This window comes from Schaalia vaccimaxillae DSM 15804 (genome assembly GCF_000420425.1).
Lineage (GTDB): Bacteria > Actinomycetota > Actinomycetes > Actinomycetales > Actinomycetaceae > Pauljensenia > Pauljensenia vaccimaxillae.
This window is the reverse complement of the sequence record NZ_ATUX01000006.1, coordinates 115,344-173,014: the sequence shown is the minus strand read 5'-3', so window position 1 is coordinate 173,014 and position 57,671 is coordinate 115,344. Positions and strand designations below refer to the sequence as shown.

Genomic DNA, 57,671 nt, shown 5'->3' with positions numbered 1-57,671 from the left:
TATGCGTGTCGTGGCTGACCACGTGCGTTCGGCTCTCATGCTCATTGGTGACGGTGTTCGCCCCGGAAACGACGGCCGAGGCTACGTTCTGCGTCGTCTGATCCGTCGCGCGGTGCGTTCTATGCGCCTGCTGGGAGTAGACGAGGCGACGCTGCCTGCTCTCATGACTGCGTCGAAAGAACAAATGAAACTGTCGTATCCGGAGCTCGAAACCAACTGGTCGACGATCTCGGATGTCGCCTATGCCGAGGAAGATGCTTTCCGTCGCACCCTCAACGCAGGCACCACGATCCTTGACACCGCCGTTGCTCAGGCGAAGGAATCCGGATCGCCGATGCTGTCGGGAGAATCGGCGTTCTCTTTGCATGATACGTATGGATTCCCCATCGACCTGACCTTGGAGATGGCCGCCGAGCAGGGCATCAAGGTGGACGAGGACGGCTTCCGTGCTCTGATGAATGAGCAGAAAGAACGCGCCCGCGCTGACGCTCGCGCAAAGAAAACCGGCCACACAGATGTCCGCGTTTTCCAAGATATTGAAAAGCAGATGGGTGGCGGCTCCCAGTTCCTGGGCTACACAGAGTCTGCCGTTGATGCCACTGTCACTGCTTTGCTCGTCGACGGAGTTCCTGCGCCAGCTGCCACTGGGCCCGCTGAAGTCGAGATCATCCTCGACCGAACTCCTTTCTACGCCGAGATGGGTGGGCAGCTGGCTGACCATGGCACCATTCGCATGGCTGACGGAGGAGTTGTTGAGGTCCACGACGTCCAAGCACCTATCCGCGGTCTTTCCGTGCACAGGGGAACATTGACGGAAGGAACGGTGACGGTCGGATCCAAAGCGTATGCCCAGATCGACACTGAGCGTCGCCTTGCTATCGCTCGCGCGCACACCGCAACCCACATGGTGTACGCCGGCCTGCGTTCGATCGTCTCTGAGGATGCTGATCAGGCGGGTTCGGAAAATTCTCCTTCCAGGCTTCGCTTTGACTTCCGACACGGCAGCGCCCTCGAAACGGCGCAGCTTGAGGATATTGAAGCGTTGGTCAACGAGAAACTCGCTGAAGATCTTGAAGTCCGTACTGACGTGATGGGTATTGACGAGGCACGTCAGCTCGGTGCTATTGCACTCTTCGGTGAGAAATACGGCTCGCAGGTTCGGGTTGTCACCATTGGTGACGGTTTTGACCGTGAGCTTTGTGGTGGCACCCACGTGCCGACCACGGGACATATCGGCCGAGTCACGGTTCTGGGCGAAGGTTCCATTGGCTCAGGCGTGCGTCGAATCGATGCCCTTGTGGGTACTGGAGCCTATGAATTCCAAGCCAAAGAGCATGCCTTGGTGTCTCAATTGTCATCAATGCTTGGAGGCCGAGCAGAAGACCTGCCAGCGCGCATCGAATCACTAATGACTAAGCTGCGCGAGTCAGAAAAGGAACTTGAAAAGGTCAGGACCGAAGCCACCCTATCCCAGGGAGCCGACCTGGCTGCCTCTGCTCAACAGGTTGGTCGTTTGACAGTCGTGCGCTCCGCCGTTGGGCCCGTCCCCTCAGCAGATGCATTGCGCACCCTTGCCCTCGATGTGCGTGATCGTCTCGGCAACGACAAGAACGTTGTCGTAGCTTTGGCTGGTGCAATCGATGGCAAGCCATCATTGGTAGTGGCCACGAATGATGGTGCTCGCGAACTCCAAATCAACGCTGGTGCCCTCGTCAAAGCTGTCGGGAAGTTCCTTGGCGGTGGCGGAGGCGGTCGCGCTGACGTCGCTCAGGGCGGCGGCACCAAGCTTGATGGCATCAAAGAAGCTCTCGACGCTCTGCAACGGGAGATCTTAGACAAGTGAAGCGACGCGGCGTGCGCGTCGGAGTCGACGTCGGAACAGTCAGAGTTGGGGTGGCCAGATGCGACCCCGATGGCATCATCACGATGCCGGTGCGTACCCTTCGTCGCGCCGATGACTGGTCTGATGTTGAGGAACTGGCCCAGATCGTCGACGAATTTGAGGCTCTCGAAGTTATCGTCGGTTTACCCCGGCACCTGCGTGGCAGTGAAGGAGTGTCTGCGAAGGGCGCTCGGCGATACGCGCGCAAAATCAAAGACTTGCGTCCCCAGGTGCGGGTTGCAATGGTTGACGAGCGGCTAAGCTCAAACCAAGCCCACCAGAGACTGCGTGAATCGGGGGTTCCTGAAAGGGACCACCGGAACATCGTCGACCAAGTTGCAGCGCAAATCATCCTCGAGCAGGCCCTCGAGGAAGAACGTATGGGAGGAAGGCCCCCAGGCGTATCTATCGAGGGCAACGACCGAAAGGACAGTCAGTGAGTACCCCTGACAACCGCAGGCCGCCGATGCGTTCTCGTCGCGAGGTTCAGCAGGAACTCGCAGCCCAGGACAGGCACACTGCCCCGCAGCCCCGAGGTCGTAGGACCCACGTTGAATCCTCGGCTCCCGAAACTACAGGAATGCGTACACGTCGCCTGGCAAGAGAACGTCAGTTGGCACAACGTAAACGTATGTGGCGTCGGGTGCGCACGCTGGCCATCGTTGTGATCGTTCTGGCTTTGATCGGCGGAGCTGGTTGGTTCGCTTTGAGTCAGCTACGCGACAGTGCAGGCCAATCTGCCCCCGTTGCGCAGGACTACCCAGGCCCCGGTAGCGGATCGGTTCAGGTGACAGTCGAACAGGGTGATTCTGGCACGGATATCGGCCAGAAGCTCGTCGATGCCGGTGTCGTCAAGTCGCTGGAAGCTTTCATTAAAGCCTTTGACGCCAATAAGGCGGCATCGTCAATCCGACCGGGTACTTTCACCCTCAAACTTAAAATGTCGAGCTCGGACGCTATCGCAGCTTTGCTTGACGACGCGAATCGTTCAGACAATACCGTGACCGTCAACCCCGGTCAGACGGTGGCTCAAGTTGTCGAAAAAATTGTCGACGTCACCGACTTTAACGAGGACGAGGTTACGGCCGCACTCACAGACACGTCAGCTTTGGGCCTCCCAGCTGAAGCCGGCGGCAACGCTGAGGGTTGGCTGATGCCCGGTTCTTACGAAGTATCCTCCGGCGATACCCCACAGGACCTCTTCGCCGAAATGATTGCCGCGACCGTTGCTGAGTTCGATGAATTAGGCGTGGATGCGGCTCAACGCCAGACCGTGCTCATCAAAGCCTCGATCCTTGAGCGCGAGGTCAATATTGACGAATATCTACCCAAGGTTGCGCGGGTCATTGAAAATCGCCTTCAGGATTCCGAAGGAGAGACAAGAGGACGACTAGGGATGGACTCGACGGTCCTTTACGGAGTTGGTAAAACCGGAGGTATCCCAACTCAAGAGGATCTTGCCGCGGATAATCCCTACAACAGCTACCTGCACGCCGGGCTTCCACCAACTCCAATCGCATCACCTTCGCGTGCCGCAGTTGAGGCTGTTGTCAGTCCTGACGAGGGGGCATGGTTGTACTACGTGACCATCGACTTGGATACTGGCGAAACTTTGTTTGCGCAGACTTTGGACGAACACAATAAGAACGTCGAGAAGTTCAACCAATACTGCGCTGCCAACGAGGGGAAGTGCTGAACCTGTGCCTTGGGCAGCGGTCATCGGTTCTCCGATCGAGCACTCATTGTCTCCGGTGCTTCATCGTGCCGCCTGGGATTCTATTGGGCTGGATGGAACGTGGGTTTATGACCGGATTGAAGTCCAGGCTGACGAAGCCGTTGATTTCGTTCGGACCTTAGATTCACAATGCCGCGGGTTATCGGTGACAATGCCCTGCAAGCAGGTCATTATCCCTGCCTTGGATGCTCTAGATCCGCTAGCTCATGCGGTTGGAGCCGTGAATACGGTCATCCCGTCAGCCGGTGTACTCACAGGTTTCAACACCGATGTCCATGGGATTGTCACGGCTCTGCGTCAAGCTCGAGAAGAGGCTGACTTACCTCAAGCGCGTAGTGCAGTCATTTTGGGTGCCAGGGCGACGGCTTCATCCGCGCTAGCAGCGCTTGGAACGCTAGGGATCGCCAGGTCAACGGTCATTGCCCGTCGATTTGGCGGCCCAGGATCAGTGGTACCCGCTGCTGCCAGGCTGGGTGTGAGTATCGATGAAGTCATGTGGAGCGACACCGCAAAAGCCGCTTCAGCCTTACAACGCGCCGACATTATTATTTCGACCGTTCCGGCTGGAGCTGCAGACGAATTGACCAGTGTGTGGACACCTTCAGATCATCAAAGCCTGCTAGACGTCACCTACAACCAGCCTCGAAGCGCTTTGCGACAGGCCTGTGAATCTGCAGGGGCGTGCATTGCGGAGGCAACAAACATGCTTATTCACCAGGCTGCCCTCCAGGTGCGACTGATGACCGGGCACGACCCCAATATCGATGTCATGCGGCAAGCTCTGAAAGACGCATCCGCATGATTTTTGATTCGTTTTCAGGTCAGTTTGGCCAGGATTTCTCATTGATTTCAGGACTTTTCACGTGGCTAGCTCTCACGGCGTGGCTGTGGCGGAAAGGATGGAAAATTCAGCGCCGGTACTTCGTCGACGCCACCTTGGCTCCCATGAAGAGAAACGCCGTCGTCTGGGCTGCGGTCATCATTGGGGCTGTCACCGTGGTTGCTGCTCAGGAGCGTCCTGCAGCTCCGGCCGTTATCACCGTAGCGATGGTGGGCTCGCTATCAGCTGTCGTTGATGCACGCACCCATCGTTTGCCCAACGGCTATACACAAGTGATGGCATTAGGCGTCATCTTTGGTATTGCTTGCGGCCTCGTGACAAGTTCTGATCCTGCCAGCCTTGTATGGCAAACAGCTGCTGGTTCCGCCCTGTGGTTTGTTCCCGCTTTCATACTCAATCGAATGCCCGGAGGGCTGGGATTTGGCGACGTCAAACTTGCTCCTGTCCTGGGAGCAATGGTTGGCGCCGTCGGTATCGACGCAGCTATCGGAGGATTCCTCTTGGCTTTTGTTGCCGCGGGGCTTGCAGCTCTTTGGCGACTGGTCGTTGGCACGGCCGGCACGGGGGCGCGCATGCCAATGGGGCCCTGGCTTATTGGTGCGGCACTGGCTGCTCATCTCTTGTGGGGCATTGTTCCAGACTGGCTCTAATTGAACCTGACGTGGCCGGATCAGCGGGAGTAGCCCCTTTAATGGAAGAATGACGACGTGACTATTGACCCAACCCTCGCACAGCGTCTCAAGCGCGACGCCGACGGCCTTTTCGCAGCCATCATTCAACAGCATGACACCCGAGAAGTCCTCATGCTCGGATGGATGAACGACGAAGCTCTCGACAGGACTCTGACCTCCGGACGAGTCACATTTTGGTCGCGGTCACGCCAGGAATTTTGGCGCAAAGGTGACACATCTGGCCACGCCCAATATGTGAAATCGGTGCATTTAGATTGCGATGGAGACGCGCTTTTGGTGACGGTCGATCAGGTCGGAGCAGCTTGCCACACGGGGGCACGATCATGCTTTGACGAGGGCGGAGACCTGGGTGCAGTAGTCGGACAGAGGCCACAATCATGAATGTTGAAACAACGAATCGCGTCGAACTCGAATGGGGACAGACGTGGCCAAGTCGGCAGCGCTTCCACGAACTTGCCCAGGAACGGCGAGTAATCCCTGTCGCCCGTAAAGTCCTCGCTGACGAATTGAGCGCAGTGGGTGTCTACCGTCAGCTTGTCCATGGAGAACACGGCAGCTTCATCCTTGAGTCAGCCGAACACGATGGAGCCTGGGGACGGTGGTCATTTATCGGCGCCTCCTCGTCGGCAGCAATCGTGGCGCGCGACGGTCAAGCCTCCTGGCAGGGCCAGTGCCCCGCGGGCGCCCTCGAAAAAGGCTCTCTCCTGGACGTCCTGCACTGTGCGTTGGCCACTTTGCACGCCGAGTCCATTCCCGGGCTTCCACCGCTGACGGGCGCTCTTGTCGGTTCCCTTGGGTGGGGGATTATCCCCGAATGGGAACCGACTCTCCAAGCGATGGCTCCTAAGGAATCAGACATCCCAGACGCGTCACTATGCCTGGCCACCCAAGTGGCTGCCATTGACCACTCAGACGGGTCGATCTGGCTGATCGCTATCGCATGGAATATGAATGGCAATGATGACCATGTTGATGCTGCTTACGATGATGCTTTGGCACGCGTTGACCGTATGACGGAAGATTTGGCGTCTCCGATTGCTCCATCAGTTCTAGGCAAGCGCCCTCATGCGCGTCAGCCTGAAGTTCGCCACCGCACACAGCAGCGAGATTTCGAGTCTGCAGTTCATGCTGCAAAGGAAGCAATTCGCGACGGGGAAGCTTTCCAGATCGTTTTGTCTCAGCGTCTCGATGTGCACACCGACGCGTCCGGCCTCGATGTTTACCGAGTGCTACGCACCATCAACCCGTCCCCATACATGTTCTATCTGCGGCTGCCTGACGGCAAAGGACAGGACTTTGAAGTTGTTGGATCCTCACCTGAAACACTGGTCAAAACCGAGGGAAGACGGGTGTGGACCTATCCCATTGCCGGATCGCGTCCTCGTGGCCGCGACAGCGCGCAGGACCGAGAACTGGCCGAGGATTTGCTTGCCGATCCCAAAGAACTTTCCGAACATGTGATGCTGGTCGATCTAGCTCGCAATGACCTATCGAAAGTGTGCGATCCAGCTTCGGTTGAAGTGTCCACCCTCATGGAAATCAAGAGGTTCTCACACATCCAGCACATTTCGTCGACCGTCACAGGCGAGCTTCGCCCGGATGTCGATGCCCTGGACACCCTGGTGGCAACATTCCCTGCGGGAACACTATCGGGAGCTCCCAAACCTCGAGCCATTCGACTCATCGATGACCTCGAACCCGCTGCACGCGGAATCTATGGGGGAGTGATCGGCTACTTCGACTTGTCAGGTGACGCCGATCTTGCGATTGCCATCCGCACCGCCTCAATTCGAGATGGAGTTGCCTCTGTGCAATCGGGTGCGGGCTTAGTCGCAGATTCGGTGCCGACCACGGAATACGAAGAGACACGCAATAAAGCTGCGGCCGCACTGGAGTCAGTACTGCGTGCCTCAACTTTGGGGGACGTAATCCCCGGCGTGTGACAGCGGCCCGGATGATGGGCCGATTGTGGGCGCATCATCGAGGGGCGATAGCATCGCCATGCCGAGGCGGCACGAGGAGGAGTCGACCATGACAGTGCTTGATGACATCATTGCCGGTGTTCTTGAGGACCTGCGGGACCGAGAGAATGCTGTTGATCTAACAGAGATCAAGAGGCTTGCCCTCAAAGCGCCCGACGCGAAGGACGTGTGTGCCACTTTCAATGCGACCCCAGGGGCCGTTTCGATCATTTCAGAGGTCAAACGTTCTTCCCCGTCTAAAGGCAATCTCGCCGATATTGCCGACCCGGCGGCACTGGCTTCTATCTATGAAGAGGGTGGAGCTACGGCCATCTCGGTGCTGACAGAAGAACGTCGTTTTGGAGGCACGTTACGCGACCTCGACGCTGTCAGGGCTGCCGTCGATATCCCCGTTTTGCGTAAGGATTTCATCGTCACTCCCTATCAAATTCACGAGGCCCGTGCTCACGGAGCCGACCTCGTTCTACTGATCGTTGCCGCATTGGAGCAGCCCGCCCTCGTCTCCCTCCTGGAGAGGACACGTTCTTTGGGAATGGAAGCGTTGGTTGAAACCCATTCACGCCTGGAAGCGCTGAGGGCAATGGATGCGGGCGCACGCATTATCGGAGTGAATGCGCGCAACCTAAAGACCCTAGAGGTTGACCGCGATGTTGTTGAACAGGTTATTGATGTGATCCCTCAGGACGTTATAGCAGTGGCTGAATCGGGGGTCCGCAACTCTCACGACGTCTTTGAATACGCCAAGTGGGGTGCAGACGCCGTCCTCGTTGGCGAGGCTCTGGTGACTTCGGGTAACCCCCGCGAGTCTGTGCGCGACATGGTTTCTGCAGGCCAACATCCCGCACTACTGACAGACCGCAAGGCGCGGGTCCGCGCCGCACGACAGGAGGACTGACATGGCATTGGCAGATGCGCACGGCCCATATTTTGGCGATTTCGGCGGCCGCTTCGTCGCCGAATCCCTCATGGGACCCCTCGAAGAGGTTGAACGCGAATGGAAGCGGCTCTGGAAAGATCGCGGTTTCCAGTCGCGCCTGCGCGATCTCTTTGTTAACTATGCGGGTCGGCCTTCGCTACTGACTGAGGCTCCTCGATTTGCCGACGATCTTGGTGGTGTCCGAGTCTTCCTCAAGCGTGAGGATCTCAACCACACGGGTTCTCACAAAATCAACAATGTGTTGGGACAGGCGCTCTTGACCAAAGAATTGGGAAAAACGCGTGTGATTGCAGAAACGGGGGCCGGTCAGCATGGAGTCGCCACTGCGACGGCGGCCGCGTTACTCGGGCTTGAATGCACGATCTACATGGGCCACGAGGATACTCAACGTCAAGCGCTCAATGTCGCGCGTATGCAAATGCTCGGCGCGCAGGTGGTTGCTGTAACGGCCGGGTCAAAGACGCTCAAAGATGCCATCAACGAGGCCTTCCGTGACTGGGTGACCAATGTTGAGACAACGAACTACGTTTTCGGGACAGCGGCAGGACCCCATCCATTCCCGGAGCTGGTCCGTGATCTTCAACGAGTAATCGGTGACGAGGCGCGGGCGCAGCTTTTGGAACGCGAAGGCCGCCTCCCTGACATGGTTTGCGCGTGTATTGGCGGCGGATCCAACGCTATCGGTACTTTCACGGGTTTCCTTGACGACGACGAGGTGGAACTCCTGGGATGCGAGGCCGCTGGTGACGGTATGGAGACAGGACGCCACGCTGCCTCGATCACCGCCCAGGAAACAGGAGTCTTGCATGGGGCCCGAACTTTTGTGTTGCAAGAACGCGATGGTCAAACCAAGGCTTCCCATTCGATCTCAGCTGGTCTTGACTATCCCGGAGTTGGTCCCGAACATGCGTGGTTGGCACGTTCGGGGCGCGCAACATACATGCCGATTAACGATGAACAAGCTATGGATGCGTTCTTGAGGCTGTCGCGAACGGAAGGCATTATTCCGGCGATCGAGTCAGCTCATGCCCTGGCTGGCGTTCGCCAATGGGCTCGAGCAAAGGCGGAAGCCGAGGGGTCTTTCGAGCCTGGGCAGGAACCGATTGTCATAGTGACTGTGTCGGGGCGGGGCGATAAAGACATCGATACTGCCTCCAAGTGGTTCTCTTTGGGGGAAGCCAGCTTGCAGGTGATCGACCCAAGTGCTGGACCAAGTGGTGTTGCGCGTCTTGATGACGAAGGAGATCAGGAATGACGGATCGAGCGGGCCATTCAGCCGCTGCAATAGATGCTGCCCGTGGACGCGGTGACTGCGCTCTCATCGCTTACCTGCCTGTGGGCTTCCCCAGCGTTGATGATTCCATTCGCGCAGGGAAGGTTCTTGCCGACGCTGGCGTGGACATCATCGAATTGGGATTTCCATACTCTGACCCAGGCATGGATGGGCCCACCATCCAAAAAGCCACAGTTGCCGCGTTGGAACGCGGAATCCATATTGAGGATCTCTTCTACGCAACGGACGAGTTAACCTCGTATGGGATCCCAACCTGCGTCATGACTTATTGGAATCCCGTCGAATGGTGGGGTGTGGAGCGTTTTGCCCGGGACTTTGCGGCTGTTGGCGGTTCTGGTCTGATCACTCCCGATCTTCCCCCTGAGGAGGGAAACCAATGGGAAGAGGCCGCTGAACTCAATGATCTGGAGTGCATTTATCTGACGGCTCCTTCGTCTCCCGAACACAGGTTGCGCCTCATTTGTGAGCATTCACGTGGATGGGTGTATGCGGCCTCGTCAATGGGAGTCACCGGTGCTCGTGCGTCGATTGGCCCGCAGGTCCAGGGTGTTGTCGAACGCACTCGCGCAGCCGGCGCGGAGCGCGTTTGTGTGGGATTGGGGGTTTCTACGGGAGATCAGGCTCGCGAAATTGGTGCATACGCTGATGGCGTGATTGTTGGATCAGCTCTTGTCAAGACGCTTTTCGCTGAACCCTTTGACCGGGCGCTGGGAGACTTGTCAGATTTGGCTTGCGAGCTTGCCCGCGGAGTCAAGGGTGTGCGTCAATGATCGCCACGGCAATTCCTTCACCGTCGGTCGGAGTATGGCATCTTGGTCCCGTTCCGCTGCGCGCCTACGGCATCATCATGGTCACTGCCATGGCTGTTGCCGTGTGGTACACAGGTAAGCGTTACCGGAAGCGCGGGGGAGATCCCGAGCTTATGTACGACGTCGCATTGTGGGCGATCCCTCTGGGGATCATTGGGGCTCGTCTTTACCACGTCCTCTCGTCACCTGCCGCGTATTTTGGCGAGGGCGGTGACCCGTGGCTGGCATTGCAAATTTGGCGTGGGGGACTGGGGGTGTGGGGCGGTGTTGCTTTTGGCGCCCTCGGAGCCTGGATTGCGGTCAAACGAGCAGGTCAACGACTCGGTCCTATCGCTGATTCAATTGCACCGGCGCTGCTGGTGGCTCAGGCGATTGGACGTTGGGGCAACTGGTTTAACCAGGAACTCTTTGGTGGGCCAACAACCTTGCCGTGGGGACTCCAGATTGACGATGCTCACCTGCCTGCTGGCTTCGAGTCCGGGACACTATTCCACCCCACCTTCTTGTATGAGTGTCTGTGGAACCTGGCGATGGCTGCCCTCATTGTGTGGATTGACCGCCGTCGGACCTTCAAATCCGGTCAAGTCTTTGGTCTGTATCTCATGGCGTACACCTTGGGCCGGGCATGGATTGAATACATGCGAATCGACGAGGCCGAACACATTTTGGGCGTGCGACTCAATGTTTGGACGTCGATTCTGATCTTCGCGTTGGGTGTTGCTGTATTTGTCTTTGCTGGCAAACGCGGTGCGTCGACGGCTTTGCTGCCCCATGAGAGGCCAGCCGATGATGAGGACGGCGCTCAGAGTGATGGCCTGACTGTGAGCGATCCTCAAGATGCTCTTGGACTTGAGGTTGACGCAAGCATTGCCTCAGTAGAGATTGAAGAACAAGTCAATTCTTCGTCAAATCTTGAGGAATGAATGGTTAGCATCACGCCGGCGACATGCCGATGAGGGGGATCAAGGTCCCGCTTGCCGGTAGACTGGGGCTATGCGCCGAGCAAAAATTGTCTGCACCATCGGTCCTGCAACCGCTTCTTCTGAACAGATCCAAGCGCTTGTCGACGCCGGTATGGATGTCGCACGCATCAACCGTTCTCACGGCAGCCCTGCCGAACACGAGGCAGTGATTGAAAAGGTTCGTAAAGCCTCTAACACCTCGGGTCGAGCCGTCGCCATCCTCGTTGACTTACAAGGTCCAAAGATTCGCTTGGAAACCTTTGAGGACGGACCTCAAGCTCTCGAGATTGGTGATACTTTCACCATCACCACTCGCGAGGTCCCAGGAACTAAGGAACTGGTGGGCACCACTTTCAAAGGTTTGCCGGGGGACTGCGCTCCGGGCGACCGTTTGCTCATTGACGACGGAAATGTCGCCGTGCGCGTCATTGAAGTCACTGCTACAGACGTTGTCACCAAGGTTGAGGTCCCCGGCGTTGTGTCAGACCACAAAGGCCTGAATCTTCCCGGTGTCGCTGTGTCTGTTCCCGCTCTGTCGGAAAAGGACAAAGAAGATCTGCGCTGGGCGATTGAACAGAACGCGGACTTCATTGCTCTGTCCTTCGTGCGTAATGCGGCAGACGTTGAAGACGTGCATGCAATTATGGATGAGATGGGCCATCGCATCCCCGTCATCGCCAAGATTGAAAAGCCTCAGGCCGTGGATGCTCTCAATGAGATCGTCGACGCCTTCGATGCCATTATGGTTGCTCGCGGCGACCTGGGCGTCGAAATGCCTCTCGAATCGGTGCCGTTGGTTCAAAAGCGTGCGATTGAGCTGGCGCGCCGCGCCGCTAAGCCGGTCATTGTCGCCACGCAGGTGATGGATTCGATGATTAAGAATCCTCGTCCAACCCGTGCAGAAGCCTCTGACTGTGCTAACGCCATCCTTGATGGAGCTGACGCCGTCATGCTCTCTGGTGAAACCTCTATTGGAGCGTTCCCCATTGAAGCCGTTCGGACTATGGCCCGTATCGTGGAGTCAACCGAAGAAAACGGTGGCGAACGCATTGCTGCTCTTCCCGGATACTTCGTCAATGATCGGGCTGGCGTGATTTGTGATGCCGCAGGTTCTATCGCTGAACATCTGGACGCGAAGTATCTGGTGACTTTCACCCAGTCGGGCACTTCAGCAAGGCTGATGTCGCGTTTGCGCAGGCCCATCCCCATGCTGGCTTTTACCCCTCTTGAATCCACTCGCAGGCGACTCGCGCTGTCGTGGGGTATTCAGACTTACCGAGTCCCCCAGGTTCAACACACTGACGATATGGTCTGGCAGGTTGATCAGGTTGTACAAAATTCCCATCTCGCAGAGATAGGCGACGACTTGGTCATCATCGCAGGCATGCCTCCGGGTACCGCTGGGTCATCCAACATGTTGCGAGTGCACGAGGTCGGCGACGAGGTCGACTATTCGATTGGCGGGGCTTCCAACCGTTGATCTGATAGTGCTTTGACAAGATGCCGCTCCTGACGGGGCGGCATCTTGCATATGAACACAAGGTTGCTGCTTAGTGATAAGTGGTGGACATCTTGATGAGACTGTGACAAAATGGAATACTTGCTGTGGTTACGACGTTGACGTTATTGACAACAGGCAAAGGATGCCTTCAAAACGAAGTCGATCCAAAACAGACCAACGCCAGCAGGTTGCCTGTGCGAACAACGCACATACCTGCTTGCGCCGATGAATGAAGAATGATGGAGAAGAAATTGAATATGAATACCCGGACCGTGTCGGTCCATGCGACGATGCTTGATCGCCAAGCAAACAACCTGAGTGTCGAAGGGCTGTCTCAGGCAGTCAAACCCTGGTACGCCGAGTTCAACGACATGACAATCGCTCAGGCTATCTCCGATCTGGATGTTCCAGATCTGCGCGGAGCGGCAGCACGTTTCTTAGGCCTGGAACTGATTCCGGTCGCATGACAGCAATGAGCGGCACCATCATAGATGGTGCCGCTTTGCTATAGCTGGGACATACGCTCGCATAGACAATAAAAGTCGTGGTCAGAGGCCTAAAATAGCCTCTGACCACGATGTGTGCAGTACCCCGAGTGGGATTCGAACCCACAACAAGCCGGGTTTGAGCCGACCGCCTCTGCCAGTTGGGCTATCGGGGCTACATGTTTGCCACATGGACACTTTAGAATAGACGACGATCACCTACCAAACCGAGGACAGACAAATGACTGCTGAAGAACAGACAGAACCGCGTCGCGTACTGGTCGCAGAGGATGAAGGCCTCATCCGTCTCGACATTGTTGAGACGCTGACCTCTGCCGGTTTCGCCGTCATTGGCGAGGCTGCAGACGGCGAAGAAGCAGTCCAGATGGCACTCGAACTCGAACCAGATCTGTGTGTGATGGATGTCAAGATGCCGAAGATGGATGGCATCACCGCAGCGGAGAAAATCCTCCAGGAATTGTCGTGCGCGGTGGTCATGCTCACGGCCTTCAGCCAGACAGAACTCGTGGAACGCGCACGCGACGCAGGCGCCATGGCATATGTCGTCAAACCATTCAGTCCTGCGGACCTTATCCCGGCCGTCGAAATCGCCCTTTCGCGTCACCAGGAAATCGAATCCCTCGAAGAGGAAATCGCGGACCTCTCCGACCGCTTCGAAACGCGTAAACGTGTAGATCGTGCCAAAGGTCTTCTCATGAAGAACATGGGAATGACCGAACCGGAGGCCTTCCGCTGGATCCAAAAGACATCCATGGATCGGCGCCTGTCTATGCGCGAAGTTGCTGACGCGGTTATTGATCAGGTCGAAGAGTGACGAAGCTCAAAGTGGGGCCCGGCGTGATTAGACGTCGGGCCCCACTTGTTGCTTGGGCTTGTGGCACACCCAGTTTTGAGATCGATGATCTTTGGGTGCTCAGCGGCGCGGATCAAGCAGACGATTGGTCACGCGGGCCGTCGCGATTAAACGATTCTTCTCATCGGTTACTTCCACTGTGTGAACGGTTGATGAGAGGCCAAGATGGACGGCGCTGGTGGTTGCGCGGATGCAGCCATCACGCGCCGACGCCACGTGGCTGATTGAAAGTTCTGTTCCAACGGCCACCAGTGGGGCGTCCGGGCGAAGTTGGAGGCCATGTTGGCTTGCTGCCAGAGATGCTGCAGTTTCGACAAGAGCGGCGCTGGCTCCACCGTGTAGAAAACCTGCAGGTTGAGTGTTTCCTGCCACCGGCATCGACACCACAGTGCGAGTCGGATCCACTTCAACAAGCTTCATTCCCATTCGACTCATCAATGTTCGTGAATCAAACTCTTGACCCAAATCAGCGTTATCGCGGTGCGAGGACGGCGGATCAGATGAGATTGGGTCACGGTTCATTCGGTCTGCATCGGTCATGGCATCTAGGGTGTCATGTGTGAGTGAGACTTTGCTGATTATCGACGGCCATTCGATGGCTTTCCGTGCCTTCTACGCCCTGCCGGCCGACAACTTCGTAACATCTACAGGGCAACACACCAATGCCGTGTACGGATTTACCACGATGTTGATCCGGCTCCTCGAAAATGAACAGCCTTCACATATTGCCGTTGCCTTCGACGTCTCGCGCCATTCGTTCCGAACCGACGAATACCCTGAATATAAGGGAACACGGGCCGAAACCCCTGAGGAATTTAAGGGACAAATTGGACTCATACGCCAGGTACTTGAGGCGATGGGAATCGTCTCACTGACGAAGGACGGCTACGAGGCCGACGATATCCTTGCAACGTTGGCGCACCGAGGCGACCTGTCTGGGCGGCGCGTCCTCGTCGTATCGGGCGACAGGGATTCTTTTCAGACAGTCAATGAATCTGTCACGGTGCTCTACCCGGGAACAGGCCCTGGTGACCTGCGCCAGATGACTCCTCAAGCGGTAGAGGACAAGTATGGAGTCCCCCCGCATCGCTACCCTGAAATTGCCGCTATCGTGGGTGAAACCAGCGACAATCTGCCAGGTGTGCCCGGGGTGGGACCCAAGACCGCAGCCCAATGGATTAACAAATTCGATGGCCTCGATAACCTCCTAGATCGCGCCCACGAAATCGGTGGAAAACGAGGCGAAGCACTGCGTGACAATATCGACAATGTCAAACGCAACCGTCGACTCAACCATTTGCTGACCGACCTCGATGTCGGAGTCGAAATTGATGACCTTAAACGCGGATCTACGGATATGACCGCAATTGAGTCTCTTTTCGACACCCTCGAGTTCAATAACCTTCGGTCGCGGGTTCGCGGCGCAGCGGGGATCGGTGTCGATGAGGCGCCCCAGGCAGGCTTCCATGATCCTGCCGATGACCACGAGGCCGACAAGCCACTTGTCCTCGTAGATGAAACAACCGATATCTCCCAGTGGAGTGATGACCAAGGCCGCCTCTCGCTATGGGGGGATGGCCAGATGCAAGCAGCAAGGGGACAGGTTCGCGTCCTCGCTATCGCAGGCGCGCGAAGCGTCCTCGTCGTTGATCCTGCCGAATTGACGCCAACGCAGGATGCGCACGTCGCTCAGCTCCTCGCCAAGGATGCCGACTCAACCGTCCACGACGCCAAAGGTTTACGTCACGCCTTGGCGTCGCAAGGGTGGAAATTGGCGGACCCAGGTTTTGACGTCCAACTCGCCGCTTACCTTGCTCATCCCGATCAACGTTCGTACGCCGTCGAAGATCTGCTGCGACGCTATCTCGGTATTGATGTTGAGGCCGCGCAATCCCAATCATCTGACGTCCTCTTTGACATTACCGACGCGCCGCAGGAAGGACCATCACAGGCTCAACGCAACGCAGCCCATATTGCGGGACTTCTTTTGACATTGCGTGAGCGTATTGGCCAGGAGCTTGAAGAATCTGACGGCGTTGAGCTTCTGACGGACCTGGAACAACCCGTATCTCGTGTTTTGGCAGGGATGGAAGAGATCGGTATCGCTGTCGACTCTGATGTCCTCGACGACCTGTCTGCGGAACTGGGCGCCGATGTCGATGCTGCGCGGCAAGCGGCCTACGAGGTTCTTGGCGTCGAAGTCAATCTTTCGAGCCCGAAACAACTACAAAAGGTGCTCTTCGAAGATCTAGGCCTACCCAAAACGAAGCGGACGAAGACCGGTTACACCACCAACGCCGAGGCACTGCAGGATCTGTGGGTCAAGACAGTGCATCAGGGAGGACCTGGCCACGAGTTTCTTGAATATTTGTTGTCACATCGGGACCGAATCAAGCTCAAACAGATGGTTGATTCCCTGCGCGCCACGATTCAACCCGACGGGCGTATCCATACGACTTTTTCTCAGGTGGCAGCAGCCACTGGTCGGCTGGCTTCATCGGAGCCGAACCTTCAAAACATTCCCGCACGCAGTGAAGATGGCATGAGGATACGCGAAGGATTCGTTGCCGGATCTGGTTTTGACAGTCTGATGAGTGTCGATTACTCGCAGATTGAGATGCGTCTGATGGCTCACCTATCAGGTGATGGCGGATTGATTGAGGCCTTCAACACCGGTGAGGACCTGCACCGCACGATGGCTGCGATGGTCTTTGATACCGCGGTAGATGAGGTCACCTCCGAGCAACGTTCGCGCATCAAAGCAACGTCGTACGGGTTGGCTTACGGATTGTCGTCGTACGGCCTGTCAGCCCAGCTCAAGATTCCTGTCCCCGAGGCGGCGGCCTTGCGAGATCGTTACTTCGAACGTTTTGGCGGTGTGCGTAACTACCTGGATTCCCTCGTGGAAAAAGCTCGTCGGGATGGGTATACGCAGACGATGCTGGGTAGGCGCCGCTATCTGCCCGACTTGCGTTCTGATAATCGGCAGAGACGTGAAATGGCTGAGCGGGCTGCGCTTAATGCTCCTATTCAGGGAAGCGCCGCAGACATTATGAAGATCGCTATGGTTGATGTTGTTGATGCTTTAGCCGCTGCGGGACTAGCTTCGCGAGTTTTGGTTCAAATCCACGATGAATTGCTCATCGAATTGGCCCCGGGTGAACGAGACAAGGTCGAGCAGATCGTGCGTGTGAAGATGGCCGAACCTGTGCAACTCGATGTGCCACTTGATGTTGCGGTAGGGGTGGGCCGCTCGTGGAAGGATGCTGCGCACTGACCAGTGCTCGACCTATTTCGCGACGTACCCCACTTTTTGGTGGCATTACATGGTTCTCCGAGCTGCTTTTCGGCTGTTAGACTTATCCACGGTGCCTTGGGTCTCGTGTATCCAATACGAAGAACTGCTGGGCATCTGACATATCCACCTACTATTCAGTCCGTTTCGGAGACACAACTACATGACCACCAACACGCCGCAGGTCGCAATTAACGACATCGGTACCGAAGAAGACCTGCTTGCCGCCATCGACGCCACCATCAAGTACTTCAACGATGGCGACATCGTCGAGGGCACTGTCGTCAAGGTTGACCACGATGAGGTCCTCCTCGACATTGGTTACAAGACTGAGGGCGTTATCCTCTCTCGTGAGCTTTCCATCAAGCACGATGTCAACCCCGATGATGTTGTCGCCGTTGGCGACCAGGTCGAGGCTCTCGTTCTTCAGAAGGAAGACAAGGAAGGCCGTCTGCTCCTGTCCAAGAAGCGCGCACAGTACGAGCGCGCCTGGGGTCAGATCGAGAAGGTCAAGGAAGATGAAGGCGTCGTCACCGGCACCGTTATCGAGGTCGTCAAGGGCGGCCTGATCATCGACATTGGTCTGCGTGGCTTCCTGCCCGCATCCCTGGTTGAGATGCGTCGTGTCCGTGATCTGCAGCCCTACATCGGCCGTGAGCTTGAGGCCAAGATCATCGAACTCGACAAGAACCGCAACAACGTTGTTCTGTCGCGTCGCGCTTACCTCGAAGAGACTCAGTCCACGGTTCGCACTAACTTCCTGCATACCCTGCAAAAGGGTCAGGTTCGCACCGGAAACGTGTCCTCCATCGTCAACTTCGGCGCATTCGTTGATCTGGGCGGCGTGGATGGCCTGGTGCACGTCTCCGAACTGTCCTGGAAGCACATCGATCACCCGTCCGAGGTTGTCGAGGTTGGCCAGGAAGTCACCGTCGAGGTTCTCGATGTCGACATGGACCGTGAGCGCGTCTCCCTGTCTCTCAAGGCCACCCAGGAAGACCCGTGGCAGGCATTTGCCCGTACCCATGCCATCGGCCAGGTTGTTCCCGGCAAGGTCACCAAGCTCGTTCCCTTCGGCGCGTTCGTTCGCGTCGAGGATGGCATCGAGGGCCTCGTCCACATCTCCGAGCTGGCTCAGCGTCACATCGAGCTGCCCGACCAGGTCGTCAAGGTTGGTGACGACGCTTTCGTGAAGGTCATCGACATTGATCTGGAGCGTCGCCGCATCTCCCTGTCGCTCAAGCAGGCCAACGAGGGTGTGGATCCGGCTTCCGACGAATTCGATCCTTCGCTCTACGGTATGGCCGCCGAGTACGACGACGACGGCAACTACAAGTACCCCGAGGGCTTCGATCCCGAAACCCAGGAGTGGATGGAAGGCTTCGAGGCTCAGCGTGAGGCTTGGGAAGCCCAGTACGCAGAGGCTCAGGCCCGCTGGGAGGCCCACAAGGCTCAGGTCGTCAAGGCTGCCGAAGAGGATGCCGAAGCTGCTCCGACCGTCGAAGAGCAGGCTTCCTACTCCACACCGGTGGACAATGAAGGCACCCTGGCCTCCGATGAGGCTCTTGCCGCTCTGCGTGAGAAGCTCACCAACAACGGCTGATCCTCGGTGCTTAGTCACTGAGTGAACCTTGAGGGCCCGAAGGAAAATCCTTCGGGCCCTCAACGTATCACCCGCAGAATTAGACACAGTCGCGATACTGAGATCTAGTGTTGGGCAAGAATGGCTTATTCTCGGGGATTTTGCACTTAGTGCAGGGATGAAGAGTGAATGACTGTGTCTATTTTTGCGGGTTATCCCGTCCCACAAAGTCACCTACCAGTCCAATGACAAACGCGACCAAGACAGGGGCGATCCAGCCGAGCTCAAGGTTTTGGCCCGGAGACCACTGCACGAGTGCTTCGATCATGTGGGTCGCTATTCCTTTACTGGCCAGCGTCGTGGCGGCCGACCACAGTGTTGCCGTCCAGACACTCATGCGAAACGCCCACAGAGCTGGCGTAGACATGCGTAGAGGGTGCGTCACGATAGTCACGAAAACGATTGTGATACCGATGGGGTAGAGGAACCCGATAATGGGAGCTGCCACACTCAACACCATGTTGAGCCCTGCCGAGGCTAAAACGAATGACACGACCGCAAAGGCAGAAAGCCAGGTCTTGTAGGCGATGCCAGGAATAAGTCGGGTAAAGAACTCAGACGAGGCAGCGAGTAGACCAACAGCGGTCGTCATACACGCTGTTAAAACAATGAGGCCGAAAACAACTCTGCCCGCTGTGCCCATGGTGATCCCCGCAGCATCGGAGAGCAATGCGGCGCCGTCGGCATAGCCCTGGCCGTCGGGCATCGTGCTCCCGATAAGTCCGAGTCCTACATAGACCAAGCCGAGCAATACTCCTGCGATGATGGCAGCTAGACCTGTTCGCTTGAGGATCTTTGCTCCAATTCCTCCGCCAGTTCGCTTCAGCGAAGTCACGACGATGATGCCGAAGGCGAGGGCAGCAATCGAATCCATTGTCATGTACCCAGCCAATAGTCCAGAGACGACAGGAGAATCAACGTATCCGGCGGTTGGCGCGGCCTGGGTTGTCGGTAGTCCTATGAGAGAGAGCACGACAAGCAACGCAAGGAGCCCCAGCAGCACGGGGGTCAAAATCTTGCCGAGCTTGTCGATGAGTTGCTTGGGATTCCATGACAGGTAGAGAGCGAGGGCAAAGAATAGGCCGTTGAAGATCGTTGAGGCCACGGGTGATTCCCAGCCGGTAAGCGGGGTCACTGCTGTAGAGAAGGATACGGCTCCTGTTCTGGGCAGGGCGTAGAAAGCCCCGATTGCCAGGTAGGACAGACATGAGAAGAGGATGCCAAAGAGCGTTCCTCCGCGTGAGGCAAGATCGCGCAGATCTGTTCCCGACAGGGCAATTGCGACGATGGCAATGACGGGTAGGGCGACGCCGCCCAGGAGGAATCCGGTGATCGCTGGGACAAAGTTAGTGCCTGCTGCTGCACCGACGATGGGCGGAAAGATGAGGTTTCCGGCACCAAAGAACATGGAGAATAGCGTGAGCGATGTGGCGATTAACGCTGCGGTGCCTGATCGGGATTTTTCACTGCCTGCGGCGGCATGGTTTGTGGCAGTCACGGAGCCTCTTCGCTTGTCTAAATCTCGGGAACTTGACGAATTTTCGCACGTCCTGCGGAGTCCTCCAAAACAAGTGGTATCCGGATGGTTTAGGGTCGGATCGTGGACAACACAATGTACGAGGGCGGTGCTAGCGCTTACTTGATCCGACCAACGCGCAGACGCTCGGGTGAGGGGCCTAGGGCGATTGTAGGAGTGACGGGAGGAATCGGAGCGGGCAAGTCATCGGTGACCACAGCCTTGGCTGGATTGGGAGCCGTTATTGCCGATGCGGACAAGATTGCCCGCGAGGTGGTCGATCCTGGCACCGAGGGTTTGGCGCTCCTTGTCCAGCGTTTTGGCCGGACGATCCTGACTGATGACGAGGTGCTGGATCGTGCGAGGTTGGCCGCCTTGGTTTTTGATGATCCCGCCGCGCGCCAAGCTCTCAACGAAATCACACACCCCCTGATCTCGGACCGAGCCTGGTCTATTCTCAATGGGGCCCCTCAAGGTTCGCTGGCCGTCTACGATGTTCCTTTGCTGGTTGAGAATGGATACGCCGAGTTATTCGACGCAGTGATCGTGGTTGATGCACCGATCGACTCGCGCCTCGATCGATTGGCTGAGCGTGGTTTGAGCCGCGCTGATGCTCTGCGCAGAATCAATGCCCAAGCAACGCTGGAACAACGTCGCGCGGTTGCATCCATTTGGATCGACAATGCGGGATCTCGCAAGGATCTCGTGGAATTGATGCTTCGCATGCATGGCGCATGGTTGTGACCTTGCCTGAGATCTACCATCACGTTCAAGCATGTCTGAGCCTTTTGCCCTACGGTTGACCTGTGAGCAATAAGCAGATTTTGCGCCAGGAAAACCCCTTCCAGGTGATCTCTGAGTACACGCCCTCTGGCGATCAGCCCAAGGCCATTAAAGAACTGGCTGCCCGCATTCGCGATGGGGAGCAGGATGTGGTCCTCATGGGTGCCACGGGCACAGGCAAGTCTGCGACTACTGCTTGGCTCATTGAAGAACTGCAACGTCCAGCTTTGGTCATTGAACCCAATAAGACCCTCGCTGCTCAGCTGGCCGCCGAGTTCCGCGAGTTACTCCCAAAGAATGCGATTGAGTATTTCGTCTCCTACTACGACTACTACCAGCCAGAGGCTTACATCCCGCAGACGGACACTTTTATCGAAAAGGACTCATCCATCAACGATGAGGTTGAACGCCTCCGACACAGCGCAACCAATAATCTGCTGACCAGACGTGACACGGTCGTGGTGGCATCAGTGTCCTGTATCTACGGCCTTGGTACTCCTGAAGAATACGTTGCCCGAATGGTTGAGCTCAGCCGCGGCATGGTGATCGACCGTGACGATCTTTTACGCGCCTTCGTCAACATGCAGTACGTTCGTAATGATTTGGCTTTCACTCGCGGTACGTTCCGGGTGCGCGGGGACACCATTGAAATTATTCCGGTGTATGAGGAACTCGCCATCCGTATTGAAATGTTTGGAGATGAGATTGATGCGCTGTCTGTCCTGCATCCGCTGACGGGCGACGTTATTGACGAGGTCGACCATACATACCTTTTCCCAGCGAGCCACTATGTTGCTGGCGAAGAACGTATGCGCCGTGCCTTGGAATCTATAGAGGACGAGTTGGCCGAAAGGCTGGCGTGGTTTGAAAAGCAAGGCAAGTTATTGGAGGCGCAGCGTCTGCGCATGCGCACCACCTATGACTTGGAGATGCTGCGCGAGATTGGCGCTTGCTCGGGAGTTGAAAACTACTCGAGGCACATTGACGGGCGAGGACCTGGGACCCCGCCGCACACTCTCTTGGATTACTTCGCCGATGACTTCCTACTGATCATTGATGAATCCCATGTGACGGTTCCTCAGATCGGTGCGATGTTCGAGGGCGATATGTCCCGTAAGCGCACTTTGGTTGATCATGGTTTCCGGCTGCCATCGGCCATGGACAACCGGCCGTTGAAGTGGGATGAATTCACGCAACGCATCGGCCAGACCGTGTATCTATCTGCCACTCCTGGTGACTATGAGCTGGACCGGTCTGATGGCGTTGTTGAACAGATCATTCGGCCGACCGGATTGGTTGATCCGTTGGTCGTGGTTAAACCGACGCAGGGACAAATTGACGATCTTCTAGAAGAAGTTCGTGTGAGGGTTGAAAAGGACGAACGTGTCCTCGTGACCACGCTGACGAAGAAGATGGCTGAGGATCTGACAACCTATATGGCTGAACGCGGCATCCGCGTTGAATATCTGCACTCCGACGTCGATACTTTGCGTCGAGTTGAGTTGCTGCGCGAGTTGCGTCAAGGCAAGTTCGATGTGCTTGTGGGAATCAACCTTCTGCGCGAAGGCCTTGATCTTCCGGAGGTGTCACTGGTTGCCATTCTTGATGCTGATAAGGAAGGTTTCCTGCGCTCCACTCGCTCTCTCATCCAGACGATCGGTCGTGCGGCGCGAAACGTGTCGGGTGAGGTCCACATGTACGCCGACAACATCACCGACTCAATGCAGGCAGCGATCTCTGAGACGATGCGCCGCCGTGAGATTCAGATCGCCTACAACACTGAACGCGGCATTGACCCACAGCCACTGCGTAAAAAGATCTCTGATGTCACCGACATGTTGGCCCGCGAGCAGATCGATACCGAATCATTGCTCGAGGGCGGCTACCGCAAAGAAAAATCCGCCTCCGCTCGCAAGGCTGCGGGAAGCCAGACAACCCGTAGTAGTGGAGCCGAGGCACAAACCGACCTTGCGGGCCTCATTGAAGAGTTATCAGCTCAGATGATGACAGCTGCTGAGCACCTTCAATTCGAAGTGGCTGCGAGGCTGCGAGATGAGATTGAGGACTTGAAGAAGGAATTGCGTCAGATGAAGCGAGCCAACTGAACCGGTGACGGTGAAGTGACTTGGGGAAGAATCACACCTTCAAAGGGGTGTTCCTAGCGGGCTGATCGCCGCGGTGCCCGATAAACTAGAAGTGCCCAAACGGAGGGGAGTACTTCCACCAACGGCAGTGTCGTCATCACGTCGGATAGCAGGCATTTTCGATGCCGGTTGTCCTCCGGCGCTGCAGGCCAATGCCTTGGTAACCGCATAACGGTTATCTAAGAAATTCGGCGGAAGGAGACCTCCGGTACCCGTGACCCCGTACCGGAGGAATACACCTGTGGACGTTCATGTGCTCGGCTGGATTGGCCTAGCAGTAGTCATTCTCACCATGATTACGGTCGACATTGTCGGCCACGTCAAAACTCCTCACGAACCGACGATGAAAGAAGCGGCCTGGTGGTCGATTGCCTACATCGCGATGGCCATCGTTTTCGGTTTCATTGTTTGGGGAGTTTGGGGCGGTGAATACGGTCAGCAGTACTTTGCTGGATACATCACCGAGAAGTCCTTGTCGGTTGATAACCTCTTCGTCTTCGTCATCATTATTTCCTCATTCAAAGTTCCCAGGAAATACCAGCAAGAGGTGTTGCTGGCGGGCATCATTATTGCCCTGGTTCTACGCCTGGTGTTCATCCTGGCTGGTGCAGCGCTCATTGAGAACTTCTCGTGGATCTTCTACATCTTCGGCGCTTACCTGTTGTGGACTGCGATCTCGCAGGCTCGTGAGGGAGTAGAAGACCCGGATGAGAAACATGACGAGGAATACGTACCGTCGGGATTCGTCAAGATGGTGGCACGCGTTATCCCAATGACGGATGGCTTTGTTGGTGGAAAGATGCTCTACCGCCACGGAGGCAAAACTTTTGTCACGCCCCTATTGCTGTGCATTATCGCCGTTGGTACCACTGACGTCATGTTCGCGGTGGACTCGATTCCGGCAATTTATTCGTTGACCGACGAGCCCTACTTGGTGTTCGCGACAAACGCTTTCTCGCTACTGGGATTACGTCAGCTCTACTTCCTCATTGATGGCTTGCTTGACCGCCTCATTTACCTGCACTATGGCCTGGCAATTATTCTGGGCTTCATTGGCTTCAAGCTGGTTAACCACGCTCTGCACACGAACGAAGTGCCTTTCATTAATGGCGGTGAGCATTGGAGTCTTATTCCTGAGCCTACGACGAGCTTCTCACTTGGCTTTATTAGCGTGGTGGTTATCCTGACTGTTGTCGCATCACTGTGGGCGGCAAAGAAGAAACAGAAGACGTACGAGGTCGACTCTGGTATTGAGTTGGCGGAGAAACAAATCGAATCGCGCTCTTGATCTCCTACACCGACGAAGTGAGGTTTTAATGCAGTCAGCCCCCACACAGTCACAAGGCTTGAGCAGTGCTCAGGTTGAATCCCGCGTGGCTGCGGGGCAGACGAATTACGTCAAACAAAAGTCGTCACGTTCGATTGCTTCCATTATTCGTGAAAATGTCTTCACCCTTTTCAACGCGATTTTGGTGGTTGCCATCGGCCTCGTCCTCGTCTTTGGACATATTCAGGACGTGGTCTTTGGCGGGGTGATGATTTTCAACGCGATCATCGGTATTTTTTCCGAATGGCGCGCCAAACGTACCCTCGACGCCCTCGCGATTGTTGATGCCCCCACTGCGCGGGTCAGACGTGACGGTGTTGCACAAGACATTGGTACGGAGGAGGTCGTTCTCGACGATGTCCTCGAATTGGCGTTGGGCGACCAAATCTGTGTGGACGGCACAGTTTTGGAATCGTCGGGGCTTGAGGTTGATGAATCGATGTTGACGGGAGAGTCTAAGCCCGTCAAAAAAGCGGCGGGTGATTCCGTTCTGGCGGGTACTTCCGTGACTGCCGGTAGTGCGGTGATTCATGCTGATGCCGTGGGCGATGATATGTACGCCCAAGGTATATCGAGGGCGGCGCGCAAGTTCCAACGCACCACATCGGAAATTCAACAGTCCATTAACTCCGTCCTGCGCGTGATCTCCGCTCTGATTATTCCTGTGGTGACTTTGACGATTTGGTCGCAAGCACGCATTGCCGACGAAGCAACTGGAGGGTGGCGCGGTGCCATCGTTTTGGGTGTTGCATCGGTTGTCGGAATGATCCCACAGGGATTGGTCTTATTGACTTCGATGAACTTTGCGATCGGCTCAGCCGCCCTGGCACGCAGGGGAGTACTGGTCCAAGAATTGCCCGCTGTGGAAGTTCTAGCCCGAGTCGACGCCCTATGCGTAGACAAGACGGGAACATTGACGACTGGGCGCATCAGGGTACGCGAAGTCATAGACCTCTTAGGGGATACGAGGGCGACGGGCGCGGCCTTGTCGGCTTTGGCTCAAGACCGCACGAACGCGACCGCCCAGGCCATTGATGACTTCTTGTCTGATGGAAGGCCAGCGCGCGAATCGGACACGGATTTCTGGGCAATTCCTTTTTCTTCCGCACGCAAATGGTCGGCGTGGGGAACGCCAGAATCGTCGTGGATGCTGGGAGCTCCCGAACTGCTACTGACCGACCAGAACCAGGAAGCAATCAACAAAGCATCGCAGATCGCAGCCTCGGGCCTGCGTGTTGTCGCATTGGTCCGATGCGATGAACAGCCCAGTGAAGAAGTGATGCCTGGGGTGCGACAAGCGGCAGCGCTTGTCGTCCTCGAAGAAGATCTTCGTGATGACGCTGCCCAAACTTTGGAATTTTTCCGAGGCCAGGGCGTGCATGTGCGCGTCATCTCAGGCGATAATCCGGGCACCGTTGCCGCTCTGGCTACGCAGGCTGGACTGCAAGCTCCCGGTGGAGCTCCGCCGCGGGCAATGGATGCTCGAGATCTTCCTCAAGACGTGCTCTCCGATGAGTTCCAAGAAGCGGTCCTGACTCACGACATTTTCGGACGGGTGACGCCCGAACAAAAGCGTGCCATGGTGGGGGCACTGCAAGCAGGCGGTCACTGCGTCGCAATGACCGGCGATGGTGTCAATGATGCTTTGGCACTCAAAGATGCCGATCTGGGTATCGCCATGGGCAACGGTGCGCAAGCAACAAAGGCCGTCGCACAGATCGTCCTCGTCGACTCGAAGTTCTCAGTTTTGCCCGGTGTGCTGGCAGAGGGACGAAGAATCATTGCGAATATGGAACGAGTCTCGGCGCTCTTTCTCGCCAAGACGTGCTACGCGGCAATCTTCGTCATCATGTGTGCGATTCTTGGTTGGGCTTACCCCTTCTTGCCTCGCCACTTTACCTACGTCGACGCTCTCACCATCGGTATCCCAGGATTCTTCATTGCTCTAGCGCCCAATCCACGCCGGTATGTTCCTGGCTTTTTGAGACGAACGTTGTCCTTGGCAATACCGTCGGGGATGGCTCTAGGTGCTGTGGCGTTAACCGTCTATGCTCTTGTCGGGCCGGCACAGGTGGACGGGCGCACAGCAGCAGCTTTGTCTTTGACGATCGGGGCTCTGTGGCTCCTATCCATTACGGCCAGGCCCCTGGAGGGATGGAGGATTGGGCTCATCGCGTCGATGATTGTGATTGCTCTCGTCGGAGTACTTCTCCCATCGATCCGCTCATTCTTCGCGTTAGCGTGGCCGTCTTCGTCTGAGTGGGTGATGATCGCCGCTGGCGGCGTGGTTGCTGCGATGCTGATCGAGGTCGCCCACCGCGCTTACCACCGACGCGCACATGAGCAAGCCCAGCGTGAACATGAATTAGCGGATCAACGCTCTGGCGCGGGTCTGTGACTTTTCCGTAGACAATCGGAAACGACAACGAGCCGCACATTGAACGCGAGCGCCCAATGTGCGGCTGAGGCTATGAGACGAGATCAGCGAAAAGTTCTTAAAGTCCGCTCAGAAGCTTCGGATCACCGGATCCCACTGACGAGCAATCCGGTCAAGGATGAAACCGTTCGTGTAGAAGGGGTCTGCGTCTAGAGCTGTCAGGGCGTCCTCGGGGCTGTCAGCGTTGAAAAGAATGAGGGCACGGCCCTGATCAACCAGAGGGCCGGAGGCAACGATCTTTCCCTCCTCACATAGGGAACCAAGGAAAGCACGGTGCTCGGGGCGGACCTCATCCATTTGCGGGCCCTTGGTAGTGTCGTACACGTATTCGATTGCGAAATATGCCATGCCCTAACGCTAACCCTTCGCCGAGGCGTTTGGAAGCCCGATGGGTAGGATCGAAGAGTGCACGATCAGCTGATTATCCATGGCGCCCGCGAACATAACCTCAAGGACGTCGACCTCGAACTACCCCGAGACGCGATGATCGTCTTTACTGGGCTATCCGGTTCGGGCAAATCTTCCCTTGCTTTCGACACCATCTTCGCTGAAGGCCAGCGCCGATACGTTGAATCACTGTCGTCCTACGCGCGCCAATTCCTCGGCCAAATGGACAAACCAGATGTCGATTTCATTGAAGGGCTATCGCCGGCCGTGTCAATCGACCAAAAGTCCACGTCGCGTAACCCGCGTTCAACCGTCGGCACCATCACCGAGGTGCACGATTATCTGCGATTGTTGTACGCGCGCGCTGGCACTGCCCACTGTCCTCAATGCGGGGCTCAGATTCAGGCGCAGACGGCTCAGCAGATTGTTGACCGCGTTCGCACGATGGCTGATGGTACGAAGTTCCAGGTCTTGTCGCCGGTGGTGCGTGGCCGCAAGGGCGAATATCAGGATCTGATCGACGAACTGAAAACCAGCGGATACACGCGAGCCATCATCGACGGGGAGATGGTTCGTCTTGACTCCGCGCCGAAACTTGAACGCAAACTACGTCATACCATTGAGGTGGTCATTGATCGCCTTGTTGTGCGTGAAGGAATGCGCCAACGTCTCACAGACTCAGTAGAGACTGCGCTGCGATTGTCTGATGGACTGGTAGTCATTGACTGCGTGGACTTAGACGAGGATGATCCAGACCGGCGCCGACGCTATTCAGAAAAACGAGCTTGTCCCAATGACCATGTACTGACTTTGGAAGAGATCGAACCTCGAACCTTTTCTTTTAACGCTCCCTACGGCGCATGTCCAACCTGTTCGGGACTGGGGTCGAAGCTGGAAATCGATCCAGATTTGGTGGTCCCCGACGAGGAGCTGACCTTGGCGCAGGGGGCCGTCATCCCCTGGAACTCCAACTTCAAGTACCACAAGCGGCTCCTGGCGTCCCTGGGTAAAGAATTGGGATTCGACATCAACACCGCGTGGAAGGATCTGCCCGAAGAGGCTCGCGAAGCAATCCTGTACGGCAAGGACTATGAGGTCCAGGTCAAGTTCCGCAATAGGTGGGGGAGGGAACGGTCCTATACCACGGGTTTCGAGGGCGTCGTTAACTACATCGAACGCAAGAAAGAGGAAACTGAATCCGAAACGGTCAAGGACCGTATGGATGGGTATATGCGCGAGGTTCCTTGCCCGGAATGCAAGGGGGCTCGTCTGCGTCCCGAAGTTCTCGCTGTCACTATTGATGGACTGTCAATTGCCGCCCTATCCGACCTTTCAATTAGTCAGACCCGCGAGCACTTGACCGACCTGCAACTGGAAACGAGGGCAGCTTCGATCGCGGAGCCGATCCTCAAAGAAATCCATGCACGCCTCGACTTCCTCATTGACGTTGGATTGTCCTACCTGACTTTGTCACGTGGGGCTGGAACGCTCTCTGGTGGGGAGGCCCAGCGCATTAGGTTGGCAACCCAGATCGGCTCGGGTCTGGTGGGGGTTTTGTATGTCCTTGATGAGCCATCGATTGGCTTGCATCAGCGCGATAACCGCAAACTCATCGCCACCTTGAAGAGACTGCGAGACCTGGGTAATACCCTCATCGTTGTTGAGCACGACGAAGAAACTATGGAGGCTGCCGACTGGATCGTTGACATTGGTCCGGGAGCTGGCGAATCCGGTGGATGGGTGGTTCACTCAGGCACCCTGGAAGCACTCAAGAAGAATACGAAGTCGCTGACAGGCCAGTACCTGTCAGGCAAACGCGCAATCCGAACCCCAGCCACCCGTCGTGATGTGGACCCCGAACGTGTCATTACGGTTAACGGAGCCAGGGAACATAATCTGCAAGACGTCACCGTTTCTTTCCCTCTGGGATGTTTCGTAGCGGTCACCGGTGTTTCTGGCTCAGGTAAATCCACCCTCGTTAATCAGATTCTTTACCGTTCACTAGCTGCGCGACTCAACGGCGCACGCATGGTTCCCGGCCGCCACCGTTCAATCACAGGAACCGAGGACCTAGAAAAGGTCGTCCATGTCGACCAATCACCCATTGGCAGGACACCTCGTTCGAATCCGGCGACCTACACGGGCGTGTGGGATCAGATTCGCAAACTCTTTGCTGACACACAGGAGGCAAAGGTTCGTGGTTACGGTCCCGGGCGTTTCTCTTTCAATGTCAAGGGTGGGCGCTGTGAATCCTGTAAAGGTGATGGCACCCTCAAAATTGAGATGAACTTCCTTCCGGACGTGTATGTCCCGTGCGAGGTCTGCCATGGTGCCCGATACAATCGGGAAACTTTGGAAATCCTCTACAAGGGTAAGTCTGTGGCGGATGTTCTCAATATGCCCATCGCTGAGGCGGCGGAGTTCTTCGCTCCTATCGGGCGAATTGCACGTCACCTGAACACTCTCGTTGAGGTCGGGCTCGGTTATGTGCGCCTTGGACAGTCGGCAACAACGTTATCGGGAGGCGAAGCGCAGCGCGTCAAGCTCGCATCAGAACTTCAACGACGCTCATCTGGGCGCACAGTCTATGTGTTGGACGAACCGACTACCGGCTTGCATTCTGAGGACATTCGCAAGCTCCTCATGGTGTTGCAATCCTTGGCCGACAAGGGCAATTCGGTCATTGTTATCGAACACAACCTCGACGTCATTAAATCCGCCGACTGGATTATTGACATGGGACCCGAGGGCGGCGCTGGCGGCGGCACGGTGATCGCAGAAGGAACTCCCGAGCAGGTATGCGAGATCGAAAAATCCTTCACCGGTGCGTACCTCAAAGAAGCTTTCGAACGCGAACACAAGCTCATTGCTTCCGCAAGCTGACGTAGTAGCTACACAGACGCAAGATTGACAGTGCCTCGTAATACTTGGCTTTGCGCGCATCTCCTTGCAGCTACTTGCCGAAAGGACGAACGGAGAGTTCATCAATATTGGCGTCAGCTGGCAGGTCCACCGTCAAGCGGACGGTACGCGCAACGTCGGAAACATTGAGGTGAGCATCGGCATCGTAGTCGCGGCCCATGGCCACGTGCATGGACTTCTGCATATCTGTATCGATGCGACCCGGATGAATCGACGTGACCCGAACCCGGCCTCGTTCTTCTTCGCGTAGTACCTGCGTGTAACCCGTCAGCGCGAACTTGGATGCGCAATAGGACGCTGTACCCGAAAAACCTCGCAGGCCTGCCCCTGAGTTAATCATGATGATCTGTCCGTGCTGTGCCCTCAGTGCTGGCAGCAGCAGGGAGGTGAGTTGAGCGACCCCAACAACATTGAGAGACAAAGAATCAATCCAATGATTGCGGTCGAAACCATCGGCGTGATCAAGGTGGCATACGCCGGCATTATGAACGAGCAGATCCAAACGTCCGCTCGTGTCCTCGAGCATCGAAGCAACGGCGCGTTCGATATCCTTGCCGTCGGTCAGGTCAGCAACCAAGGCCGAAGCGTGGGGGAGTGTGGCTGCGACCTCATGAACAGAGGCGGCGCTTCGACCACCAATAACGACATGGAAATCCCGGCTCAGCTGATCAACAATGGCTCGTCCAAGGCCGCGTGAGCCTCCGGTAACGAGAGCCACCGGGCGCTTCGATACATCACTCACTCTTGGCAGCCGCCTCTCCCTCGGCATAAAGGGCGTCAATCTCAGAAGAAAAATCGCGGATAACAATATTGCGTTTGAGTTTCAAAGACGGAGTCATGTAACCGTTCTCAACTGTGAATTCGGCGTTGACGATGCGGTAGCGCCGAATTGACTCAGCCCGAGAAACCTGCTTATTTGCTCGGGCGATTGCCCGTTCCAAAGAGGCACGAATTTGCGGTAGTTCGGCTGCCGCAGCAGAGTCGACCACAGGCATACCATGAGTTTGCAGCCAGTTGGGTAACATCTCGGTGTCCAAGGTGATGAGAGCACCAATGTAGGGGCGGCCGTCTCCAACAACAACGACGTTGGCTACCAGGGGGTGTGTGGAGAGGGATTCTTCAAGGACTCCGGGAGACACATTCTTTCCTCCCGCCGTAATAATGAGTTCCTTCTTACGGCCGGTAATACGCAGGTGTCCAGTGTCATCAATGGATGCCAGGTCACCGGTCTTAAACCACCCATCAACAAAGGCCTTGGCGGTTTCTTCTGGCAGGTTGTGATAACCCGGGGAGACGTTGACGCCTTGCACGAGTAGCTCCCCGTCCTCGGCAATTTTCATCCGGTTACCCGGCCAAGGGAAGCCCACAGAATCAGGCGGGAAGTCCTCGGGCAGTTCAACTGCAATGGGGCCGGTCGTTTCCGACAATCCGTAGCCCTGCAGGAGCTCAATTCCCAGACCACGATAGAAGTCAGCCAAGTCAAGAGCCAGGGGAGCGCCTCCGCAGATGACCGTGCGCAGATTGGGGCCGAGAATTGCGCGAACCTTCTTGAGGACCAACGCATCGGCCACACCGTAGCGAACCTTCAAAAGGGCCGATGGGCCGGGTGAGGGAATGCCGGATGGGTCCGGAACTGGGACTGTATCGGGCAATACGCCACCCGTCTCGTCAGCTTCGACTAGGGATTCCACGTAAGCCGTTGACTTTGAGACCTGCCGAGATTGGCGAGCCGCCCAGGAGAACAACTTGCCTTTGAAACCGCCGCCAGCTTTTGCTGCGGCGGCGTTATAAACCTTTTCCAGAACGCGTGGCACAGCCAAGAGCATGGTGGGTTTGAAGGTCGCAATATCATCAACAAGATTACGAGTATCGGGGGAGAAAGCGATCACGCCATTGCCCGACAATACTGCGTACATCACAAAACGAGCTAAGACGTGGGCCACCGGAAGGAAGAGCAGGTTACGCGACTTCGTATCACCAATAATGAAGGGCAGAATGTCCCATGCTTGTATTGCTGTTTCAATGAAGTTGGCGTGAGTGAGGATGACGCCCTTGGGAATACCCGTAGTACCCGAGGTGTAGATAATGGTTGCCTGATCTTCAAGGCGAAGCGCTTCGACACGTTCGTCAATGACCTCTTGGCTGATCCCACGAGCAGCTTCGGCCACAATTCGTGCGGCTCCACGGTCTAATGACAAAACCAAGGTCGTCTGGTCGACTTTGACTGATTCAACGAGTTCAGCCTGCTGGCTTGTTGCTGTTAAGACAATACGGATATTGGCGTCGGTCAGAATATGTTGAATCTGTGCAGCCGAGTCGGTTTCGTAAATGGGGACGGTGATGGCTCCACACGACAGCGCAGCCATATCGAAGAGTGCCCATTCATACGAGGTTGGGGCCAAGATTGCCATGTGTTGGCCAGCCTGCAGGCCTAGACCCACAAGCCCTCGGGCAGTGTCATTGACATGGTCACGAAACCTATCAATGGTGATGGGTCTCCATGTTCCGACTTGATCGCGCTTTTCAATTGCGATCTGACCGGGATGCTCAGCTGCTCGATTACGGATCATCTTGGGCAGGTTCCAGTCGGACTGGGCTTTCCTGCCGGCCGAGGACTCCCAGGAACCATCAGCGAGTCTACGTACCGCCATCATGACGCCTTTCATTGCGAGGCCGCCGAGGCGCAGCCCCATCGAGGGTATCGGAAAGAATCAGCCCTTGCGGCGACGCTCCTTCGAAGTTGCCGATTCTCCTTCTTGGTAAAGTGCATCAATTTCGGCCGCATAGTCTGCCAACACTTTAGAGCGGCGCAGTTTCATTGACGGGGTGACGTAACCGTTTTCGACCGTAAATGTTGCGTTGATAATCCGATATCGTCGAATCGATTCAGCTCTGGATACCTGCTTATTTGCCCGCGCAATTGCACGGTCAAGTGATTGACGCACTTGCGGCAATTCCGCGGCTGCCACGGCGTCCACAATGGGCAAATTATGTCGAGTCAACCAGTCGGGCAACATATCGGGATCCAAAGTGAACAGAGCGCCAATATAGGGCCGGTTATCACCGACCACAATGACATTTGCTAGAAGAGGATGAGTAGACAAGGAATCCTCGAGGACGCCGGGGGAAACGTTCTTGCCCCCAGCGGTGACAATGAGTTCTTTCTTTCGTCCAGTGATTGTCAGGTGGCCTTTACGGTCAATAGAGCCCAGGTCACCGGTATGGAACCATCCGTCAGGCATCGCTTCTTCAGTTTGTTCAGGCAGGTGGTAGTAGCCGTCCATGACAGAGACTCCCTTGGCAAGGATCTCACCATCGCGAGCGATCTTCAGGGAGTTACCCGGCAGGACAGGGCCGACGGTCCCCACGGGGTTGGAATCGAGATGCTGGACTGCGATGGGGCCCGTGGTTTCGGAAAGACCATAGCCTTGCAAAAGGGTCAAGCCCATGCCCGAGAAGAAATGCGCGAGGTCAGTAGCTAGGGGAGCACCACCTGAAACAACGTATTTAAGGTTCGGGCCTAAGACAGCCCGAATCTTCTTGAGGGCAAGAGCATCGGCTGCACGGTGGCGCATACGAGTTGCTGGCGAGGGGCCGAGGACGGAGTGGCTTGCATGTGAATACTTACGGGACTGCTTGGCGGACCAGGAGAAGATCTTGCCTTTAATGCCGCCACCTGCTTTAGCTGCTGCAGCGTTATAGACCTTTTCCAGCACCCGCGGAACCACAAGAAGTACCGACGGTTTGAAGGACTGAATATCGGGTAAAAGATTCTTAATATCGGGCGAGAATCCAATGACTCCCTGTCCTGACAACACTGCGTGCATGACGAGGCGTGCGAGGACGTGGGCGACGGGCAAGAACAGCAGGATGCGAGTCTTTGGGGAGTCAATGACTTCCCCAAGAACTTGGCGAGCGCCCTCGGTGGTACCGACGAAATTCTTGTGCGTCAGGACGACGCCCTTGGGTACGCCTGTGGTACCGGAGGTGTAGATGACGGTGGCGATATCCTCGCTTGAAATATTGGCGCGTCGAGCTTCGACCTCGCACGGGTCGACGCGTTGCGCCGCTTGGGCAAGCGTCCGCATAGCTCCGCGATCCAATGGGTCGATTGAACGAACTTCGTCGGTGCGCACAGATTCGACGAGATCTGCTTGTTGACTCGTCGCAGTGAAAACCTGGACGACGTTGGCATCGGAGAGAATGTGTCGGATTTGGCTGGCAGAATCTGACTCGTAGATAGGAACGGTGATTGCGCCGACGGATAAAACGGCCAGATCCAGGAGAAGCCATTCGAAGGAGGTTGCCGCCAGGATTGCGACGGCTTCACCGGGTTGAATACCAATGCCAATGAGGCCGCGGGCGGTGTCTTCAACTTGACGCTGCAAGTCGGCTGCTGTTACAGACCGCGTTGTTCCAACTCCGGTGCGTTGCTCAATGGCTACCTGGGTGGGGCGGGCTGTTGCACGCTTGATGAGCATCGAGGGGATTGTGTCCACCTCGGACAGCTTGTACTTGAGTTCTTCGGTGTACGAACCGTCGCGCAGTCGCTTCACATCGGCCTCCTTGGCTGTGGAGTTGAAGAGTTTCAACTCTTGAATGGAATGACTCTATCCGGGGAATGTTCAGCCAGTGATCAGGCACGCGGAAAGCCGTGATCCCGGAATGAATCACATCCCGGGATCAGCAATGGAGTATCAGCACCTCACAGATCGTAGTAGAGCTGGTACTCGTAGGGGTGTGGATACATGCGCATGGGGGCAACCTCGTTGGCCTCTTTGTAATCGAGCCAGGTATTGATGAGGTCAGCGGTGAAGACATCACCCTCGGTCAAGAAGTCGTGGTCCGCACGTAAAGCGTCCAGAGCTGCTTCAAGGGAGGAGGGGAGCTTAGCGATGTCGTGATATTCGGCAGGGGGCAGTTCGTACAGGTCCTTGTCGATTGGAGCCGCAGGTTCAATCCTGCGTCGGATACCGTCAATTCCTGCCATGAGACATGCGGCAAAAGCAAGGTAGGGATTCGCCGAGGGATCGGGCACGCGGTACTCGACACGCTTGGCCTTTGGTGACGTACCTGTTACCGGAATGCGGATACATGCAGAGCGATTACGAGCCGAATAAACAAGGTTAATAGGGGCTTCGAAACCGGGGACAAGGCGCCTAAAAGAGTTCACTGATGGGTTAGTGAATGCCAAGAGTGCGGGTGCGTGAGCAAGTAACCCACCAATAAACCAGCGTGCGGTATCAGATAGGGAGCCGTAGCCGCGCTCGTCATAGAACAGAGGCTCACCTTCTTTCCACAGTGAGAAGTGAGTGTGCATTCCCGACCCGTTGTCACCGAAAAGGGGCTTGGGCATGAAAGTTGCGGAGTGGCCGAACTCGAGAGCCGTATTCTTGATGATGTACTTGAATTTCATCATGTCGTCAGCAGCCTTTTGCAAAGATGCAAAACGATAGTTGATCTCTTGCTGACCGCCGGCACCGACCTCGTGGTGAGCGCGTTCGATCTTGAGCCCCGATGCTGCGAGCTTGTGGACCATTTCATCGCGGACATCGCAGTAGATGTCATTGGGAGCAACAGGGAAGTACCCGCCCTTGATTGGCACCTTATAGCCCATATTGCCGCCTTCTTCCTTGCGGCCAGTGTTCCAGTAGGCCTCAGGGGAATCCACGGAGAAGAACGTCTCATTTGGGCTGACTTGGTAGCGCACATCGTCAAAGAGGTAGAACTCGGCTTCAGCGCCGATGAAACACTGATCGGCAATGCCCGTTGAACGTAGATATGCCTCGGCTTTGGCGGCAACTTGGCGGGGATCGCGAGAGAAAGGTTCGTCGGTAAAGGGATCAACGATAGAAAAGTTGATGACGAGGGTTTTAGCCACGCGGAAAGGATCAATGAAAGCTGAGCTGATGTCGGCTATGAGCTTCATGTCGGATTCGTGAATCTGCGTGAATCCGCGGATCGAGGATCCGTCGAACATGAGGCCGTCGTCAAGGGCTCCGTCAAGGAACTCATCGGCAGGGATGGTGAAGTGCTGCTGGACCCCTGGCACGTCACAGAATCGGACGTCGATAAATTCGACTCCTTCCTGGGCGATGAAAGCGGTGATCTCTTCGTTGGAAGTGAACATGAATGTCCTTTTTGGAACTCGTGATGGTCGACGGCCCGGCTCAAGGTCAAAACTACTTAAACCTGGGGCCAAGAACAGTATAGGCAGTGTGAGGGTCTAAAGAACTGAACCATCCGCGAAGTGGTAGGTGTCATGCACTCCACGTTAGGCTGGTCGTCATGGCAGATCCCGCAACATACAGGCCGGAAACCGGGCAGATTCCGACCTCGCCGGGCGTCTACCGCTTTATCGACGAACAAGGACGCGTGATCTACGTCGGCAAAGCGAAGAACCTGCGCAACCGACTCACTAACTATTTCCAAGACTTGTCAAACTTGCATCCTCGCACCCAGCAAATGGTCACCACTGCCTGTCAAGTTCAGTGGACAGTTGTCAATAGCGAGATCGAAGCCCTCACCCTCGAATTCACTTGGATCAAAGAATTCGATCCCAGATTCAACGTTATGTATAAGGACGACAAGTCCTACCCGTATCTGGCCATCACCATGAACGAGGACTACCCGCGAGCGCATGTCACGCGTCAATCGAAAAGACGCGGGACTCGTTACTTTGGACCCTATACGCAGGTGTGGGCGATCCGCGAAACCATCGATCAACTACTACGAGTATTCCCCGTTCGTACCTGCTCGGCGGGTGTCTTCCAGCGAGCCAAAGCTCAGGGGCGGCCGTGCCTGCTTGGCTACATCGATAAATGTTCGGCTCCTTGCGTGGATCGCATCAGCGAAGAAGACCACCGTGAATTGGCTGAGAATCTCTGCGAGTTCATGCAGGGCAGAACCGGTCCCTACATGCGCGACCTTGAAAAGAACATGGTCGAGGCTGCTCAGTCCTTGGACTTTGAACGTGCCGCGAAGCTACGCGACGACCTGGCAGCTTTGAAGAATGTTCTGGAGCGCAACGCTGTTGTCCTTGACGATGGAACGGACGCGGACGTGTTCGCCCTCGTCAGTGATGAACTTGATGCGGCGGTGCATGTTTTCCACGTGCGTGGGGGCCGGATCCGGGGCACGCGCGGCTGGGTTATCGACCGTGCGGATGACACGAACGAGGCCGGCCTCATGACCAAGCTGCTTGAGCAGGTGTATTCGGCTGTTCCCGCAGCGCCCCAGCCTTTGCGCGGCCGCCCTGCGGGGCAGTCTCGTGCAACCTCCGTAGACGATGTTGCTCATACTCCCACCGATGCTGTTCCGCGTGAGATTCTCGTGTCGGTGTCGCCTCAAGACAACGAGGTGATCGCCCAGTGGTTGACACAGCTGAGAGGAGCCAGGGTCAAGGTTTACGTACCTCAACGCGGGCCCAAGGCACATCTGATGGAAACCGTTGCTCAGAATGCTCGCCAAGCCCTCACGTTGCATCAGACCAAACGTGTTGGAGATTTGACGCAGCGATCTCAAGCTCTCGAAGAGTTAGCTCAAGAGTTGGACTTACCGGCGGCTCCACTGAGGATCGAATGCTACGACGTGTCCCACACGCAGGGAGAAAATCAAGTTGCGTCGATGGTGGTCTTCGAGGATGGTTTGCCTCGTAAAGATGCCTACCGCACCTACAATATTCGCGGTGTTGATGGCAATGGCACACCCGATGACACCTCTGCTATGGATGAGGTCTTGCGGCGCAGATTCTCACGTCTGTTGGCTGAAGAATCTGGGATGAGTGGCGAAGACGAGGACGGAGTTGCTTTTCAATCGGGTCCCGTGGACGCCACTACGGGCAGGCCTCGACGATTCTCTTATCGACCTGACTTGGTTGTTGTTGACGGAGGTCTTCCTCAGGTCAATGCTGCGCGTCGAGCCCTTGACGAAGTGGGAATGGACGTGCCGGTAGTGGGTTTAGCTAAACGACTCGAAGAAGTGTGGGTTCCGGGTGAGGAATTCCCCGTGATTCTTGCGCGTACGTCGCCTGGGTTATATCTGCTCCAATATCTACGCGATGAGTCGCACCGTTTTGCCATTACTAAGCATCGAAAACGACGTGCTCAAACCCAGACTCGATCCGTGCTCGATTCCATTCCCGGATTGGGGCCGTCACGTCAAGCCGCGTTGCTCAAAAAATTTGGGTCAGTCAAGCGTGTTCGGCAAGCCAGTGTTGAAGAAGTGGCACAAGTGCCGGGATTTGGTGAGAAACTTGCAGCGACCGTCTTGTCCTCGTTGAATCCCCAACCTACGGCCGAATCTGGCGAAGGAGATTGAGATGCCTGTCCCCACGACTTCCGTCGCTCTACCTGCTCGCGTTTTGCTGCTGGGTTCTGGAGAACTTGGCAAGGAACTGACGATCTCTTTGCAGAGATTAGGCTGCCACGTGATTGCAGTTGATTCTTATGCCGGGGCGCCAGCGATGCAGGTGGCTGACGATTTTCGCGTGCTCAATATGTCTGATGGGGATGCGTTGGAGGCCCTCCTTGACGAGGTCGAGATCGACCTCGTGGTGCCCGAGGTGGAGGCTATTGCCACCGATAGGCTCGCACGCTATGAAGCTGCAGGGCGAGCCCGTGTTGTCCCCAACGCTTTTAGCGTGCAGGCAACGATGGACCGTCAACAGATTCGCAGTTTGGCAGCATCACTAGAAGGTGTGACTACATCCAAGTTCCGATTTGCCTCAAGTGCGGATGAACTACGCGCTAGCCTGGAACACACGGGGCTACCTGCTTTTATTAAACCCACGATGTCTTCGTCGGGCCACGGGCAGTCGCGCATTGAGTCTGCCGATCAGGCACAGGCAGCGTGGGACGAGGCTATCGAGGGCGCGAGGTCCAATACCGGGCGCGTCATTGTTGAAGAGCAGATCAACTTCGACTCAGAGATCACTCTTTTGACAGTGCGTTGGTGGAATGACGAACGCCAACGGGTGGAAACGAGTTTCTGTGAACCGATCGGACATCGCCAAGTTGATGGGGACTATGTTGAGTCCTGGCAGCCGGCCCACGTCACAGATGCTGCGCTTCGCTCGTGCCAAGAGATGGCACGCATTGTGACCAGTGCGTTAGCTGAATCGGGAGCCGCACCTGCTTTAGGTCTCTTCGGGGTGGAGTTCTTCCTTCAAGAGGATCGGGCCTGGTTCTCAGAGCTTTCCCCCAGGCCGCACGACACGGGCATGGTCACTATGGCAACCCAGCGTCTGTCTGAGTTCGACCTCCATGCGCGCGCTATCCTCGGCCTGCCAATCGACACAACTTTGGCTCAACCCGGTGCTTCTGCGGTGGTCAAGTCAGATCAAGCTATTGAGGACGCCTGCTATCTGGGTGTGGCTCACGCAATGGCTGACGGGGCTGACGTGAGAATTTTTAATAAGCCCGTTTCACGTGCTGGTCGCAGACTCGCGGTTGCGATAAGTGTGGGTCGAGATATCGACGACGCCAGGAGGCTTGCCAATGAGGCCGCAGGACGCGTCAGTGTCGTCTCTGCTTCAGACGATGAGCAATCCGTAAAGATGGCATCCTTAGACCATGACTGACTCTGTGTCCCAAGCGCTATCTGACCCGACACCCCCGTCGGGTATCCCCATGCTCGATGCTGCGCCTGGTCCTCAGACTCCTGCGGTCAACGAGGTCCTCATTATTACTGGCCGGTCTGGGGCGGGAAGAACAGGCGCTGCGCGCGCCCTCGAAGACCTGGACTGGTACGTCGTTGACAATCTGCCGCCCTCGATGATTCCGGCCCTTGTTGGCATGATGTCGCCAGAGGGCGCAGGCGTACACCGTCTAGCGGTTGTTATTGACGTGAGATCACGCAGCTTCTTCGCTGATTTGGCTCAGACTCTTGACCAGCTCAAATCCGTGGGCGCCGCGTACCGTGTCATTTTCCTTGAAGCCGACAACCAGACTTTGGTGCGTCGCTATGAGTCGAGTCGCCGCCCCCACCCGATGCAGGGGGAGGGGACTCTCATGGATGGGATCTTGGCAGAGGAGTCTCTACTACAGCCCCTGCGTCGCACTGCAGACGAGATCATCGACACCTCTGCGATGAGCGTCCACGACCTGACTCGTCACATTCGTGATGTGATCGCAGGCGAAGGCAATCGGCCTCTTCAAATTACCGTTGAATCTTTCGGATTCAAGCACGGCATTCCACTCGACGCGGATCACGTTGTGGATGTGAGGTTCTTGAAAAACCCGTATTGGGTCGACGAATTGCGGCATCTGACGGGCAGAGATCAGCCGGTGGCTGACTATGTTCTCGACCAACCGGGTGCTCGCCAGTTCATCCTCGACTACGCTGACCTCCTGGCCCCAATGCTCAAGGGGTATCTTGCTGAGCTTAAGCCCTTCGCAACCATTGCTATTGGGTGTACGGGGGGCAAGCATCGTTCGGTAGCTTGCACGGAGCTCGTGGCATCGCGTCTGCGTGAACACGGCTACACGGTCAGAGTGGTCCACCGCGACATGGGGAGGGAATGATGGCGTATTTGGATGCGGCCGGCTGGGCTCAACGCGGAGACAACGGTCAATCCGTGGTTGCGCTGGGTGGAGGCCACGGCCTGTCGGCCACACTGCGGGCCTTGCGGCATATCACTCGTCATCTCACCGCAGTCGTCACCGTTGCTGATGATGGGGGATCTTCTGGCAGGCTCCGTCAGGAAATGAATGTTCTACCTCCCGGCGACCTGAGGATGGCTTTGGCCAGCCTATGTGAAGAAACCGAGTGGGGTCTGACTTGGCGTGACATCATGCAGCTGCGTTTGCGAACTGATGGCCCACTCAACGGGCACGCCCTCGGCAACCTGCTGATTTCCGGCTTCTGGCAACTCCTGGATGACCCGGTGGAAGGCTTGGACTGGATCGGTAGACTACTGGGTGCTTCCGGGCGTGTTCTACCGATGGCTATTGACCCAATCGATATCGAAGCCGACCTCGATGACAACGGTCGCCGCTACACGGTATCGGGCCAGTCGGAGGTCGCTGTCGCCCCGGGTACAGTTCAGCAAATTCGGATCCACCCAAGTGAACCCAAGGTGCCCTCGGCGGTTATTGAAGCCATTTCCGAGGCTGACTGGGTGGTATTGGGGCCAGGCTCTTGGTATACCTCGGTCATTCCGCATCTACTGGTCCCGCAAATGCACCGTGCACTGGTCACCACCGATGCTCACCGCGCCCTCGTCCTGAACCTATCTCGCCAACGCGGAGAGACTGACCGGATGACCACGGCGGACCACGTGAGGGTGTTGCGCGAATACGCCCCCGATCTCAAACTCGACGTGGTCATTGCTGACCCGACGGCCACCGATGACATAGATGATTTGATCGTTGCGGCCGAAGAACTCGGAGCGCGTGTCGTTTTGCGTCAGGTACGCACAGGAGATGGCGCTCCCCATCACGATCCGTTGCGCTTAGCTGCCGCCCTGCGTGATGCTTTCGACGGTTTTCTTGGCGAAGTGGGGAAAGCTGAAGCGTGGCTCTAACAATGACCGACAAGACTCAAGGGAAAAACACGTGTCTTTAACTTCCGACATGAAGGATGAGTTGGCCAGGACCCCTGTGACCACTCAGACCGAGATGGCCGCCGAAGTGGCCACCATCTTGCGTTTTGCAGGTGGCCTGCACTTGGTGTCGGGCAGAATCCTGATCGAGGCCGAGTTAGACTCTCCGGTCGCTGCGCGACGGCTGCGTGCATTCCTGCAGGCCCTCTATAACGCTGACTCGACGGTTGTAGTGGTTTCTGGAGGGTCACTGCGCCGCGGTAAACGCTACGTAGTACGTGTTGTTCATCAGGCTGATGAGTTGGCCAGGCTCACCGGTTTGGTTGATTCTCGGCGTCGGCCGGTTCGGGGGCTGCCGCCCACACTCGTGGCGTCGGGAACGGCCGAGGCCGCAGCCATTTGGCGAGGAGCTTTCCTAGCGAGAGGCTCTCTCATGGAGCCGGGGCGTTCATCGTCGCTGGAGGTGACGTGCCCGGGGCCGGAGGTGGCCCTGGCGATGGTCGGATGTGCGCGCAAACTTGGTGCGGGTGCACGTTCGAAAGAAGTACGAGGGGCCGATCGAGTTTCCGTGCGTGATTCGGAGGCTATTGGTGTCCTGATCGCAGCAATGGGAGCAAACGTCACCTATCAGGCGTGGCAAGAGCGGCGCGAACGGCGGGAGGCTCGAGGGTCTGCCAATCGACTCGCAAACTTCGACGATGCCAATTTGCGCAGGTCGGCTCGTGCGGCTGTAGCCGCGGGAGCTCGAGTTGAAAGAGCGTTTGAAATTCTGGGCGATGACGTTCCTGAACACCTGCTTGAAGCGGGCAAATTGCGTCTTGAATTCAAACAGGCATCCCTCGAAGAGCTTGGTAAACACACGGATCCCCCCTTGACGAAAGACGCTGTAGCTGGGCGTATCCGCAGGTTGTTGGCGATGGCTGATAAGACTGCACATGAGCGAGGTATTCCGGATACGGAGGCCGCGCTGACCCTAGAAATGCTGGATGAGGACTGAAGTCCCAAAATGGCCACGAGATTCTCCCCACGTCGCCATCGGCGAAATCGATGGTGCCAGCCGCGGCGCGGGGGTGTAGTTTAGAAGTGCTGGAACCGCAGAGATCTGCGGGCCGGGCTTGCATCCCGCAAGTTCCGGTTGCAACGATAATCCGTGCCCGTTCGTGGGCACGAGCAGGAGGACAATAGTGACCACCCGCGTTGGCATCAACGGCTTTGGCCGCATCGGCCGCAATTTCTTCCGCGCTGCTATTGAGCAGGGCGCCGACATCGAGATCGTCGCGGTCAACGACCTGACCGACACCAAGACTCTCGCCCACCTCCTCAAGTACGACTCGATCCTCGGTCGTTTCTCCGGTGAGGTTTCCTTCAATGACGAGTCCATCGTCGTCGACGGTAAGACCATCAAGGTCCTCGCTCAGCGCGATCCCAAGGATCTGCCCTGGGGCGACCTCGGCGTTGACGTCGTCGTCGAATCCACCGGTTTCTTCACTGATGGTGAGAAGGCCAAGTCGCACATTGACGCCGGCGCCAAGAAGGTCGTTATCTCCGCTCCTGCGAAGAACGTTGACGGCACCTTCGTCATGGGCGTGAACCAGGATGACTACGACAACGCCACGATGAACATCGTGTCCAACGCTTCCTGCACGACCAACTGCTTGGCCCCCCTGGCCAAGGTCCTGCACAAGGAATTTGGCATCGTCCGCGGCATCATGACCACGATCCACTCCTACACCGGTGACCAGCGCGTTCTCGACGCTCCTCACTCGGATCTGCGTCGCGCCCGCGCCGCCGCCCTGAACATGATCCCCACCAAGACCGGCGCTGCCCAGGCTGTCGCCCTGGTCCTGCCCGAGCTGGCCGGCAAGTTTGACGGTCTGGCTGTTCGCGTTCCCACCCCGACCGGCTCCCTGACCGACCTGACCTTCCAGGCTGAGAAGGAGGTCTCCGTCGAGGCCATCAAGGCTGCTGTTAAGGCCGCCGCCGAAGGCGAACTCAAGGGCATCCTCAAGTACACCGAGGATCCGATTGTTTCCACCGACATCGTTGGTGATCCGCACTCCTCAATCTTCGACGCCACCGAGACCAAGGTCATCGGTGACCTCGTCAAGGTCCTGTCCTGGTACGACAACGAGTGGGGCTACTCCAACCGCCTCGTCGAGCTGACCGCCCTGGTTGGTTCCAAGCTCGCCTGATCACCAGTTCTAGACTGTGAAGAGCTAAGAAGGACGCCCGCGTACCCGTTGGTGCGCGGGCGTCCCTCATCTTAATCACTCCTTTTCGGGCGTCAGCCCGCACACAACGAAAGGTAGGTTCCGTGAGGACCATCGAAACTCTGGGAGACCTGGCGGGCAAGCGCGTCCTGGTCCGTTCGGACTTCAACGTTCCGCTCGACGCCAACAAGAACATCACCGACGCTGGTCGCATTATCGCCGCCGTTCCCACCCTCAAGAAGCTGCTCGATGCTGGCGCCAAGGTCATCATCATGGCCCACCTGGGCCGCCCCAAGGGACAGGTCAATCCTGAATTCTCCCTCGCGCCCGTGGCCACCCGTCTCGCCGAAGAGACCGGAGTTAAGGTCACGCTTGCGCAGGACACTGTTGGCGAATCTGCGAAGGCCGTTGTTTCCGCCATGAATGATGGCGAAATCGTGCTGCTCGAAAATGTTCGCTTTAACGCCGCAGAGACCTCCAAGGATGACGCTGAGCGCGCCGGTTTCGCAGCTGAACTCGCCGCTCTGGCCGACGTATTTGTCTCTGACGGTTTCGGCGTTGTTCACCGCAAGCAGGCTTCGGTCTACGACGTTGCCAAGCTGCTGCCTAGCGCAGCCGGCCTGCTCGTCCAGAAAGAGATCGAGTCTTTGTCCAAGGCCGTCAACGACCCGGAGCGTCCCTACACCGTCGTGCTGGGCGGGTCTAAGGTCTCTGACAAGCTCGGCGTCATTGCGAACCTGCTGTCTAAGGCTGACCGTCTGATCATCGGTGGTGGAATGGGCTTCACCTTCCTGGCTGCCAAGGGCTACGAGGTCGGAACATCGTTGCTCGAAAAGGACCAGATTGACACCGTCAAGGGATACATGGAGACGGCTGCAGAACGCGGCGTTGAACTCCTGATTCCTGTTGACGTTGTCGCGGCTCCCACCTTCGCAGCCGATGCGCCGACCACCATCGTTGACGCGGATTCGATTCCCGCCGACCAGATGGGTCTCGATATCGGCCCCAAGACGCGGGCTCTGTACGCTGGCGCAATTGCCGATTCAAAGACTGTCGTCTGGAACGGCCCGATGGGCGTCTTTGAATTCCCCGCATTTGCCGAAGGCACCAAGGCTGTCGCCGATGCACTGTCCAAGGGCGACGCTTTCAGCGTCATTGGCGGCGGTGACTCCGCTGCGGCCGTGCGCACCCTGGGCTTCGACGAATCCACCTTCTCTCATATTTCCACCGGCGGCGGCGCCTCCCTCGAACTCCTCGAGGGTAAGGTTCTGCCCGGCATCGCAGTTCTGGAGGACTGAAAATGGCACGCACTCCCTTAATGGCAGGCAACTGGAAGATGAACCTTGACCACCTCGAGGCCAATCACCTGATCCAGGGCATCGCCATGGCTCTGAAGGACAACAACCACGACTACGCTAAGTGCGAGGTCGTTGTGTTCCCTCCCTTCACAGATATTCGTACCGTCCAGACCATCGTTGATGCCGACGAACTCGGCATCAAGTACGGCGCTCAGGACGTGTCGATCCATGACAACGGTGCCTACACCGGCGAAATCTCGACGGCTATGCTCGATAAGCTTGGCTGTTCCTACGCTCTCATGGGTCACTCCGAACGTCGCGAGTACCACGGTGAATCCGATCAGCTTGTTGGTGAGAAGGCCAAGAAGGTTTTCGACGCGGGGCTGACACCGGTGCTGTGCTGTGGCGAGGCTCTGGAGATCCGTAAGGCCGGCACTCATGTTGAGTTCGTCCTGGGTCAGATTCGTGCGGCTCTGGAAGGTTGGAAGGCCGAGGACGTTGCCAAGATCGTCATAGCCTACGAACCCATCTGGGCAATTGGCACGGGCGAAACCGCTACCTCTGCGGATGCTCAGGAAGTCTGCGGAGCGATCCGTCAGGCCCTGCGCCAGGACTTCGGTGACGAGGCCGCCGAGGCAACCCGCATCCTGTACGGCGGCTCTGCTAACCCCGGCAATATCAAGGAACTCATGGATCAGGCTGACATTGATGGCGCGCTTATCGGCGGTGCCTCTCTCAAGGCCGAATCCTTCTCCGAGATGGCTAACTTCTACGCCTGAATGGTAGTTTGACTGACGAGTTGGTGGGGGCCAACCGGCACGCCGGTTGGCCCCCACTACCGTTAAGAGATTAGACTTTCTCAAGATCAACCGGTGCGTAACAAATTGAGCGTGTCGGTGCCCACGACCGAAGAAGAAAACGGACTGACAGTGACTGCTCTGAAGATCACCCTGCTCGTGCTCATCGCCTTGACGAGCATCCTGCTGACCCTCACCGTGCTCATGCACCGTGGACGTGGAGGCGGCCTGTCCGACATGTTCGGTGGAGGAATCTCTTCAACAGCCGGGTCTTCAGGTGTGGCCGAGCGCAACCTCAATCGCATTACCCTCGGGGTACTTATCATCTGGGTAGCCTGCATCGTTGGCTACGGTCTGCTCCAGCGCTGGGTTTTCTAGTTACTTCCTCGAGGGACGCCCAAAACTCCCGCGAAGGACGCACAACTCTGTTGCAGGACCTCAATACCTTTCACGCGAGTTCAGAACGATCTGCGAAGCAGCGTCCTCATCCAGCCACAGCTTGGACTGTTCACCCAATACGCCAGCGACCGGAAACTTTTCAGCCGACGCTCCGGATAATGCCTCGGCTATTGCCAGCGCTTTGGCACTACCGCAAGATCCAATCCAAATCGTTTGAGCCATCTGCAAGACCTCCATCGATAATGAAAGCCTGACGGGTGGGGGCTTAGGGGAGTCCGTCACAGGTAAAACCGAGGGACAAAGGCCCCCAGCACACCGCTGCTCACCGGGAAATAATGAGGCAATGTGGCCATCAGGCCCCATTCCAATAAGAGCAAAATCAATGGCTCGGTTCCCCATTTCGTGATCCCAGTAGGACGCACAAGTCGCTGCCGCCTGGTCTACCGATACCCCTGAATCACTTGACGGCATCCGCATGAGCGCAACTTCAGGTACGTGGTGGAAAAGCGCATCAACAGCTTGGTCGTCATTACGATCTGAATGCCCCGAAGGCACGTAGCGTTCATCAACCCACCACACACGGATCTTCTTCCAATCGACCTCGTCAATCCGCGCCGCCATCAATGGCAAAACTTTCTCAGTGATGAAACCTCCGCTCACTGCCCATTCGACTTGTTGCTTCGTCGAGGTCAGTTCGACTAACTTGTCCACAGATGCATTGGCTAGTTCTTGGGCAGTGCGCGAAGCATCAGGGAACACGCGAATGGATGTCATGTCAGTTCTCCGAATCCGCTAGGCCGTCGAGGACATGATCTCGTGCCAAGTCGGGAAGAACCTCGGTAAGGATCTGGCCGTAGTATCGGTCGGCGTTGAGTCGACGCAGTTCCTCCATGAGGCAGTCGCGGGTGTGACGGCGAGGTAGGTTCACAGGAGCGGGGTCGACATTGGGGCGGCTTAGAGTTGCCACCGAGGAATCGGCTGCCCTGACCAGACTCACTTCATCGCCGTTATCGAAGTGGAAAAAGACGCCTGTGACGGTCTTAGCCTTCGGGTCTGATTCTTGAACGACCTCAATCCCGAGTTGCCGGTGAAGCCAAGCTGCGATGAGGAAAGATGAGGGGTGAGTTGAGTGGCCTCGGACGAGGACGGATTGGGGTAGCCGGTCGAATTGAGAGGCAACGGAAGTGAGCAGGGCTCGCCAAAGCGTAATGCCTGACCAGCTCAGGTCGGTGTCTCCATCCTGATAGACCGTTGACAAGGCTGCCAGAGTGTCAAGAGGACAGTCAGTTTCACGGGTGTCGGTAATCCTTCTGCCTGCGATCGTTCCAAGAGGATGTTTGGCTGGATCTGTGGGTGGAACACCTGGCCAGTACGCGACAACCGGTGTATCCGATAGGAGCAGAGGCATGACGAGCAAGTCGAGGTCCTGGGTTGCGCCTCCTTTGGGGTTAAGAACGACGACCTCAGATGCTCCAGCCGATTCCCCCACACGGAGTTGCGCGTCCAGGCGAGCGGCCGCCTCGGGATTAGCCTCTGGATCGTCCACAACGACAATGACGCGACAAGGATGTTCACGAGATGCCGCATCTGATATTTCGATGGCAGCGTCGACGTCGATGATGTTGCCAACGATGACGATGAGCGTCATGACACGGCCAAGAGCAGATGCTCCGCGTTCGTCGCGTTCTTCGACCAGCCTGCTTGCAATCTGCGAGGACATTGTGTCTTTGAGGGTGATGATCATGGGAGCCTCCAACTGCGTCCATCGCGGGCGAGCATCTCTTGTGACGATGCCGGGCCCCACGAACCTGGACGGTAAGGATCTGGGCGGCCGGCTGAAGCCCAATGTTCCAGAATGGGATCGAGGATTTGCCAGCTGAGCTCGACTTCGCGCTGGTGGGGGAAGAGGGGAGCAGAACCGACGAGGGCGTCCAAGATCAGACGCTCATAAGCCTCCGGCGAGTCCTCAGTGAAAGCATGACCGTAGCCGAAGTCCATGGTGACGTCACGGATCTGCATTTCTGTTCCGGGCACTTTGGCGCCGAATTTAATGGTCATTCCTTCATCGGGTTGGACACGAATCACTAGGACATTCTGTCCAGATTCGGTGACCTCAGAGTTTTCGAAGGGGACGTGGGCCGCACGTTTGAAGACCACGGCGATTTCAGTAACGCGCTTTGCCAGACGTTTTCCGGCGCGAAGATAGAAAGGAACTCCAGCCCAACGCCTGGTGTCAACGAAGAGCTTGATGGCCGCGTAGGTGTCGGTTACCGAGTCAGCGGGGATGCTGTCTTCTTCGAGGAAACCGCGTACTTGAGTTCCACCCTGTGAACCTGATGTGTATTGGCCGAACACCGTGGTGGCTGACAGGTCTTCTCCCAAGCGAACAGCTGAGAGGACTTTCTCTTTCTCGGCTCGGATGGCTTCCTGTGTGAATCGCACGGGTTCTTCCATGGCTGTCAGCGCGAGAAGCTGAAGGAGGTGGTTTTGGATGACGTCTCTGGCGGCGCCAATACCGTCGTAGTATCCGGCGCGGGTGCCAATGCCGATATCTTCGGCCATGGTGATTTGGATGTGATCGACGTAGTTTGCCTTCCACAGCGGCTCAAACATGGTGTTGGAAAAACGCATTGCCATAATGTTTTGGACGGTTTCTTTGCCCAAATAGTGGTCAATGCGGAAGACGTCGTCCTCGTCAAAAACGCGGGAGACAACTTTGGACAACTCAATAGCTGACTCGAGGTTGTGTCCAAACGGTTTTTCGATGATGACTCGGCGAAACTCGTTGCCATGGCGTTGGTTCAAGCCGGTAGCGGCGAGTTGCTCGCACACTTCTGGGAACCACGAGGGCGGAATAGAGAGGTAGAACGCGTGGTTTCCGCCGGTGCCACGCGACTTGTCGAGTTCAGCTACGGTCTCGGCGAGGCGACCGTAAGCGGCCGGGTCATCAAAGGTGCCCGACACGAAGCGCAGCCCTGCACGAAGCTGATTCCAGGTGCGTTCGTTAAAACCGGTTCGGGTGTGTTTTTCGATGGACGTACGGATGTAATCCTCAAAGTCCTGGGTTGACCAGTCACGCCGCGCGAATCCAGTTAACGCGAAGGCCGGACTGAGCAAGCCGCGATTGGCGAGGTCGTAGATGGCGGGCACGAGCTTCTTGCGCGCTAGATCGCCGGTGATACCGAAGATCACGAGGCCGCACGGCGGGGCGATACGGGGAAGTCGACGGTCGTCAGGGTCTTTGAGACCGGCAAGGGGTGAGTGCACGTCTTTCCTTCTCTAATACCGAGGGCCGCAGGAACTGCTTGAGTTCCTGCGGCCCCAAGGATGCTTAGGCGTCAGGCCTTGGCAGCAGCGATTGATTCCTGAGCTGCTTCGACCACGTGGGCCGCATCAATACCGTACTCCTTAAACAGGAAGTCGCCATCGGCAGAAGCGCCGTATGTTTCGATAGAGACAGCTCGGCCTGCTTCACCGATCCAGCGGTACCACGGGTTAGCCAGGCCAGCCTCAACAGAAACGCGGGCTTTGACGGAGGCCGGAAGCACCGACTCACGGTACTCAGCGTCTTGCTGTTCAAACCAGTCGAGGCAGGGCACGGAGACCACTCGTGCGGCCACACCCTGGGTAGCCAGGGTGTCACGAGCCTCCAAGGCGACCGACACTTCGGATCCTGATGCCATGAGAATGACGTCGGGAGTGCCCTCTGTGTCAGCCAGTACGTAGGCGCCACGGACGAGGCCTTCCGCCGTTGCCAGTCCGGTACCTTCACCCCTGGCAGGGTTGGGCAGGTTCTGACGGGACAGGACAAGAGCGGCAGGATGGGACTGTTCGAGGACGGCTTTCCATGCCTGCGCGGTTTCGGTTGCGTCGGCGGGACGGATAACCGCGAGGTTGGGGATTGCACGGTAGGCGGTCAAGTGTTCGATCGGTTGGTGGGTCGGGCCGTCCTCGCCAACACCGATGGAGTCATGCGTCCACACGTAAGTGACCGGCAAATCCATGAGAGCGGCGAGACGAACGGCGCCGCGCATGAAGTCAGAGAACACGAAGAAGGTGCCACCGTAGGGGCGGGTCGGCCCGTCTGCGGCGATGCCATTGAGGATCGCACCCATGGCGAACTCGCGCACACCAAAGTGGAGGTTGCGGCCGAACTCGTTGCCTTGGAAAGCGGTGGAGGACGCTTCTTCGGGCAAGAAGGACGGCTGGCCCGTCATATAGGTGTTGTTCGAGCCCGCCAGGTCAGCCGATCCACCCCAAACCTCGGGAAGAGCTTCGGCGATGGCGTTGAGGACCTTGCCAGAGGCTGCGCGGGTTGCCAAGGACGTGCCGGGTTCGAAGACGGGCAGGCATTCTTCCCATCCTTCGGGCAGCTTGCCGGATTCGAGGCGCTCTAGCAGAGCTGCGCGCTCCGGATTTGCTGCCTTCCACGCGTCGAAGCGTGCATCCCAGTCTTTGCGGTATTCGGCGCAACGGTCAGCGACGTTCTTGCGGGCAGCCTCGACAGCTTCGAGGTCCGCGTCGAACATCTTGTCCTCATCCAAGCCCATTTCGCGCTTGAGTCCCTTGAGGGCTTCCTCGCCGAGCTTGGCGCCGTGGATTCCACCAGTGTTCTGCTTAACGGGTGTGGGCCAGCCGATGATCGTGCGCACGGCAATAAGCGAGGGCTTGTCAGTGACAGCCTTGGCTGATTCGAGCGCAGCGTCGAGGGCGGCCACGTCTTCGCAGTAGGAGCCGTCATCGCTGAGCCAATCGACACGCTGCACATGCCATCCGTAAGCCTCGTAGCGCGCTAGGACATCTTCAGTGAAGGCGATCTTCGTGTCGTCTTCGATAGAGATGTGGTTGTCATCCCAGATCATTGTCAGGTTGCCGAGCTTCTGGGTGCCTGCAAGTGAGGAGGCCTCGCTGGAGACACCTTCCTGGAAGCAGCCGTCGCCGGCGATGACGAACACATTGTGGTCAAAGACGGACTCACCCAGTGGGGTCTCGGGGTCAAACAGACCATGGACGCGGCGTGCGTTCATCGCGAAGCCAACAGCCGACGCAATGCCGGTTCCCAGAGGGCCGGTGGTGATCTCCACACCCTTGGTGTGACCAAACTCGGGGTGACCGGGTGTCAAGGAGCCTGCCGTGCGCAGGTTCTTAATGTCTTCGAGCTCCAGTCCCATGCCAGCCAGGTAGAGCTGGATGTACTGAGTGAGTGAGGAGTGTCCTGCGGAGAGAATAAAGCGGTCGCGTCCGATCCAGCGGTCATCGGAAGGGTCGATGTGCATGTGGCGCTGGTAGAGCAGATATGCAGCGGGGGCGATAGAGATCGCGGTGCCCGGGTGTCCGCTGCCCGCTTGCTCGACGGCATCCGCCGCGAGGATCTTCGCTGTCGCTACTGCGCGATCGTCGATCTGGTCCCACTTAAGTGTCACTGAGGCCTCCAGCCTGTAGGGGCTCCAACGTTGGAGCCATTGGGGTTTCCGCATGTAAGTCTAGCTACTTGAAAGGTAGATTCACGAGTTCAGAGCCTGCTCATCTGCGCATTGGCGTTGGCGTTGGCGTTGGCGAATCGTCTCACCGCAATCGATGTGGGACTTTGTGGGGCATCAGGACTGAGGCACGTCGGTCCCTGACATAATGAAGGATTCTCGCGTATAGGCAACGTAGCCTGGGGGAGTGGAATCACTGCAAGACACTGCACAGGACTGGCTTGATCAATTGCGCGTTGAAAAGGGAGCTTCCCCGCACACGGTGTCGAACTACCGGCGCGATGTTGACCGATATCTGGCAGACCTCGCGCGCAGGCAAATTACCGCAGTCTCGTCAGTAACGCCCAACATGATCGAAGAACATCTGCGTCGGCTAGCCTCTGGCGAATTGACGGGCTCGCCGGCCGCGCCCTCGTCGATTGCCCGCGCTGCAGCATCCATCCGTAGTCTCCACCGCTTTGCTGTCAAGGAAGGCCTTGTTGCCGATGATCCGTCCGCCAGAATTCGTCCACCCCAACAGGGGCAACACCTTCCTAAAGCGCTAACTGTTGACGAGGTCGCGCGTTTGCTTGACGCTGCCCATGTGGGCGATGATCCGATGTCGTTGCGCGATGCAGCTCTGCTTGAGGTGCTTTACGCCACCGGAGGGCGAGTCTCCGAAGTCGTTGCATTATGCGTGGACGATATCGACCTCAATGATGATCTGCCGGTGGTACGCCTCTTTGGTAAGGGACGTAAGGAACGACTCGTACCTTTGGGGCACTACGCCAAAGAGGCCTTGGCTGCCTACCTTGTGCGAGCTCGCCCAGGATTTGCAGCCAAAGGCACCGGCACACCCGAGATTTTCCTCAACAATCGTGGCAAGCCCCTGTCGCGCCAGTCAGCATGGGAAGCGATCCAACGCTGCGCCCAAGCAGCGGATCTGGACCGCAAGATTTCCCCTCACACGCTGCGCCACTCTTTTGCCACCCACTTGCTTGAAGGCGGAGCGACGGTGAGAGACGTTCAAGAGTTGCTTGGACACGCATCGGTTCAGACAACCCAGATTTATACGCGGGTAACGGTGACCACGCTTCGTGAGATCTACCGTTCCTCACATCCTCGTGCTCGTGGCGGCGCCGAACCTCGCACATGACCTAGAATCAATGTGTGACGAAAGATGCGCAGCCCACGTTGACAGGTGAGATCCCCGGCGACGATCAGGATTTCCCGATTCCCGCACCTTTGACGGGACACGGTCCCGCGCGCGTCATTGCCATGTGTAACCAAAAGGGTGGCGTCGGCAAAACAACGACAACCATTAATCTTGGTGCTTCTTTAGCTGAGTACGGTCGCCGCGTGCTCATTGTGGATTTCGACCCGCAGGGAGCCGCTTCGGTGGGCCTGGGTATTAATACCTTGGACATGGAACAGACGATTTACACGCTGCTGATGAACCCCAAGGCGGATGTGCGTTCAACCGTGTGCCACTCCAGCGTCGATGGGCTTGACATTATTCCTGCCAATATTGACTTGTCTGCGGCCGAAGTGCAGTTGGTCAACGAGGTCGCGCGAGAATCTGCCCTTGCTCGGGTGCTTCGCCACGTCGAGGACGAGTATGATGTCATACTCATCGACTGCCAGCCTTCCCTGGGGCTCCTGGCAGTGAACGCCTTGACGGCGGCTCACGGTGTCATCGTTCCAGTTGAAGCTGAGTTCTTCGCTTTGCGTGGTGTCGCCCTGCTTGTTGAAACCATTGAAACGGTGCGAGACAGGATCAATCCTCGTCTCAAGATCGATGGCATTGTTGCCACCATGGTTGATCAGCGCACCCTGCATTCGCGGGAGGTCTTAGAGCGCCTAACAGACGCTTTTGGTGATCTGGTCTTCGATACGAAGATCGCCAGGACCATTAAGTTCCCAGATGCGTCTGTTGCCACGGAACCCATCACCACCTACGCGCCTACTCATCCGGGTGCTCGGGCTTATCGCCGTTTGGCCCGTGAGGTCATTGCCCGTGGTGACGCAGCCTGACATACGCAGGGACGCCGACCAGGCGAGCCTTGACCAATTCCAAGTCACCCTCGATATTTTCGAGGGGCCATTTGATCTACTTTTGCAACTCATTGCGCGCAAGCGCCTCGACATCACAGAAATTGCACTCTCTGAGGTCACCGACGAGTTCATCGCCCATATGCAGGTATTTCCCGACCTGTCACGCACCACAGAGTTTCTTGTCGTAGCTGCCACTTTGCTCGACATGAAGGCTGCACATCTGCTGCCTCGCCCCGAAGGAGCCGAGGACCTGTCAGCGGAAGATCTCGAAGCACGCGATCTCTTGTTCTCCCGCCTTTTACAGTACCGAGCCTTCAAGATGGCGGCGGCAATGATCGAGGAACATCTTGACGCCAACGCTGGCCGGCACAGCCGCTCAGTCGCCCTCGAGCCTCATTTCGCCCAGCTTTTGCCCGAACTTGTCTGGTTGGCCGCCCCAGAGGATCTGGCACGAGCCGCAGCTGAGGCGCTGAGCCAACAACCACCTACAGTTACCGTTGCTCACCTGCATGACCCGGTGGTCCCTGTTCGCGAACAAGCAATGATCGTGGCCCGCAAACTTAAAACACTGGAAGCCGCAACCTTCCACGACCTCGTCGCCGATGCCCAATCCACCGCCGTCGTCGTCTCACGTTTTTTGGCGCTGCTGGAGCTCTTTCGGCGTAGCTGTGTCGAGTTCGTCCAGGAGGAAGCCCTCGGTCAATTGCACGTGATGTGGACGGGGGGAGATTCCGATGAGATTGATATTGACGAGGACGACTATGGGGCGCCAGCTCTCGAGGCGAAGGAGGAATGAGAGTGGATAGTCACACCATTGATGAAGATGTTTTTGCCGGTCTTTTCGGCCCGGTTGAGGCCGTACTCATGGTCGCTCAAGACCCCGTGACTGTCGATGATCTCGCCGAAGCCGTCGGAGTTGAACCGCAAACCATCGCACTAGTTCTTCATCGTCTCGCTGCCCAATATCGCGGTGAGGGTGAGGAGCGGCCTCGTGGCTTCGAGTTGCGCGAAGTTGCTGGAGGCTGGCGCATTTACTCACACCCGAAGTGGGCGCACGTTGTTGGACGCTTCGTTGTGGGCACAGCTCAGTCGCGGCTATCTCAAGCTGCTTTGGAGACTCTGGCCGTCGTGGCCTACCGTCAACCAATTTCCAGGTCGCGCATCTCGCACATCCGCGGCGTGAATGTGGACGCTGTGGTGCGTACCCTGGTAGCTAGAAGATTGATCGAGGAAGTAGGGGAGACCGACTCTGGCGCTCGTCTGTATGCGACTACCCAGACTTTCTTGGAGAAGATGGGGTTCGATTCCCTTGACGACCTGGTGCCCCTGGCACCGTACTTGCCTGCCAGCGATGAGCTGGATGAATTGGAGGAACAGCTGTGAGGAACGATCCGTACAAAGCCGATGGAGTTCGCCTGCAGAAAGTGCTGTCGCAGGCAGGGGTGGCATCGCGCCGCGCCGCTGAACAGATGATTGCTGATGGTCGCGTGACCGTCGACGGCCAGCAAGTACGGGCTCAGGGGGTGCGTGTCGATCCGCAGACCCAGGTGATCCACGTTGACGGCGAACGCCTCATTCTGGATGAAACCAAACACATTGTTTTGGCGATCAATAAGCCTGTGGGTGTTGTTTCCACAATGTCGGATCCTGAAGGTCGGCCCACACTCACCGATATCATCGCCGACTATCCTGAGCGGCTGTATCACGTGGGACGACTCGATATCGATACCTCTGGTCTGCTGCTTCTCACCAATGATGGTGAGTTAGCCAATCGGCTGACTCATCCGTCCTACGAGGTCGCTAAGACTTACGTTGCCCGTCTGCACGGCGAGGTCAAGCCCGGCGTCAAGCGTCGCCTGATGGAAGGCATTGAGCTTGAAGACGGGCCAATCGCCGTTGATTCGTTCCGCGTTGTCGACACCTACGGTGATATCACCACCGTTGAGATTGTGGTCCACGAAGGCCGGAACCGACTGGTGCGTCGCATGATGGATGCCGTTGGCTTCCCCGTGCGTGAACTGGTCCGTACAGGTTTCGGACCGATTCATTTGGATCGTTTGCAGCCTGGAACAACTCGGCGCATTAAAGGCAATGCTCTGACTGCCCTATACAGTTCGGTCGGCTTGTGACAGGCGCCAGCTCCGCGAAGCGGCCTGTAGCGACCCGCGGACCGGTACTGATCATTGGATCTGGCCTTCTGGGAGCATCCCTGGGCTTGTGTCTGCGCGCCTCTGATGTCGAGGTGTACCTGCAAGACAGTTCGCCGACCTCCTTGCGTTTGGCTCAAGATATCGGGGCGGGAACCCCCGCAGTCGATGTCCAAGACGCCGATCCGAAACTCGTCGTCGTTGCCACGCCTCCCGATGTTGCTGACGTGTGCGTCATTGACGCCCTGCGACGCTACCCGAAGGCGATTGTCACCGATGTTGCCTCCGTCAAGAAGGCGATTGTCCAGGACGTGCTAGCAGAAGCTCAGCGTATTGGTGATTCTGGCCTAGCATCGCGCTACATCGGTTCCCACCCAATGGCCGGTCGTGAACGATCAGGTGCGGGATCTGCGGATGCAGACCTGTTCTACGGTCGTCCCTGGGTAATTGTTGCTCACGAGACAACCGCTCCTGAAGCAATCGTCATGATCCGTGCCCTTGCCACTGATGTTGGCTCCGTACCCCTGGAAATGGACGCCGATACCCATGATCAGGCAGTCGCCCTCGTTTCCCACGTGCCTCAATTACTGTCGTCGATGTTGGCGGCGCGCCTCGTTGATGCCCCCACCCAAGCCCTAGGGTTGGCAGGACAAGGCTTGCGAGACACCGCACGCATTGCGGCTTCCGATCCGCGGCTGTGGACGGCGATCCTTGCAGGTAACGCCGGCCCCGTCACCACAGTCCTCAAATCTGTGCGTTCAGACCTTGACGATCTCATCACCCATCTTGATGCCGCCGCAGAAAGAGGGCCTCTGAGGGGTGGCAGTGTCGGTGCCGTCAACCGTGTGATGGAGGCAGGCAATCGAGGAGTCTCGCGCATCCCCGGTAAACACGGCGGGGCGCCGTCTCGATACGCAGAACTTGAAGTGCTCATCCCCGACGAGCCGGGCAAACTTGGGCGGCTCTTCACTGAGCTCGGTGAAATTGGCATCAATATCGAAGACTTGGTGCTTGAACACTCCGCAGGGCAAAAAGTGGGTTTGGCGCGCCTGATGATCGATCCAGCGCGACTATCCATCGCCGAAGCTGAACTTGAAAACCGAGGCTGGCGAATCATTAGCCACGCGGGCTGAACATCATTGGCGCAACCTTGAATCGTGAATAAGGAGAACCACGTGCTAGACCACGAACGGCGTAAGTTGATCGACCAGGTTGGTATTACCATCGCGATCGATGGACCCGCAGGCTCTGGAAAATCAACGGTGTCAAAGATCGTTGCCGAACGTCTAGGCATCGGCTGCCTCGACACGGGCGCCA

General features: G+C 57.0%; 48 protein-coding genes and 1 tRNA gene (2 of these 49 cut by a window edge). 37 read left to right on the top strand and 12 right to left on the bottom strand.

Annotated elements, in window-relative coordinates:
• The 13 genes from alaS to G439_RS0103745 all read left to right on the top strand — a co-directional run.
• Positions 1–1,843 carry the 3' portion of an alanine--tRNA ligase gene (gene alaS / locus G439_RS0103805; protein WP_022867863.1) on the top strand. Its footprint begins 860 nt before the window's first position, so only the last 1,843 of its 2,703 coding nucleotides appear in the window; the start codon falls outside the window, past its left edge; its stop codon occupies positions 1,841–1,843.
• Entirely contained in the window at positions 1,840–2,322 is a 483-nt protein-coding gene (ruvX, locus tag G439_RS0103800) for a Holliday junction resolvase RuvX (protein ID WP_022867862.1), read from the top strand. Before alaS ends, ruvX begins: the two co-directional genes overlap by 4 nt.
• Positions 2,319–3,578, top strand: a complete 1,260-nt coding sequence (gene mltG / locus G439_RS0103795; RefSeq protein ID WP_022867861.1) for an endolytic transglycosylase MltG — start codon at positions 2,319–2,321, stop codon at positions 3,576–3,578. Before ruvX ends, mltG begins: the two co-directional genes overlap by 4 nt.
• Positions 3,579–3,582: 4 nt before the next feature.
• Positions 3,583–4,419, top strand: a complete 837-nt coding sequence (locus G439_RS0103790; RefSeq protein ID WP_022867860.1) for a shikimate dehydrogenase — start codon at positions 3,583–3,585, stop codon at positions 4,417–4,419.
• Positions 4,420–4,460: 41 nt separating this feature from the next.
• Positions 4,461–5,108 (top strand): prepilin peptidase, encoded by a 648-nt coding sequence (locus G439_RS0103785; protein WP_424133824.1) that lies wholly within the window; start codon positions 4,461–4,463, stop codon positions 5,106–5,108.
• 57 nt (positions 5,109–5,165) lie between these two features.
• Entirely contained in the window at positions 5,166–5,531 is a 366-nt protein-coding gene (gene hisI / locus G439_RS0103780) for a phosphoribosyl-AMP cyclohydrolase (RefSeq protein ID WP_022867858.1), read from the top strand.
• Positions 5,528–7,093 carry a chorismate-binding protein gene (locus G439_RS0103775; RefSeq protein WP_022867857.1) on the top strand — a complete coding sequence of 522 codons (1,566 nt, stop codon included), beginning with the start codon at positions 5,528–5,530 and terminating at the stop codon, positions 7,091–7,093. Before hisI ends, G439_RS0103775 begins: the two co-directional genes overlap by 4 nt.
• Before the next feature lie 88 nt (positions 7,094–7,181).
• The gene (gene trpC, locus G439_RS0103770) at positions 7,182–8,027 is read left to right on the top strand and encodes an indole-3-glycerol phosphate synthase TrpC (RefSeq protein WP_022867856.1); all 846 of its coding nucleotides are present in this window, start codon (positions 7,182–7,184) and stop codon (positions 8,025–8,027) included.
• 1 nt (position 8,028) lies between these two features.
• Positions 8,029–9,324: a tryptophan synthase subunit beta gene (gene trpB / locus G439_RS0103765; protein WP_022867855.1), complete on the top strand. Its 1,296-nt coding sequence runs from the start codon at positions 8,029–8,031 to the stop codon at positions 9,322–9,324.
• Positions 9,321–10,133, top strand: a complete 813-nt coding sequence (gene trpA, locus G439_RS0103760) for a tryptophan synthase subunit alpha (protein WP_022867854.1) — start codon at positions 9,321–9,323, stop codon at positions 10,131–10,133. Before trpB ends, trpA begins: the two co-directional genes overlap by 4 nt.
• Complete coding sequence (gene lgt, locus G439_RS11070) at positions 10,130–11,095, top strand: prolipoprotein diacylglyceryl transferase (protein WP_022867853.1); 966 nt, start codon at positions 10,130–10,132, stop codon at positions 11,093–11,095. Before trpA ends, lgt begins: the two co-directional genes overlap by 4 nt.
• Positions 11,096–11,165: 70 nt before the next feature.
• Positions 11,166–12,614, top strand: a complete 1,449-nt coding sequence (pyk, locus tag G439_RS0103750) for a pyruvate kinase (protein ID WP_022867852.1) — start codon at positions 11,166–11,168, stop codon at positions 12,612–12,614.
• 278 nt (positions 12,615–12,892) lie between these two features.
• Positions 12,893–13,102 carry a hypothetical protein gene (locus tag G439_RS0103745; protein WP_424133823.1) on the top strand — a complete coding sequence of 70 codons (210 nt, stop codon included), beginning with the start codon at positions 12,893–12,895 and terminating at the stop codon, positions 13,100–13,102.
• 120 nt (positions 13,103–13,222) lie between these two features.
• Here the strand turns inward: G439_RS0103745 and G439_RS0103740 are convergent.
• A tRNA-Leu gene (locus G439_RS0103740) sits at positions 13,223–13,296 on the bottom strand.
• Positions 13,297–13,361: 65 nt separating this feature from the next.
• On the opposite strand from G439_RS0103740, the gene G439_RS0103735 reads away from it, so the two are divergent.
• A complete protein-coding gene (locus G439_RS0103735) occupies positions 13,362–13,955 on the top strand; it encodes an ANTAR domain-containing response regulator (protein WP_022867850.1) in 594 nt (197 codons plus the stop codon).
• Between the two features lie 99 nt (positions 13,956–14,054).
• Here the strand turns inward: G439_RS0103735 and G439_RS11065 are convergent, their stop codons facing one another.
• Positions 14,055–14,534, bottom strand: coding sequence for a PaaI family thioesterase (locus G439_RS11065; RefSeq protein ID WP_022867849.1), 480 nt, complete (start codon positions 14,532–14,534; stop codon positions 14,055–14,057).
• On the opposite strand from G439_RS11065, the gene polA reads away from it, so the two are divergent.
• The gene (polA, locus tag G439_RS0103725; RefSeq protein ID WP_022867848.1) at positions 14,533–17,271 is read left to right on the top strand and encodes a DNA polymerase I; all 2,739 of its coding nucleotides are present in this window, start codon (positions 14,533–14,535) and stop codon (positions 17,269–17,271) included. The two genes, G439_RS11065 and polA, sit on opposite strands and share 2 nt — an antisense overlap.
• A 181-nt stretch (positions 17,272–17,452) precedes the next feature.
• A complete protein-coding gene (gene rpsA, locus G439_RS0103715) occupies positions 17,453–18,892 on the top strand; it encodes a 30S ribosomal protein S1 (RefSeq protein WP_022867846.1) in 1,440 nt (479 codons plus the stop codon).
• Positions 18,893–19,070: 178 nt separating this feature from the next.
• Here rpsA and brnQ read toward each other — a convergent pair whose 3' ends face one another.
• Positions 19,071–20,429: a branched-chain amino acid transport system II carrier protein gene (gene brnQ / locus G439_RS11060; protein WP_022867845.1), complete on the bottom strand. Its 1,359-nt coding sequence runs from the start codon at positions 20,427–20,429 to the stop codon at positions 19,071–19,073.
• Between the two features lie 102 nt (positions 20,430–20,531).
• On the opposite strand from brnQ, the gene coaE reads away from it, so the two are divergent.
• The 4 genes from coaE (at position 20,532) to G439_RS11055 (ending at position 27,099) form a co-directional block, all read left to right on the top strand.
• On the top strand, positions 20,532–21,191 hold the full coding sequence (gene coaE, locus G439_RS0103705) for a dephospho-CoA kinase (RefSeq protein ID WP_026459358.1): 660 nt from the start codon (positions 20,532–20,534) through the stop codon (positions 21,189–21,191).
• Positions 21,192–21,253: 62 nt separating this feature from the next.
• The gene (gene uvrB / locus G439_RS0103700) at positions 21,254–23,335 is read left to right on the top strand and encodes an excinuclease ABC subunit UvrB (protein WP_022867843.1); all 2,082 of its coding nucleotides are present in this window, start codon (positions 21,254–21,256) and stop codon (positions 23,333–23,335) included.
• A 280-nt stretch (positions 23,336–23,615) separates the two neighbouring features.
• Entirely contained in the window at positions 23,616–24,662 is a 1,047-nt protein-coding gene (locus tag G439_RS0103695; protein ID WP_022867842.1) for a TerC family protein, read from the top strand.
• Between the two features lie 28 nt (positions 24,663–24,690).
• Positions 24,691–27,099: an HAD-IC family P-type ATPase gene (locus G439_RS11055; RefSeq protein ID WP_022867841.1), complete on the top strand. Its 2,409-nt coding sequence runs from the start codon at positions 24,691–24,693 to the stop codon at positions 27,097–27,099.
• Positions 27,100–27,207: 108 nt separating this feature from the next.
• Here G439_RS11055 and G439_RS0103685 read toward each other — a convergent pair whose 3' ends face one another.
• Positions 27,208–27,486 carry a YciI family protein gene (locus tag G439_RS0103685; protein ID WP_022867840.1) on the bottom strand — a complete coding sequence of 93 codons (279 nt, stop codon included), beginning with the start codon at positions 27,484–27,486 and terminating at the stop codon, positions 27,208–27,210.
• A gap of 57 nt (positions 27,487–27,543) precedes the next feature.
• On the opposite strand from G439_RS0103685, the gene uvrA reads away from it, so the two are divergent.
• Positions 27,544–30,408 (top strand): excinuclease ABC subunit UvrA, encoded by a 2,865-nt coding sequence (gene uvrA / locus G439_RS0103680; protein WP_022867839.1) that lies wholly within the window; start codon positions 27,544–27,546, stop codon positions 30,406–30,408.
• Positions 30,409–30,478: 70 nt separating this feature from the next.
• Here the strand turns inward: uvrA and G439_RS0103675 are convergent, their stop codons facing one another.
• The 4 genes from G439_RS0103675 to glnA all read right to left on the bottom strand — a co-directional run bounded on the left by G439_RS0103675 (position 30,479) and on the right by glnA (position 36,577).
• Positions 30,479–31,189, bottom strand: a complete 711-nt coding sequence (locus G439_RS0103675) for an SDR family oxidoreductase (RefSeq protein WP_022867838.1) — start codon at positions 31,187–31,189, stop codon at positions 30,479–30,481.
• Positions 31,182–33,098, bottom strand: coding sequence for an AMP-dependent synthetase/ligase (locus G439_RS0103670; protein WP_026459357.1), 1,917 nt, complete (start codon positions 33,096–33,098; stop codon positions 31,182–31,184). The genes G439_RS0103675 and G439_RS0103670 overlap by 8 nt, the downstream gene beginning before the upstream one ends.
• A gap of 60 nt (positions 33,099–33,158) precedes the next feature.
• Positions 33,159–35,003 carry an AMP-dependent synthetase/ligase gene (locus G439_RS0103665; RefSeq protein ID WP_022867836.1) on the bottom strand — a complete coding sequence of 615 codons (1,845 nt, stop codon included), beginning with the start codon at positions 35,001–35,003 and terminating at the stop codon, positions 33,159–33,161.
• A gap of 149 nt (positions 35,004–35,152) precedes the next feature.
• The gene (glnA, locus tag G439_RS0103660; protein ID WP_022867835.1) at positions 35,153–36,577 is read right to left on the bottom strand and encodes a type I glutamate--ammonia ligase; all 1,425 of its coding nucleotides are present in this window, start codon (positions 36,575–36,577) and stop codon (positions 35,153–35,155) included.
• A gap of 158 nt (positions 36,578–36,735) precedes the next feature.
• Between glnA and uvrC the strand changes: the two genes are divergently transcribed.
• The 9 genes from uvrC to secG all read left to right on the top strand — a co-directional run bounded on the left by uvrC (position 36,736) and on the right by secG (position 46,672).
• Positions 36,736–38,766: an excinuclease ABC subunit UvrC gene (gene uvrC / locus G439_RS0103655; protein WP_022867834.1), complete on the top strand. Its 2,031-nt coding sequence runs from the start codon at positions 36,736–36,738 to the stop codon at positions 38,764–38,766.
• Position 38,767: 1 nt separating this feature from the next.
• Positions 38,768–40,027, top strand: a complete 1,260-nt coding sequence (gene purT / locus G439_RS0103650) for a formate-dependent phosphoribosylglycinamide formyltransferase (protein ID WP_022867833.1) — start codon at positions 38,768–38,770, stop codon at positions 40,025–40,027.
• Entirely contained in the window at positions 40,020–40,970 is a 951-nt protein-coding gene (gene rapZ / locus G439_RS0103645) for an RNase adapter RapZ (protein ID WP_022867832.1), read from the top strand. The genes purT and rapZ overlap by 8 nt, the downstream gene beginning before the upstream one ends.
• Positions 40,970–41,971, top strand: a complete 1,002-nt coding sequence (locus tag G439_RS0103640; protein ID WP_026459355.1) for a gluconeogenesis factor YvcK family protein — start codon at positions 40,970–40,972, stop codon at positions 41,969–41,971. Before rapZ ends, G439_RS0103640 begins: the two co-directional genes overlap by 1 nt.
• A 31-nt stretch (positions 41,972–42,002) precedes the next feature.
• A complete protein-coding gene (gene whiA, locus G439_RS0103635) occupies positions 42,003–42,986 on the top strand; it encodes a DNA-binding protein WhiA (protein WP_026459354.1) in 984 nt (327 codons plus the stop codon).
• A 187-nt stretch (positions 42,987–43,173) separates the two neighbouring features.
• Positions 43,174–44,181: a type I glyceraldehyde-3-phosphate dehydrogenase gene (gene gap, locus G439_RS0103630; protein WP_022867829.1), complete on the top strand. Its 1,008-nt coding sequence runs from the start codon at positions 43,174–43,176 to the stop codon at positions 44,179–44,181.
• Positions 44,182–44,303: 122 nt separating this feature from the next.
• Positions 44,304–45,497 carry a phosphoglycerate kinase gene (locus G439_RS0103625; protein WP_022867828.1) on the top strand — a complete coding sequence of 398 codons (1,194 nt, stop codon included), beginning with the start codon at positions 44,304–44,306 and terminating at the stop codon, positions 45,495–45,497.
• 2 nt (positions 45,498–45,499) lie between these two features.
• Positions 45,500–46,276, top strand: a complete 777-nt coding sequence (gene tpiA / locus G439_RS0103620; RefSeq protein ID WP_022867827.1) for a triose-phosphate isomerase — start codon at positions 45,500–45,502, stop codon at positions 46,274–46,276.
• Between the two features lie 150 nt (positions 46,277–46,426).
• Positions 46,427–46,672, top strand: coding sequence for a preprotein translocase subunit SecG (gene secG, locus G439_RS0103615; RefSeq protein WP_026459353.1), 246 nt, complete (start codon positions 46,427–46,429; stop codon positions 46,670–46,672).
• Between the two features lie 60 nt (positions 46,673–46,732).
• On the opposite strand, the gene pgl is transcribed toward secG, so the two are convergent.
• The 4 genes from pgl to tkt all read right to left on the bottom strand — a co-directional run bounded on the left by pgl (position 46,733) and on the right by tkt (position 52,116).
• Positions 46,733–47,467: a 6-phosphogluconolactonase gene (gene pgl, locus G439_RS0103610; RefSeq protein ID WP_022867825.1), complete on the bottom strand. Its 735-nt coding sequence runs from the start codon at positions 47,465–47,467 to the stop codon at positions 46,733–46,735.
• A gap of 1 nt (position 47,468) precedes the next feature.
• On the bottom strand, positions 47,469–48,437 hold the full coding sequence (locus G439_RS11050) for a glucose-6-phosphate dehydrogenase assembly protein OpcA (protein WP_051125688.1): 969 nt from the start codon (positions 48,435–48,437) through the stop codon (positions 47,469–47,471).
• The gene (gene zwf, locus G439_RS0103600) at positions 48,434–49,960 is read right to left on the bottom strand and encodes a glucose-6-phosphate dehydrogenase (protein WP_022867823.1); all 1,527 of its coding nucleotides are present in this window, start codon (positions 49,958–49,960) and stop codon (positions 48,434–48,436) included. Before zwf ends, G439_RS11050 begins: the two co-directional genes overlap by 4 nt.
• A gap of 71 nt (positions 49,961–50,031) precedes the next feature.
• Complete coding sequence (gene tkt, locus G439_RS0103595) at positions 50,032–52,116, bottom strand: transketolase (protein WP_022867822.1); 2,085 nt, start codon at positions 52,114–52,116, stop codon at positions 50,032–50,034.
• Between the two features lie 244 nt (positions 52,117–52,360).
• Here tkt and xerD point away from each other — a divergent pair, with 244 nt between their 5' ends.
• The 7 genes in view from xerD to cmk are tightly spaced (at most 42 nt apart) and all read left to right on the top strand, a layout consistent with a single transcriptional unit that may run on beyond the window.
• The gene (xerD, locus tag G439_RS0103590) at positions 52,361–53,308 is read left to right on the top strand and encodes a site-specific tyrosine recombinase XerD (protein WP_022867821.1); all 948 of its coding nucleotides are present in this window, start codon (positions 52,361–52,363) and stop codon (positions 53,306–53,308) included.
• A 14-nt stretch (positions 53,309–53,322) separates the two neighbouring features.
• Positions 53,323–54,186, top strand: coding sequence for a ParA family protein (locus tag G439_RS0103585; RefSeq protein ID WP_022867820.1), 864 nt, complete (start codon positions 53,323–53,325; stop codon positions 54,184–54,186).
• Entirely contained in the window at positions 54,170–55,003 is an 834-nt protein-coding gene (locus G439_RS0103580; RefSeq protein ID WP_022867819.1) for a segregation and condensation protein A, read from the top strand. The genes G439_RS0103585 and G439_RS0103580 overlap by 17 nt, the downstream gene beginning before the upstream one ends.
• On the top strand, positions 55,000–55,590 hold the full coding sequence (gene scpB / locus G439_RS0103575; protein ID WP_022867818.1) for an SMC-Scp complex subunit ScpB: 591 nt from the start codon (positions 55,000–55,002) through the stop codon (positions 55,588–55,590). The genes G439_RS0103580 and scpB overlap by 4 nt, the downstream gene beginning before the upstream one ends.
• Positions 55,587–56,336 carry a pseudouridine synthase gene (locus G439_RS0103570; RefSeq protein WP_022867817.1) on the top strand — a complete coding sequence of 250 codons (750 nt, stop codon included), beginning with the start codon at positions 55,587–55,589 and terminating at the stop codon, positions 56,334–56,336. Before scpB ends, G439_RS0103570 begins: the two co-directional genes overlap by 4 nt.
• A complete protein-coding gene (locus G439_RS0103565; RefSeq protein ID WP_022867816.1) occupies positions 56,333–57,487 on the top strand; it encodes a prephenate dehydrogenase in 1,155 nt (384 codons plus the stop codon). The genes G439_RS0103570 and G439_RS0103565 overlap by 4 nt, the downstream gene beginning before the upstream one ends.
• 42 nt (positions 57,488–57,529) lie before the next feature.
• Positions 57,530–57,671, top strand: the start of a protein-coding gene (cmk, locus tag G439_RS0103560) for a (d)CMP kinase (protein ID WP_022867815.1). 584 nt of this gene lie beyond the right edge of the window; only the first 142 of its 726 coding nucleotides appear in the window; its start codon is at positions 57,530–57,532; its stop codon lies off the right edge, out of view.

Excerpts from the sequence above, each read along its gene's own strand:
- G439_RS0103775 (WP_022867857.1), top strand. The coding sequence starts at position 5,528 with ATGAATGTTGAAACAACGAATCGCGTCGAACTCGAATGGGGACAGACG.
- trpC (WP_022867856.1), top strand. The coding sequence starts at position 7,182 with ATGACAGTGCTTGATGACATCATTGCCGGTGTTCTTGAGGACCTGCGG.
- trpB (WP_022867855.1), top strand. The coding sequence starts at position 8,029 with ATGGCATTGGCAGATGCGCACGGCCCATATTTTGGCGATTTCGGCGGC.
- trpA (WP_022867854.1), top strand. The coding sequence starts at position 9,321 with ATGACGGATCGAGCGGGCCATTCAGCCGCTGCAATAGATGCTGCCCGT.
- lgt (WP_022867853.1), top strand. The coding sequence starts at position 10,130 with ATGATCGCCACGGCAATTCCTTCACCGTCGGTCGGAGTATGGCATCTT.
- pyk (WP_022867852.1), top strand. The coding sequence starts at position 11,166 with ATGCGCCGAGCAAAAATTGTCTGCACCATCGGTCCTGCAACCGCTTCT.
- G439_RS0103745 (WP_424133823.1), top strand. The coding sequence starts at position 12,893 with ATGAATACCCGGACCGTGTCGGTCCATGCGACGATGCTTGATCGCCAA.
- G439_RS0103735 (WP_022867850.1), top strand. The coding sequence starts at position 13,362 with ATGACTGCTGAAGAACAGACAGAACCGCGTCGCGTACTGGTCGCAGAG.
- polA (WP_022867848.1), top strand. The coding sequence starts at position 14,533 with ATGGCATCTAGGGTGTCATGTGTGAGTGAGACTTTGCTGATTATCGAC.
- G439_RS11065 (WP_022867849.1), bottom strand. The coding sequence starts at position 14,534 with ATGACCGATGCAGACCGAATGAACCGTGACCCAATCTCATCTGATCCG.
- rpsA (WP_022867846.1), top strand. The coding sequence starts at position 17,453 with ATGACCACCAACACGCCGCAGGTCGCAATTAACGACATCGGTACCGAA.
- G439_RS11055 (WP_022867841.1), top strand. The coding sequence starts at position 24,691 with ATGCAGTCAGCCCCCACACAGTCACAAGGCTTGAGCAGTGCTCAGGTT.
- G439_RS0103685 (WP_022867840.1), bottom strand. The coding sequence starts at position 27,486 with ATGGCATATTTCGCAATCGAATACGTGTACGACACTACCAAGGGCCCG.
- G439_RS0103670 (WP_026459357.1), bottom strand. The coding sequence starts at position 33,098 with ATGGCGGTACGTAGACTCGCTGATGGTTCCTGGGAGTCCTCGGCCGGC.
- glnA (WP_022867835.1), bottom strand. The coding sequence starts at position 36,577 with ATGTTCACTTCCAACGAAGAGATCACCGCTTTCATCGCCCAGGAAGGA.
- uvrC (WP_022867834.1), top strand. The coding sequence starts at position 36,736 with ATGGCAGATCCCGCAACATACAGGCCGGAAACCGGGCAGATTCCGACC.
- purT (WP_022867833.1), top strand. The coding sequence starts at position 38,768 with ATGCCTGTCCCCACGACTTCCGTCGCTCTACCTGCTCGCGTTTTGCTG.
- rapZ (WP_022867832.1), top strand. The coding sequence starts at position 40,020 with ATGACTGACTCTGTGTCCCAAGCGCTATCTGACCCGACACCCCCGTCG.
- G439_RS0103640 (WP_026459355.1), top strand. The coding sequence starts at position 40,970 with ATGGCGTATTTGGATGCGGCCGGCTGGGCTCAACGCGGAGACAACGGT.
- tpiA (WP_022867827.1), top strand. The coding sequence starts at position 45,500 with ATGGCACGCACTCCCTTAATGGCAGGCAACTGGAAGATGAACCTTGAC.
- pgl (WP_022867825.1), bottom strand. The coding sequence starts at position 47,467 with ATGACATCCATTCGCGTGTTCCCTGATGCTTCGCGCACTGCCCAAGAA.
- G439_RS11050 (WP_051125688.1), bottom strand. The coding sequence starts at position 48,437 with ATGATCATCACCCTCAAAGACACAATGTCCTCGCAGATTGCAAGCAGG.
- scpB (WP_022867818.1), top strand. The coding sequence starts at position 55,000 with ATGAGAGTGGATAGTCACACCATTGATGAAGATGTTTTTGCCGGTCTT.